The sequence below is a fragment of the Pontibacter fetidus genome, from assembly GCF_010119545.1.
GTDB classification, from domain to species: Bacteria; Bacteroidota; Bacteroidia; order Cytophagales; family Hymenobacteraceae; genus Pontibacter; species Pontibacter fetidus.
Window position 1 is genome coordinate 1 of sequence record NZ_JAAEAA010000005.1, and the last position, 57,671, is coordinate 57,671.

The window sequence follows — 57,671 nt, forward strand, 5'->3', positions numbered from 1 at the left end:
GCTCATCACCATCATGCACAGTGTCTCAGCCAGAGGGTAGCGTCGGCCTTGCGGGCGACGAAAATCAGGTACCTCACGCAGACAGGCTAGTAAACTTACTTCACTATTTTGCATCTGCTCCCCCTTTTCTAAACATATTAGTTTACGAAAAATAGAACTTAACGGCCCTACCCTCTTGAGAGGGGCAGGGGTGTGTTATAACTTAAGCTTATCGCATCTTCTCACAAGATCCTTCCAGGATGACAAATGAGGTAGTACATAAAAGCTCGTCCTCCTGTTTTAAGGAGGGGGCTGGGGGAGGTAAAACAAAAAAGCCACTCGGTTAGGAGTGGCTTTTTATCTTGTGATCCCGCTGGGATTCGAACCCAGGACCCATACATTAAAAGTGTATTGCTCTACCAGCTGAGCTACAGAATCGGTACTATTTGTTTTCCCTTAAATGGGATTGCAAAATTAAAATCTTAGTTCAGAAAATCAAACTAAATTTTAGCTTTTTATTTAACGCCTCCTGCCGAGGTATTAGAAACGAAAAGCCTTCTCGTTCAGAAAAGGCTCCTGCATTTTACGTGTGATCCCGCTGGGATTCGAACCCAGGACCCATACATTAAAAGTGTATTGCTCTACCAGCTGAGCTACAGAATCTTTTTATTAACTTGCATTGCTAAGGGGCGTTTCCCTTAATTGCGATGCAAAAGTAACAGCAATCTGGTTAAATGCAAAATCTTTGTTTCAAAATATCTCTCTTTTCAGTCGTTTTTTTGCTCGCTTTTTTAAAACCAGCTTATAGTCAGGAACATAAATTTACGTATGCCAAAGCAGATTCTTTGTTCCTGCGCCAACATTATTCCGAAGCGCTTACATTATACGAGCAGATCCTGAACAAAGAGCAGCAATACTCTCCGCAAATGCTGCTGAAAATGGCGTACATAAAAGAAGGCCTCCGCGATTATACCGGTGCCATGTATTACCTGCACCTGTTCTATACCAAGCAACCCAGCCGGTCTGTACTAAAAAAGATGGAAGAACTGGCACAGGCACACCGCCTGAGTGGGTACGAGTACAACGACCTGCAATTCTTTAAAACCCAGTTCAGTAAATACTATATGCGCATTTTGGAGCTGATGCTACTGGCTGCTGTAGTTACGGTAACAGTAATGGTAGTAAGCTGGCGCAAAGGACATACATTTACCAAACCTTTCAGAATTGGTTTTATACTTTATCTGCTGTTTATACTATACTATATTAACTTTCTGAACCTGGGCAGGGGAGGTATCATTAAAAACGACCAGGTTGCGATTATGTCTGCACCGTCGGCAGGGGCAAACTGGATAGCCACTGTTTCGCAGGGGCATAAAGTGCCGGTTACCGGCGAGCAGGACATTTGGTATGAGATAAAATGGAAAGGTGAAACTGCCTACATTCGTAAGAACAACCTGCTGCAGTTACCTTAACTTTTAGACAAAGGACTTAATGACAAAGGACAAAAGACATCTGGTATAATTGAAGTCTTTTGTCCTTTGTCAAAATGTCCTTTATGTGAAATCTACTTCAGAGGCGAATCCTTTTCCTTTGCCATCACATTGTAAACCAGCTTATCGGTAAGGCCCGGTAGCCACTTGTTAAGGAAAACAGTGAGCTTACCCTGGAAGGTCATCACCAGGTCGCGTTTACGTTTTATAGTTGCTTTCAGGATTTGGTCCGCTACTTCTTCAGCTGTCATCATATTTCCTTCGTCGCGCGGCGATTCGCCCTGTTGCTGGCCGTTTGCTGCCAGTGCTGTATTGCGGATGTTCGATGCTGTAAAACCAGGGCAGGCGATCAGTACATGCACACCTTTGTGCAGCATTTCGGTACGAAGCGTTTCAAGGAAGCCGTGCATGGCAAATTTAGAGGCAGAGTAGCCCGTGCGGGCAGGCAAACCACGATACCCAGCTATAGAGGAAATGCCTATAACAGAACCATTGGCAGCCATAATGTAAGGAAGCGCAAACTTGGTGGTATACACCGTACCCCAGAAGTTAATATCCATCACTTTCCGGATAACATCCAGGTCCAGGTCCTGAAATAAAGCACGCATCGAAATGCCGGCATTATTAATCAGTACATCAAGTTTACCGAACCTATCTATAGTTTCCTGCACCATGCGCTGGCAGTCTGCTTCGTGGCTTACATCGGCGTTAATGGCTATATTTTCAATTCCGGCTGCGCTCAGGTCCTGGCTTGTCTGGTCCAGGTTCTGCTGGTTACGGCCCGATACCGCTACTTTTGCACCTGCCCGGCCAAAGGCAAATGCACATGCCTTGCCAATACCTGAGGTTCCACCGGTAATCAATACTACTTTATCTTTCATCTGAATTTAATGCTCTGGCTATAGTTGCAAAGATAAGTAAGATTTTCAGGATGGGAGGGGAGAAATAAGCAGCAACTATAGTTTAGGTTAATGCTATAGTTTGAACATGTTGTGTCCTAAACAAAAAAGCCCCTGCTGTTTCTGCAGAGGCTCTTGTGCTATAGTTTACAGTTAGGCATCAACCTTGAAAAGCTTACCAAACAGGTCGTATTTATACCGGCGGCTCTCGCGTAGCACAGCTATCATCGCAAATACAGAAACAGCTATCAGAACAGGGTATAACAGGTATAGTAACGGATGCAGCAATGGCAATAGCAGCAAACCTACCAGTAACAGCGACAGCATGTTGTACAGGTACGAAGTTTTGGCGCTGAAGCTCATCATACTGCCTTTAACAACCTTAGGGCTCACAAACGAGGCAAGAATGCCAAGTGGCGTAAGTACCAGCACCGAAGCCGCATACATCAGAACCAGGAAAACAGCATCTTCGTGGTTAAAGAGCGCAACATAAACAGCCAGCAATGCAGCATCTATCAGCAACGGAACGCGCAATGGAATAAGGCTGGATTTAAAGAAATCTTTTGCACTGCCGGTTGTGCGCTCAACTGTCAGCCACAGGTTTTTGTAAAAGCCCCACACATTGTTAAACACATAACTATAGATGATGGCCGGGCCAAAGAAGATCCAGATCGTTAAGTTTTTGTCGTAGATGTGAATGCCTTTGGCCGTATAAACGGCAGCGTCAGCAGCCAGTATGATCAGTTTTAACCCAAGACCAAATAGCAACAACTGGCGGGCTTGTTTTGAGTTTTTGAATAAGCGCCAGCTCAGGCTGCGGTGTTTGTTGTGGCTATAGTTAACCACCTTGCGCTTCGGCTCCATAGCAGCTAGCTCCAGGAAATAATTTGCCCCCAGAAAAGCACCTAAAGAAGCTAAGTGCACGACCAGTTCCATCCAGCCATTAGCAGGATCGTACATCGGTAACCTGGCCTGCAATGCCACAAAAGCAGCACCCAGCACAGCCGCAGAAATAAAGTTAAGGTGTAGCCAGCGCATTTTACGCTCTACCAGAACCTGCAACGACCGCTTGGTAACATGTGCTGTCAGTAGTACCATAATGCTTTGCAGCAAATGCATGAATGTGTAGGCAGGAGCCAGAATGAACAGCAAAAACAGGAAGTTAACCAGCACAAAGTTAAACGGCGAGAAAAGCTCAACCGGTAACTCAACCCAAAAACGCTTCAGTGGTTTAATAGGGTATAGGCGCGGAATAAGATCCAGTTTAGGTACATAAGCCGGGAAAAAACCACGGATAACGGTAATGCCCAGCACAAAGAGGTTTATATAACGAATCACTTCGGTAACGCTTGTAGTGCCACCATGCTGCGCCTGCTCCAGCAAATACGAAAACAGCCATCCATAAAAACCCGACAACACAATACCACCGCCCAGCAGCAGCACACGCTGTAGTTTATTCTGTCTGAAAAATCCGTTAAGCCTTGCCCGAAGCGAGAACAGTATTAAATCCATTTATAAGAGTTAAGAGTTTAGAGTTATGAGTTAAGAGTGACTTTTAACTCTTAACTTTTCACTTTTAACTAATTCAACATCCACTCGAAGTCGGCTTCGGCGGTCTGGTGATGTGGGGTAAGCAGCTGGAATAGCGCCTGGTCTATCAGGTTTTCGCCGTTCATGGTAAATTCCTGCAGCGAGCCGTTGTACATTAGCTGACCATCGTTTAGTACGCCAATGTGGGTGGCAATGCGCTCTACATAGTTCAGGTCATGCGACGAGATAAGCACCACGCGGTTAGGGGTAGAATAGCTACGGATCAGTTTTACCAGTAACTGTGCTGCAATCGGGTCGAGGCCGGTGAAGGGCTCATCCAAAATTAACACCTGTGGCTTGTGCAGTATGGCAGCTGCAATGCCAATTTTTTTCTTCATACCGGTAGAGTAACCGGCAATGTTCTTGTGCAGCGACTCCTGGTCTGTAAAAAAGTAGTTAGTTAGGCTCTTGATGCGGTCTGCGGCTTCGGCAGTTGGCAGGTTGTATAGTTTAGAAACAAAGTTCAGGTACTCCAGGCCAGTAAATTCCTCAATCAGCGGGTTGTCTTCGCACAAAGCACCCAGGTTTTGTTTTACCTCTAAGTGGCTATTGCTATAGCTTTTGCCATATAGTTCAACAGTGCCTTTGTCCGGCTGAATCAGATCGAGTATAGCATTCAGGAAAGTACTTTTACCAACCCCGTTTTTCCCTAACAAACAATAGCATTGACCGCTTTCTATCGTCAGGTCCAGTTCCTGCAGCACCTGCTTCTTGCCAAATGCTTTGGTTAATCCTTTTATCGCTATACTCATATGTTCTTTTGTACTTTTACCTTTGTGCTACTCCGAAGATCCTTATAAGTAGCTCCGCTTTAAAGTTACGTACTACCCCTGAAAAGTCCTAACATTAAAAACTATAGCTGCCGGACTTTAATTCTGAAACGCCCTGATAAAGTGCGCGCTTGATTTGCAACAACCGTTCAGAATAAAATAGTTCTATAAATCTGACTTAAGTTAGATGTTTTAAAAAAGCAACTGAAATGCTGCCGCCTGGATGTATTTAAATTGGACTTAAACTATAAAACTGGCGTGTGCTTAGAAAGCCGATCGCTTAAAAATAAGGAGCTGAAAAGCGGCTGATTTAACTGGAAATGGGATTTGCATATATGGCGGCAGGTGTTTACTTTTGCATCCACCTTTTACCTGCGCACGTGGTGAAACTGGTAGACACGCCATCTTGAGGGGGTGGTGCCTTCGGGTGTGGGAGTTCGAATCTCCCCGCGCGCACTTTGTAATAGCCGTAGCTTTAACGAGTTACGGCTATTTTCTTTTCTCGAAAGGGTTTTCAGGCTTTACCAGCAGCACTTTTTCGCGCTCAACTATAACTGCCCCAGCCGGAGCGCCTTTTGCTTTCCGAACCCATTTCTTAGGTGTGTAGATTACCGGGCAAAGAGAATCATGTTTTCGTTTTGAGTACCAGGCTGCCAGTTGCGCTGCTTTCTCCAAAACAGTGCCCGGTATAGTTTTGCCAGCCTGGTGCTTGATGACCACATGCGAACCCGACACATCTTTGGCATGCAGCCACATGTCATCTTTATAGGTATGGCGCTGGGTAAGTTCGTCGTTGTTCTGAGAGCTTTTGCCAACTAGTATCTTATAGCCTTCCGTCTCAAACACCCTGAATGGCGATTGCTGCTGTCCCTGCTTTTTAGATGATAAAAGGTGAGCATGGTCGCGCAGGTAGGTTTTCAATTCTTTATAGTTCTCTACTTCGGCAAGGGCTTGCAAGGCAGATTCCAGCAGAATGAGCTCTTCCATTTTGCGTTCGGCCTTTTCTTCGAGCTGCTGAATTTCGAGGTGCTGATTTTTGGCTTTGCGGTATAGTTTTTCGGCTTGTTTTTGTGGGGTTTCGTTACGCTTTAACTTAAAGGTGCGCTGCTGGTCGTTGTAAAAATCGTACAGGGTTACTTCCTCGGCCTGTGGCGGAATGTTGCTCAGGTTGGCCATTAAAATATCTGCTGTCTGGGAATAGGAGCGGTTGCCGCGCATTTCCTGTAGTTGCTGCGTAGTCTGCTCCAACACGGTTTGCGAGCCATTCAGTTTTTTAGTGAGTTGCTGTTTGGCCTGTTCGTACTGCTGCGTAAAACCAGTCTCCGATAAGTAAAGGCGGCTATAGTTGTTCAGCGCTTCCAGCGGATCCGGGTAACTATAAACCACTTCACCCATCGGCAGCAACGACAGTCTTAACTTGTCTTTATATCTTATAATATAATAGGCTTCCGGGTTATCAAGTTGTTCCAGCACTTCCTGCACCAGTTCCCATTTGTCTTCCAGGGTAGCCGAACTATAGTTTTGTTGTTCCAGGTACTCGGCGGGCAGTTCGCCAAAGGTTGGGTATAGTTTGCGCAGGTTGCCATCAGCAGCTTCAAAGGCAGCAAAGTTCTGTGGCAGTGGCCGGTCCATTTCCAGTGGGTTCAGCTCGGCATCGGCGGCAAACTTCTTATGGAACAGGTGCAGCGGCTCGCCATGCTGGTACAAAACGATGTTGGAGCGGTTACCAAACAACTTGAATAGCAACAGCATATCATCAGAAAGCTTCAGAAAAAAGCTGCGTTCGTTCAGGTGCTGCACCACATCCAACACCGTTTGCCCGATCATCTGCTTAAACAGGTTTACACTATTGGCCCGTGCCCGCTTAAAATCATCCGGAAAAGAAAGAGCTGAAAAATGAGCTGTTAAAGCTGCTCGTATGTAAAACCCCCTTTCTCCAGCTGCAAAACCAATAACCAGCTCATCCTTGTTCTGGCTAAAACAGGTCACAATCTCTTTACCAACCAACTCCTGTTTAAGCCGGCGGGATAGATGCTGTAGAAAGTGGTAGTTCTGATGCACTGTGGTTAATTATGAATTCGGATAGATAAAAAACTATAGCTCTCGCTCGCCTCTGGCGAGTGTGAGCTACTGGTGGCGTCTCGCCACGTTACTCAATTATAATACATTTACAAATAAAAGCGGCCAGAGTCCGCTAGTAGCTCACACTCGCCAGAGGCGAGCGAGGGCTCGAAAATCTAACAACTAACAATCAATAACTTAAATCCGATCAACGAATAACGATCAACGAAACTATAGTTCTATCTGCAGGCCGTCGTAACCGAGGCGTATAAAGGCAGGGAGTTGCTGCTCTACTTCGTGGTGCAGGCCCATCAGGTGGCTGATGTGAGTGAGGTAGGCTTTTTCGGGTTTTAGTTCGGTCAGTACATCAATCGCCTCCTGCAGCGAGAAATGCGAGATATGGGGTTCTTTGCGCAGCGCACCTAATACTATAACTTTTGAGCCGCGCACTTTATCCATCTCTTCTTCCGAAATAAAGTTGGCATCGGTAATGTACGTAAAGTCATTAACCCTGAAACCAAGCACCGGAAGCTTATAATGTTTTACACGAATCGGAGTAAACGCAACCCCTTCAATTTCAAAAGGCTCTTCGGTAATCGGGTTAAGTTGCACTCTGGGTATGCCCGGGTATTGAACTCCCGAAAAAATGTAGGCAAACTCGCGTTTCAGTTGTTCTAACACACGCTCCTCACCATAAAGCGGCATGTCTTTGTGCTGACTGAAATTATAGGCACGGATATCGTCGAGGCCGGCGGTGTGGTCTTTGTGTTCGTGGGTAAAAAGCAGGGCATCTAGTGTGCGGATACGCTCGCGCAAGGCCTGTTGCCGGAAGTCAGGGCCGGAATCGATGATAAAGCTCTTGCCGTTAACCTGCAGGTGTACCGATACGCGCAGGCGGTTATCGCGGTAGTCCACAGAACGGCAAACCTCGCAGTTGCACCCAATTACGGGCACACCCTGCGAGGTTCCCGTGCCTAACAGTGTTACTTTCAATTACTTTGCTTCGTGATTTCGGATATCGTGGTATAGTTGCCGGTTTTTGTCGCTCAGGCGGCTTTCATCCAGGGCAATGGCGCGCAGGATTTCGTAGAGGCAGTTTACTTTGCCCTCCAGGCTATAGTATTTATTTACTACAGCCACTTTCATATCCTTTAGCACACAGTAGCCGGCTTTAAAGTTGCCTTTTTCGTAACGCAGCACAAAATCCGACTCCGCAAAAATATCCTCCAGCTTATTTAAAAAAGGCCGCGTGTACTTCAGCTCCATTTACTTGGCAGTATACTCTTTTACAGTTTGCACCAGCATATCAAAGTCAAGTGGTTTAGGCAGGTATGCGTTAATGCCGGCTTCCTTAAAGTCTTCCATGCTATAGTTGTTAGCGTTACCTGTTACCGCAATAATCGGAATTTTAGAGATGTCCTGGTTTTTGTGCGCACGTATCTCACGCGTACAGTCCATACCATTTTTGATCGGGATATTCAGGTCCATCAGGATCGCGTCGATCTTGTTGTTTTCCACGGTTTTGATCACCTCGCCACCGTTCTTAGCGGTCAGGATCTTATAATTCTGTAGTTCCAGGATCTTTTTTGTCAGGTTCAGAATTACAGAGCTATCCTCTGCTATCAAGATTGTTTTGGTCTCTGCCATAGTAGGTTAGATGATGATTTCTTTATATGATTTTCGATAGTTTTCGTATTGTTCGAGCAGCTTTGCAAAGTTATCGGTTACGCTTTCGTACTTCTCTTGCTTAATGTCGTGCTCCAGGAGCTTGGCAAGCTCAGCCAGCTTATTTATGCCCAGCGTAAAACCTGTGCCTTTTAGCTGATGCAATGTACTTAAAATACTCTTGTAATGTTGTGCCTCCAGTTCTTTTTTGGCTTCCTCAAGCAATTCTGAGGCTTCCTGTTCAAACTCTTCATACAGTTGCAGGGTAAATGCTTCGCCGCCAATTTGCTTTAGCTGTTCTGCAACTTCTTTATTTATAATGTCCTGCGGTTCCTTTTCCCGCTCTTCTTCGGCTATAGTTTCAGCTACAGGCACAAATTCCTCTTCAGTTGTATCTAGGCCATACCATTCCGATTTTTCCCATTTGCTGATAACGGCCAGCAAGTCTTTGCTTTTTACAGGCTTCGGCACATAGTCGTCCATTCCCTGGTTCATAAACTTGTCGGCATCATCTTTCATCGAGTAGGCCGTCATGGCAACTATAGGCGGGCAGTCTTCAGCTAAAATATCCTTAATATGTTTTGTTGCTGTAACTCCATCCATCTCCGGCATTTGTATATCCATAAAGATGATGTTATAGTTGTTGGTGGTAGCCAGTTCTATGGCCTCATACCCGTTAGAGGCAATATCGGTACGGCAGTTCAGGCGCTCCAATTGTTTCTGGGCTACTTTCTGGTTTATCTGGTTATCGTCAACAAGCAACACATACGGGCTATTCTCCAACACCTCCACTTCCGCGTTCAGCTCTTTCAGGCGTAGCTGTTGCGCTGCTACGGCAGCATCATCGGCTTTGCGCACCCTTATCTTAAACCAGAAAGTGCTGCCATCGTTTGCCTTCGACTCAACACCAATTTCACCTCCCATTATACTTGTCAGCTGCCTGGATATGGCAAGTCCGAGGCCGGTACCACCAAACGTTTTGGTAGAAGAATTGTCGAGCTGTGTAAAGTCGGTGAACAACAGTTGCTGATCTTCGGCGCTGATACCTATGCCCGAATCTTTCACGCGAACGTGCAGCATGTATTCTTCTTTCTTCTTATTCAGCAGTTCGCTGTCTACAGTAATGCTTACCTCGCCTGCGTTCGTAAATTTAATGGCGTTAGATGTAAGGTTCGATAATACCTGCAGCAGCCTTGTTTCATCGGTTAAAACATAACGCGGCGTTTCAGGCGAAATGTTATAGGTAAAGTTAAGGTCTTTTTGCTGGGCACGATTCGCAAACAGCGAGTGTATCTTACCTAACGTGTCGTGCAGGTCTACGCTGCTTTCGTGCAGTACCAGCTTGCCGGCCTGTATCTTGCTCAGGTCCAATATGTCGTTAAGTATAGCCAGCAACGCATCCGACGATTTGCGCAACGTATCAATGTATTCCTGCTGCTCCGGATCGGTATTGATGTGGGTCAGCAGGTCGATCATACCGATGATTCCGTTCATTGGCGTGCGTAGCTCGTGGCTCATGTTGGCAAGGAACTGCGTTTTGACTTTCAGCAGGTTTTCGGCTTCTTCTTTTGCCTGCAGTAATTCTAATTGGGTACGTTTTAGTTCGGTTACGTCACGTATTACCCCTTCCAGGGCAATTGGTTGGTTGTCTTTGTTGTACATCAGGCGGGCATCGGCAAGCACAGTAATCTGGCTGCCATCTTTACGGTACATTTGTATCTCGTAATCCCGGATTATTCTATGCTCCTTTACAAACTGCTGCATGCGCTGCCTTTCTTCGGGGTACACATACAGGAACGTAATGTCTTTGCCCAGCACTTCTTCTTGGGTATAACCCAACACCTGTTTAACAGAAGGACTGACCAGTTCTAACGGCCCGCTTAAAGATGTGCGGTAATAAATGTCCTGGAAAGATTCGAAAATGTTACGGAACTTCTCTTCGTTCTGGGCCAGTGCCAGCTGCGATTTTTTCTTGTCTGTTATATCCAGTGCTATTGCCGAAACTTCGTCAAAAGTGCCATCTTCCAGGTAAATCGGGTTCAGGAAAACTTCGCGCCAGGTTTCAGGGTCCTGTAGGTGCACTTCAAAATGCTGCGGTTTGCCCTCAAACGCTTTGCTATACTTATCCTCCCAGAAGTTAAAGGTAAAATCATGATGGTTTATGAGGTGGCTATCTACCAGCTTATCATATAATTGCAGCATGTGGCCTGTCCTTCTCTCGAAGGTAGCGGCAAAGTTGCGGTTAAACGAGGTAAGCTCATAGTTCTTATTCAGTGTCCACATGTGGTGGGTACCACTCTCGAAGATCGCGTTTAACTTGGCGTTCTGGTTATTAATCTGTTCTTCGTTGCGCTTACGCTCAATGGCAAGGGCCACCTGGTTCGATATAAAATGTAGTATCTCGATATCGGTGTGCACGTAGGCATCTGGGTTTTGGTAATCCTGCAGTGTAATTACCCCGATAATACGGTCGCCGATGGCCAGCGGCGAACAAAGTATAACCTCCGGTATAGTACCTTTTAAGCTTAAGTTTTCGCGTTGAGCCAATTCCAGCAACTCTTTTTTCTGCATGTAGAGCGGCTTGCCGGTTTCGATGATGTACTCTGATAGCCCACCGGAAAATGGCCTCCTTATATTAGACTGTGCCGTTTTATCAATATACTGGTCTACCAGGTACGCAAAGTTCAGGTACTTGTGGGCGTCGTCGCAAAGCGCAATGTAAATGTTACGCGTTTCGATGATCTTGCTCAGTTCGCGGTGTATGGCGCTGTAAAGCGAGTGTAAGTCTTTGCTGCTGATGGCGAGGTTGGCGATACTATAGTATACCTTCTGTAAACGCTCTGCTTTAATGCGGTCTGTAATGTCGTGCAATATGGCACGGGTAGCCACCGGGCGGTCGTCCTGCCAACTGCAGGTTATACTGCCTATCAGGTGCACCGGCTTGCCGGCTTTAGTCAGGAATACCGTTTCGATCTTGTTTACATTCTCGCCCTTATACAAATTGCGCAGCTGGTAAATAAGCTTTGCCTTATAATAAGGGTGTACAATGTCATTCAGGGTCAGCGATTCAATGTCCTCGTCGTTGTAGCCCAGGCGTTCTTTCCAGGCTTTGTTAACGAAAATGAATTTATTATCGACAGAGGTATTCTGAATAAGGTCGTGCGCATTGTCGAAAAGGTCCTGCAAGCGTATCTTGTTATCCTTCAGGGCCTCCATAGCGATGCGCTTATCGGTCATGTCTTTACCTACGCTGGTTATGCCGGTAACTTCTCCGTCAGGGCCGTACTCCAGCATACAGTTCCAGCGGATAGTTTTTAGCTGACCGGACTTGGTTACCAGGTTGCGCTCGTAGTAGGCATTAAGGTGGCGCGTAACTAAACAGTGTTTAAAATCCTGGAAACGTTGTGCACGCTCCGCTTCCGGCACCAGCAACTGGTAAAAATTCTGGCCAAACAGTTCCTCGCGCTCATACTCTACATACTTCAGGAAATAATCGTTAGCAAACACGATGTTACCGTTTATGTCCAGGCTATAGTAAATCATGTTTACTTTTTCCAGGAAGTTGCGGAACTGCGCCATAGACTCTTCTGCTACTTCTTCGCGGCGCCTGGCCTGTTGTATTTGCTTGCGCTGGGTTATATCACGCTTAAAATCCTGTATATAATATTCGCCGTTTATCAGGATGCGATTCAGGTTAATTTCCACATCTACTTCAGTGCCATCTTTCCTGATATTGCGCCATTCAAACGTGATAGGGGTGCCGGTAATCAAAACCTGCTCAATTAACTGGGCTCTTTTCTCTGAAGACCGGGTGCCGTCCGGCTGAAACTCAGGAGAGAAATCGGCAGGGGTGGAGTTTAATAAATCTTCGCGCTTGCACCTGAAAAACTGCAGTGCCTTTTCGTTACAATCCACTACTTTTCCATCTTTAAACAACAGGATAGCATCGTAAGAGGAGTCGAAAAGCATTTTATACTTGTCTTCGCTGTGCAAAAGCTGTTGCATTAGCTCGTGCCGCGAAATATAGTTGCCAATGGCTGTTCCCACAAAATCGAGCAACGCCAGAAAAGACTGCGTTATGTTATAACCGCTATCTGGCTTTACAAGCAACAGCGCAAGCAATTTTTGTTCTGTCGTAATCGGCACAATGGTCATATCCACCCCAAACATGCCGGATATATATTTTGTAAGCTCTGTTAGGGCTTTCCGTTTTTCTGTAGTTAAAAGCTGTCTGGTTCTTTCCGGGCTTATGGGTAAGGTATCGTGGAGTTTTAATTCTTTTGCGATACCAGCTGAGTAAACCAGTTCGGCAATGCCAGTTTCTTCAGTGTAGGTATACACGCAACCACAATGTATATCGCTTTTCTCCAGTAGTTCATCCAGCGTATACTTCAGCACATCCTGCTGGCTCCCTGTCGAGGATAGGTTAGTGATCAGGTTGTTTACAAACTCCAACTGGTGATTACGGAAGCGAACATCCTGCTCTGTACCCACCACCTCGTACAGGTCTTTGGCCGATCCAAATATCATTTCCTGCCCTTTGAACAAACCTTTCCGTAATGATATCTCGATAGGGAGCAGCTCGCGGGTCTTATCCTGTATCCACCATTCAAATTTCTGGGGTTCGCCGGTCATGGTTTGCTGCAACTGGCCTTTGAGGGCTACACGCTCAAACAGGTTCAGTTTAAAACTGTTATAAACGCTTTTGCCCAGCAGGTCCTTTTTTTTCTGGTCTGTCATGCTCAGGGCTTTGTTGTTGATGTCAACAAAAACGCCTTCTTCATCCAGTATAAAAAGTGGTTCGGTGCTATTCTCAAAAACGTTGTGGTAGCTGTCATCGTCAATCTCGACGCGTGTGCTTTTTGTTTCTTCAGAGGGGCAAAGCTCCAGGTACAAAAAGGCATTATCCTCGAACTGCACCGGTTTTATAGTATACGTATAGCCGGCTGCCGCTTTGCCGGAAGTAAGCTTCTTAAGTTCTGATTTTGATTTACCTAACAGGTCTGAGATGTGCCGGGTGGCAGTATAGCTTGCGGTAGCAGGCAAAAAGGAGGCAGCGCTGCTATTTGAGGCCAGCACCTTACCATCCGGCGAAGCCACCAGCAGCCCATGCGCGGGCCTGGAAAGTTGCACCAGTACCTGCAAAAGCGAATTGGCCTGTAGCGGCAAGTGATCAGCTAATTTCCTGTTTGGTATATATGGCATTGGTATAGTTTGCTAAGGAACAGAAGCTGCCACCCATAACGTTGTGCCACTCCTGTATACATTTTACGATTTTAGCGATAATTTTACAAAAGAAACAGAACATTTGCTGATTTCTGTTCCTTCTATAGTACGGCAACAAGCGTTTGCCGACCTTAGCAGGTAAAGTATAAGTTTAAAATGCCGGGCATGGAGCGCCAGTTAAAATCAACATCAAAGCAAAAGTACCTGATAGTAGTGGTGGGGCCGACAGCCGTTGGTAAAACCGACCTGTGTGTAAACCTTGCAGCGCACTTCCAGACCGATGTTATCTCAGCAGACTCGAGGCAGTTTTACCGGGAAATGCACCTGGGCACCGCAAAGCCAACTATAGCAGAGCAAAAAGGCATCACCCATCATTTTGTAGATTCGCATAGTATAGCCGAAGAATATAATGCCGGTGCCTACGAGCAGGACGCGCTGCAATTGCTGGATCAGCTTTTCGTGGAAAAGGATGTGGTTATAGTTACCGGCGGTTCTGGTTTGTACGTGCGGGCCTTATGCGAAGGAATGGACGAAATGCCGGAAACCGACCCAGCCATACGCGCTGAACTGGCAGCTATAGTTGAAACGGAAGGTTTGAGCCCTTTGCTAATGCAGCTACAACAACTCGACCCCACGTACTATAGCCTGGTTGATAAAGCCAATCCGCAACGGGTTATCAGGGCGCTCGAGGTATGTTTATCTAGCGGACAGCCGTATTCTGCTTTCCGTAAAAGCGAGCGCACAACACGTCCTTTCCAGATCATTAAAATAGGCCTTACCCGCGACCGCCAGGAACTATACAACCGCATTGATATACGAATGGACCAGATGCTTGCCCAAGGCTTGCTGGATGAAGCCAAAGCCTTATATCCGTACCGCTCACACAATGCCCTTCAAACAGTTGGCTACAAAGAAATATTTGATTACCTGGAAGGCAAGTATGACTGGGACGAGGCTGTACGGTTACTAAAACGGAACAGCAGGCGTTATGCTAAACGCCAGTTAACCTGGTTTACCAAGCACCCCGACGAATACACCTGGTTCCACCCGCAGCAGTTTCAGGAAATAGTGAGCTTTATAGTTAGAAAGTTGGGAAGTTAGAAAGTTTAGAAGTTATGGAGTTTAGGAGTTGATGAAGTTAGAAAGTTAGAATGTGGTAAGAAAAGGGGCAAGGGTCTTATAGTTTCTTTTGCAGATTTGGCAGAGTGTAATTTGTAATAGATTATACTTTTATCAATAAATGAAAAGCCCTCACAGATCAGGAAGATACTGTGAGGGCTTTTAACTTTCTAACTTATACTTTTCTAACTTCTTAAACTGACAATATGTCTATCATGCGGCCATAGTTGGGGTTAAGCGCTTTTACTTTGGTTATAGTTTCTATAAAGGGCGTATAAACCAGTTCTGAATTTACGATCCCGGCCATTTCGCAGGCGCGTCCAGCTAAGAGACCCTCTACACAAGCTATGCCTAGTTGGCTTGCCAGCATGCGGTCGGCGGCAGTTGGAGCGCCACCACGCTGTACGTGGCCAAGTATCGTTACCCGGGCATCCATCTGCGGAATTTCTTTCTGTACTTTGGCTGCTATTTCTACGGCGCTTCCTTCTTCATCGCCTTCGGCAACTATAACTATAAACGATGTTTTAGACCGGCTCCAGCCTGTTTTAAGGGCATCTACTACTTTTTCTATCGTTGTTTTGGTTTCCGGGATCATCACAATTTCGGCGCCGCCGCCTACGGCACACGGTATAGCAATATAACCGGAGTCGCGACCCATTACTTCCACAAAAAACACGCGTTCGTGGCTGTCTGCGGTATCGCGTATTTTATCTATAGCATAAATAGCAGTGTTTACGGCAGTGTCGTAGCCAATGGTAAAGTCTGTGCCATACAGGTCGTTATCTATAGTGCCCGGCGCACCTATAGTTGGGATGCCGAACTCTTCGTAAAAAAGGTTAGCGCCTGTAAATGTGCCGTCGCCACCAATGGCTACCAACCCTTCAATGCCATGTTCTTTTAACTGATTATATGCCTGCTGGCGTCCTTCTTTGGTAACAAAATCTTTGCTGCGGGCAGATTTAAGAATTGTACCGCCACGCTGAATGATATTACTAACAGTAGAAGATTCCATTTTAAAGATATCCCCTTTTATCATCCCGTTATACCCCCGTCGGATCCCATAGATTTCAAGGCCGTTAAATATTGCCGAGCGTACTACTGCGCGCACACAGGCGTTCATACCCGGTGAGTCGCCTCCGGAGGTAAATACTGCTATCTTTTTCATTATACTGTAGTCTGTAATTTGGTAATCTGGTGCCTTGCACAGGAATTTATAGCTTATACCTGTTTAGGAGCTGGCAAGTAACGCAGAAGTGCAGGAAATTAAAAAAAATAAAAAACTTTATCTGTTAAATATAGAAAACCGTATGCTATAGCGTCAAACAAATCTGCCCGGTAATCCGGGTGTTTCCGTGCTAAGTAACAGGAGCTAAATGCATCACCAGAATCTTGCGGGGCTAATTAATAAATTTAAATAAAGTAAGGCAACCTATGTTTCGTTTTTTTGAAAGTGAAGAAACAAAAAAGTTAAAAAGCCACCTCACTAACCTGGGCGCGCTGGCAAAAATTGACGGGCACATAGATCCGGCTGAGATAAACTTTATTATAGCTATTGGTACCAAACATGGTATGCGCGCCAGCGACGTTAAAAGTCTGCTCGCCGACTCGTCTAAAGTAACGCCTCAGCTGCCCAACAACGACTCTGAGCGCTTTGACCAGATCTACGACATGGTAGAGATGATGCTGGCCGATGGCATTGTAGATGAGAATGAAATGGATTTTTGTATACACATGGCTACCCGGCTTGGCTTTAAAAAATCGGTGGTGGGCGTGCTGGTGCGCAAAATATCTACGGGCGTAAAAGATGGTCTTACCCGCGACATGATTAAGCAGGATGCACAGGCTTTTCTGAACTATTAACAAACTACCCCCGATGAGAAGACTAATGGAGAGTAACAGGCTGGTGCTGTTTGTGTATGGCTGCCTGCTGTTGTGCCTTGCTTCTTATTTCGTGATACGGGAGTACCGGTTGCCTTACCTGCTCGAAAATAAGCTGCCTGTGCTGTTCCTGGTTCGGTTTGGCGTGTTTTGGTTTGTTAGCCTGATGCTGGCCGTAGTGTTATACCTGGGCCACCTGAGCTACCATTACCTGCTACTGAAAGAACCCGATAAAGCGCTGGCAAAACGGGCGGGTATAGTTGCTTTCTGGCTGGGTGTAGCTGGCGGTACCGGTTTTGGGCTGTTAATTTATCTTTTCCGGCAGTACCCCGAATATTTTTACCTGTAACTATAGTTGACTGCCATTAATCTTTCTTCAGCACAAATCAGGCTTTCTTTTCAATACTTTGAAGTAAGCAAACTATAGGTTGTCTGGGGTTAGTCAAACTATAGCTTTGTCCCTTTCTCAATCAGCAGTTGGTGCTGTTAGTGTGTCTACTGTGTCGTTTTCATCAATTCTGACGGCATCTTCACGGGTATTGGCAACAGAGTCCAGCACTTCGGTGCGGCTGCCGGTTTCTACCTGCTCGTCTGTAACTTCCTGGTTTTTGGGGCCACAACTATACATAGTTAATAGCAACAGCGTACCCAAATAAGCTGATAATTTCATAGTTTTTACTCAATGCCTGGTAAGTAGGATACTGTAGAAACAGGGTTGCAGTTACAAAGGCCAGAACACAGGTACCAGCAACAATATAACCGCTATCAGCAGCACAGTAAGTGGCGTGCCTATTTTAATGAAGTCGCCGAAGCGGTATTTGCCCGGGCTGTACACCAGAATACAGGCAGGCTCAAAGGGAGTAACCAACGACACCGATGCCGCCAGCATAATAGCAATGGCAAACGTGCGGGGGTCTGAGTCTAAGCCAACCGCAGCTTTTAAGGCAACCGGAACTATAACCAGCGCTGCTGCCGCATTAGACATGGGTTGGGTAAGAATTACAGTAAGGATCACAAACCCTGCCAGCACGGCCAGCTTACCGATTGGGCCCATAATTTCAACTATACTTTGTGCCAGCAGGTCGGCAGCGCCGGAATTTTCCATGGCTGTACCAAAAGCGGTCATGCCGCCAATAAGTATAAGTAAGCGCCAGTCTATAGCGCCGTAGGCTTTTTCGGTACTTATGCACCGGAACAGGATGCAGGCAATGGCAGCCATTAAAAAGGCAATAGAAAGCGGCAGAAAATTAAAGGAACCCAGTATAATGGCCAGCATAAACACAACTATAACAAAAGTGCCTTTGCGCTTCTTGAACAGTACAGGTTCAAACTCATCTAAAAGTGCCACGTTGCTAGAACCCCTGAGTTGGCTGAGGCGCTGTGCCGCACCCTGTACTAGTAATATATCGCCCAGTTGCAGGTTTATACTTCCTATTTTGGTGCGCAGTGTTTCGCCGTGCCGCGAGATGGCAATTACAACCAACCCGAAGCGTTGCAGAAAATTTACCTCCTTTACTGTTTTGTTTATCAGGTTCGATTGTCTTGGCAACATCAGCTCTGCCAGGCGTATGTCTTCTGTCTGCAAGTCTTTTTCCAGGATCACATCGGCCATTATTTCAATGCCTTTTGTTTCCTTCACTTTCATCAGGTTATCCAGGTCGCCTTCTACCAGCAGCACATCGCCTTCCTGTATGCGCGTCCGGAAGTCGGGCAGAAAGTTCTCTTTTTTGCGGATGATATTCAGTATCCTGAAATGCAGTGTAGTGAGGTCGGAAGCAAAAACAAGCTGGTCGATAAGCGGCGAATCCGGCATTACGATGATCTCAGTCAGGTATTTCTGCAGTTTGTATTCTTCGGTCAGTTGCTGGTCAGTATTGTCAGGTAACATGCGCTGGCCTATCGTCATCATATAAACTATACCCACCAGGAAAATGATCATCCCGATGCCCGAAATCTCGAATATGCCGATCGGCTCCATACCTGCTTTGGCTACGTAACCGCTTACGGCCACGTTGGTTGATGTACCGATAAGCGTGCAGGTACCGCCAAGTATAGCCGCATAGGCGAGGGGCATCAGCAGCTTAGAGGCATTCATGTTTGTCCTTTTGGCAAGCCCGACCAGTGGCGTCAGGAACATGGCCGTTACCGTGGTATTATTCATAAAAGCCGATACTATCCCGGTAATAAACATCACGGTAAAGAGCATCAGGTTCTTGCTTTTCTTGGCCAGCTCTGCCATCCGCACTACTGCAAAATCCAAAATGCCGGTTTCTTCGAGGGCAGCACTTATAATAAAGATAGATGCGATAATGATGATAAAGTCGCTGCTGAAGCCTGCAAATGCCTCGGCGGGGGTAATAATACGGACACTTGCCAGCACAATAAGCAGGAGCAGGGTAACGATTTCTACGGAAAGTTTTTCTGTAGCGAACATCACTACAGCTATTACCAGAAGTATCAGCACAAGGGCTATTTCCATAGGTGCGCGTAACGTTATCGAAGGAAAATTGGCATGGTTAAAGTATGCGGTTTCGGCTTTTACGTTGCTTTATTGAGGCGGGTGGTGTTTTGCTATAAAAAGTTTGAGCAGTAGTGTGGATGGTGAAGAGTATACTTTAAAGCAGGCTATAGTTGTAATTGGGTTTTCGTTTTATAATTACCTGTATCCCTGGGAGCTTTAGTCACCTACCGTTTCAATCCAACTTGGCTCCCTCACGGCCGGGAGGCCCCGCCTTCGGGCATCGCGCTGCTGCCTTCTTGCTATCCTCGTTCCTCGGATTGCCTTACGGCACCGCAACAAGTCAAAGGCGCTCAACCCAAAGACTGATATCTTTCTACTATTGACCTATAGCTATAGTTTAGACTGATAAGCTCCGAAATTCATCGTGATTATAATTCCCTAGGGACAGGTTGTAACCTGTCCGTGGATGGACTTAAACTATAGAACTATAACCGAAAGTTAACTGTAGCAGAAAGTCCCCCTTTGAAGGGGGCTGGGGGATGACAAACCGTAACTATAAAACTATAACGCTAACTATAACAACTACAGAAACTCCCCTATTGAGAGGAGCTGGGGTTTATTATAGCAGAATCTTAACGCATCTTCCCACAAGATCCTTCCAGGATGACGTATAAAGTGGTAAGCAAAACTCTCCGTCTTCGACAAGTCACAGATCCCGGACTTGTTCCGGGATAGGGCAAGGGTTATTGGATAAACAGTAACTATAGAACTATAGCCAGCGCCATGCTTGTCCCTGCAGGGACAGTTGAGTCAGGAGACTCAACACCATTCTAAGTCACGAGTCTGGAGACTCGCGCCAGTAATTACTAACTATAAAAACTATAGCCAAACCTGTTTTATAAATAGAAACGTTAAGACATAAAAAAACTCCTGCTATCGGGTAGCAGGAGTTTAATGGGTGTTAAAAGCAAATTATTATAAATTCTTCATCCAGCTGGAGCGTAAGGCAAGTTGCTGTGGAGTGGCTTGCTCATTTACCTCAAACAGGTGTTTCTTAATTTCATCCTGGCTTTGCATCTGGCAGGCTATCGTTTGCGGTGTGCCATCGCGTTTTATAGTTAACGTATATTTGTCGCCGGCATTCAGGGTACCTAATTTAGGCAATACCTGGTTGGCATTTTCCAACGACACGGCTACGCCATCAAGGGCTATAATTTCATCGCCGGGCTGCAACCCTGCTTGCTGCATAGCCTCGCCTACCTGTGTTAACGAAAGCACACCACCTGGCGCGCCTATGGCATATCCCAGACCTTTAACTTTGTTGCCGGTGCTTTTGGCAGCCTCGTAGTTTATTCCCAGTTTCCCGAAGTAATCTGCTACCGGAAGCGGCTCTGCATTTATCACATAACGAATAAAGAAGTCGGCAATCTCAGGGTAGGTTTTGGCAGCAAAGATCTCGAAGAATTTATCCTCCGGGAACGCCTTTTTAGGACCGTATTCTTTTGATAATTCATTGATCACCTCACGCAGTCCGCGCTTGCCCCCCGATAGTTCCAGCAAACGGATATCGAGTAGGGTGGCAGTTACAGCGCCGCGGTTGTAGATATTGAAATACTGCTGATTACCTTCGGGCGTATAAGAGGTTAAGGACAGTTTCTGCAAACTATAGCTCTTATCCAACTGATCATCGATCATCAGTTTTTGGCGTACATCGGCCAGGTAAGCAGGTAGTGGTTTCAGGCCGCTGCGCAGCTGCATTACATGCGATGCCCACTCCGTAGTGCCCTCATACAACCACAAATGCTGCGATGGGGTTGGCTGCACAAAGTTAAACTGCTCTATAATTTCGCTGTGGATGTTTAGCGGGGTAATGATGTGGAAGAATTCGTGGGCAGCAATATCGGTCAGGCGTTTGGCATACTCTGGCGTCAGGTCGTTTTCCTGCATCACATAACCTGAACTATAGGAGTGCTCCCACGCGCCCCAGTCCTGGTCCTCGAAATGGTACAGAAACGTATAGCGGTCTACCGGAAAATTTACGACAAACTTATGGGCTGCTTCCAGCATGGTTGTCATGTTGGTCATCAGGGCCTCCGACTTTATCTTGCCTGTTTTAGAGTAGGTATAAATGTCGATAGTGGTGCCGTTATACTCGGTCTGGGCTTTGGTCAGGTTGCCGGCCATAATTGGCGAATCCACGATGTGGTCGTAGTTATTGGCCTTGTAAACCCCTTTTTTATCTGCCGTCAGGGCGGTGCCTACCAGCCATTCTTTGGGGTGCTCCAGTTTTAAGTGCATAGGCACTGCCTGCAAGCCTTTCAGGTAACCGAAAACAGCCTGCCCGTTTATAAGCGCATGGTCCTGCTCCAGCGAGGTGCCGCACATGGCATACACCTTGTCTTTTTCAACGGGCGTGTCAAACGTCTCCGCAATCTGGTATGTTATTTTACGGACTTTCTTCGGATTGCTTAATTCCCATTGGTTGGTACTTATCTGCTTTGTTTCCAGCTCGCGACCTTTCTTATCGTAGGCTTTAAAGTTGTGTACAAAGCGGCCGATATCCATAGTCTGGTAGGTGCCGGGCGCGGTGGCTGCAAACTGGAAAACATTGTTGGCAGCTGTCAGGCCTTTAACATCCAGCGTTACTTTAAATTGGTCGTCTGCACGGTCGTTCAGGTTAACGGTGTAGGTTAGTTCAGGGCTTTTAGAAGCTTCGGCCAACGGAGCAAATGCCAGCAGAAAGAGCAACGCAGCCGAGGTAGTAATTTTTTTCATAGTTCAGGAGAGTTATTTTAAATGAAAGTATAAAAGCCGGTTTTCATTTGCTAACGAAATAGATGAACCTGCCCAACTTCTCGACCAACTGTTATGAACAGAACTATAGCTGCGCATAAACTGGCCAGACGAGTGTTTTATACTTTAAATACCACCTGATTTTTGCCAATAGCTTAACACTGCCGGCGCTTGCCCGTTTATAAAGAGGGTAAAACCAAACAAACATACCTATGGAAACAAACGAGCATTATTACGACAGCAACTACGACACAAGCCGTTATACCAACCGCAGAGAAGAGAATGCGCCCGAAAGCTACAACCGCTACAGCCAGCGCGGCAATTATTATGGCATAGCAGATACCGACCACGGGCATGGCAATGTGCGCATACAGCAGCGAGATGATTTTTATGAATTCAGCCGGGGGCCGGTTGGGGGCTATGGCGCTGCCAACTATAACGACAACTATAGAAACACCCACCGTAACCGCGACGACCATTACCGCTACGGTGATGACAACCATTTCAAAGAGAGCCACGGCTATACAGGCAACCAGGATTACCGTTCCGAAGAATACAGAAACCGCATCAGCCAGGACCAAAACTATAGCCGCGGCTCAAACTATGGTGATGCTGGTAACAGCCGTTATGCCCGCCAGGAAAACAGCTACCAGAACCCCGGCTATGGCAGAAGGTATAGCGAATACGGGCAGGACGAACGCCGCAACTATAACCACGACCTGACAGATATACACCACGACAGAGGCGAACACAGCCGCAGCGCATCAGACAACAACTATGGCCGCAACTACAGACCAGCCAACCAGTTTGATTTTGATGACAACAAGGAAGATTACCGTTACAGCGGCCGTATCAAAAGTTCCGGTTCAACCAATGACCAGTACCGTGAAAACGTAAATCGTAACCGCCATCCTTCCGGTCCCGATTACTCCAGGCACTCTCCGATAAGTAACTATGGTTATGATACTTTTGGCATTTGATGTACAAATTAATAGAAAACGCCTGCACAAATGCTGCAGGCGTTTTTATAGTTACCAAACCTAAACTTGTATACTATGAAAAAAATATACTTCCTGATACTGGTGGTGCTGTTCTGGTTATACGGCTGCAAAACCGCCAGCCCGGCCCACCCCGAAACCGAAACAGATACCATACTGGATGCTTACTGGATGTTGCTTTCGCTGGAAGGACAGAGCCCGCAGGCACCCAACAATACCCGAACCGCCTACCTTAGGTTAGAGGAAAAAGAAAACGATGTAAAAGGCTTCAGCGGCTGTAACCACTTCTTTGGCAAGTATACACTTAGCGGTAGTTCACTTCGCTTTTCCGACCTAGGTTCTACCCGCATGATGTGCCCCAACATGGACCAGGAAACAAAATTTATGGAGGTACTGGGGCGTGTAGAGTCGTATAGTATAGCCGGAAGTATACTTACATTTTACCAGGGCCAGGAGGCCATCGCTACCTTTAAAACCGGAAACCCCGAAGACCTGCAGCAGGAGGAACGTAGCGGTAAAGTAAGAGTGAAGAAACTATAGCTATAGCGAGCTTGTGAAGTGCAACTAAATAGCCGGCCAAACAGGCAACAGGTATACTTTAGCAACCAGTGTTACGTTATACTGGTACCATTCTAAACCGCACATTTTAGCGAAACAAACTTACACTGTATTTGAACTTATACCCCTGCCTGCAAAGTTGTAATAGCAAGGCATAGGTATATAGCTGTGCTGATATAAGTTTTACTTTAAACTTTCGCTACTATGTTAAAAAAGCGCATTTCTCTGCTGGTTTTCCTTCTCGTTACTATGTTTGCGGCCAGCCAGGTGCAGGCCCAGACTACCCCTGGCCACGAGGCCTGGTTACACCAATACAATGCCGCTATAAAGCAGGCTAAAGCAGAACATAAACCTATACTGATGGTATTTGCCGGCTCCGACTGGTGCAAGCCTTGTATATTGTTGAACAAGGAAGTTTGGAACACCGACACGTTTACAAAATATGCTAAAGACAACCTGGTGCTGCTGGAACTTGATTTCCCTAGATTTAAGAAACACCAGTTACCTGCCGAACAGGTGAAACACAACGAGCAACTGGCCGAAAGGTATAACACAGAGGGCTTGTTTCCGCTGGTAGTGCTGGTTGATGAAGACGGAAAAGTAATTTCTAAGACAGGATATAAAACCGGAGGACCGGAAGCTTACGTACAACACCTGAATAAATTGTTGCACCACTAAGATAAACTATACCTGCCCATGCTGCATCGCCTTAGCTTACTTGTTTTATTTAGTTTGCTGCTGATGCAGATAGAAAGCACAGCCCAGGGAGCACCTTCTTCTGCCAAAGCGCATAAGAAGGTGCTCCTTTTAATGGGTACCCGTTTTGAGCTGGTAGCTGTTTCTGAAAATGAGCAACTCGCCAACAGCGCCATTGATGCCGGCGTAAACGAAATAAAGCGCATCGAAGCCCTGATTTCGGAGTGGCAACCTACCAGCCAGACCAGCGCCATAAACCGGGCTGCAGGTTCTATGCCTGTTTCTGTTGATCCCGAACTATACGACCTCATCTCCCGAAGTATCAAAATCTCCAAACTTACCGATGGCGCTTTTGACATTTCGTTTGCGGCTGCCTATAAGCTCTGGAAGTTTGATGGCAGCATGACCCAAATGCCCGCCCCTGAAGATATTGCCGCCTCCGTAAAACACATCGGTTACCAGCGCATCACTCTCGACCCAAAAAACCACAGTGTTTACCTGCAGGACCCTGAAATGAAGATAGGATTTGGCGCCATTGGCAAAGGGTATGCTGCCAACCGGGCCCGCGATGTCATGCGCAAAATGGGCATTAAGGCCGGCGTAGTAAATGCAGCCGGCGACATGATAACCTGGGGCAAGCAACCCGACGGCCAGCCCTGGTATGTAGGCATTGCCGACCCTGCCGAAAAAGATAAAGTATTCAGTTGGCTCACGGCCAGCGAAACAGCCGTAGTTACCTCCGGCGATTACGAAAAATTTGCTGAGATTAATGGCAAACGCTATGGCCACATCATCGACCCCAGAACAGGCTACCCAGCCACTGGCCTTAAGAGTGTTACTATTATTTGCCCTGATGCTGAACTGGCCGATGCCCTGGCAACCGCTACCTATGTACTTGGTCCTGAAGATGGCTTACACCTGATAAACCAACTGAAAGGAGTAGAGTGCCTGATGATAACTGATAAAGATGAAATGCTGGCTTCTAAAAACCTAAATCTTCATTTTTATCAGAACAAGAAATCGCCTCAGAAGTATAATAAAACAGCCACCGCACAACCCTAATACCGTAAACTATGAAAATACATTTCAGACCAGTTTTTGCTTTTGCAGGCTTGCTCGCGCTGAGTTTGCTAAGCAGCTGCGAAACAGTCAAGCCATTCCAGAAATCGTACTTAAACGAGGAAGAAATGCAGCTGAGTGCCCGTAAAGTACAGACCTTTGAGATGAATTTTGAAAGTTACCGGGAGGGGGCATCCGGGGCAACTGGCGGTAAAATGGGAGGAGGCTGCGGATGCAACTAAGGTATATCGGGATGCTGGTGGTCTGTACGGTGGCTACAACATCCATGGCGCAAACTACAACTACCACCACTACTACCAGCGGCCGCAAAGTGCGCGAACTATCGCCGACGGAGGTAAACATACTGGGCAGCTACTATAGCCAGACCGGGGAACACTCGCCGGTAACGGGCGGTATTGGCACCGAAGAACTGACCGACGTTACGCCAACCATCATTGTAAATGTGCCGCTGGATACGGTAACCAACCTCAACGTAAACTTCGGAATGGATTTCTATAGTTCGGCTTCTACGGACGAGATCGACTATAACGTATCTTCGGCATCCAGCTCTGATACCCGCACGCACCTGAATGTGGGCATAAGTCGCAGCAACAATGCCCGCCGCACTATAAAAGGCATTACTATTGGTGGCTCTAACGAGTATGATTACAAGTCGCTGTCGGTAGGAGTGAACTGGGCTAAAACTTCGGTAGATGGTAACCGCGAACTGGCATTAGGGGCACTGGCCTTTTTTGATACTTGGTCGCTTATTTACCCGATAGAATTGCGCGGACAGGGAGACTTGCTCAGCACCGACAAACGCCAATCCTATAGTTTGTCGGCTACACTTTCGCAGGTCATCAACCAGAAAATGCAGGCAGCCCTTTCATCCGATATTGTGTACCAGACCGGTCTGCTTTCTACGCCATTCCACAGGGTATATTTTAGGGAACAGGAATTACCTGACATAGAGAGGTTGCCCGATAACCGCTACAAATACCCGGTAGGGCTACGGTTTAATTACTATACTTCTGATTACCTGACCATGCGCTTCTTTTACCGGTTTTATGCCGATAGCTGGGGTATGACTGCCAATACTGTGGAACTGGAAACACCAATCAAAATAGGCCCGTTCTTCTCGTTTTACCCATTCTACCGCTACCATACCCAAACTGCAGTCGATTATTTTGCGCCTTACCGGGAACATGAAACGTCAGAAGAATTCTATACTTCAGACTATGACCTGGCTGGGCTAAACAGCCATAAGGCCGGACTAGGCGTGCGCTATTCGCCGCTGGAAGGTATCACACATTTCGGATTGCCTTTTTCGCGCAAAACAACGCAGTTTAAAAGTATAGAAGTACGGGGCGGTAACTACTGGCGCAGCGACGGACTGAATGCCTTTATCATCAGTGCCGATCTGGGCTTTACCATTCCAGGCTCTAAGTAAATTATACTTCAGAGAAAGCAAACAACATTTCTCGGCCTATCTGCATAACACGCTTTCGGTAAGTTTCGGCTTCTTGCGGCGTGTTGTCTGCTGCTTTAGGGTCGGAGTAAGTAATGGCGATGCGCTTTTCTGCGCCCGACACAAACGGGCAATTTTCATCCGCATCGGAGCAGGTCATTATCGCACAAAAGTCAGCACTTGGGTTGGCCACATCATCAAACCGTTTCGACCATACTTCTATAGTTGAGGCATCAAGGCTATAGTTTACTTTGTACTTCGGATTTATAGTTTCAGCGCCTTTCTCAATCTCAAATCCAAGCTCCTGCATGGCCAGCACCGCAGCGGGGTAAAAAGCAGTTGCTTCTGTGCCGCCTGAGTAAGTTTTTACATTTGGGATATTATAGTTGGCAGCAGCGGCCTGCGCCCATAGTTGCGCCATATGGCTGCGGCGCGAGTTGTGCGTGCAGATAAACACCAGGTTTATAGTTTGGCCGATGTCTTGCTTCTGTTTGATATAGTTTGTAAGCTTTTTTAAAAGCTCTTTTCGTTCTTCTGATATCTGGTCGAAAGTTTGCGTAAGGTCAGCTATAGTTTGGGCGAGGGTTGGTTTAAAGCTCATGCTGTTTCTTTGGTGAGTTTGTTGCTGTATAGTTTACGACGTAGCCAGAAAGCTACATTTACCAGCGCAATCAGGGCCGGTACTTCCACCAGCGGGCCTACTACCCCGGCAAACGCCTGACCCGAGTTAAGTCCGAATACCGCGATGGCTACCGCTATGGCAAGTTCAAAATTGTTGCCTGCCGCCGTAAACGCCACTGATGCATTCTCAGAATAATCAGCGCCTGCTGTCTTACCAACTATAAAGCTTACTAAAAACATCACGGCAAAGTAAATGACCAGCGGCACGGCAATACGCAACACATCAAACGGAATCGTTACGATCAACTCACCTTTCAGACTGAACATTACCACTATAGTAAACAGCAGCGCTATTAAGGTGATAGGGGAGATGGCGGGCAGGAATTTGGTCTGGTACCATTCATGGCCTTTTAGTGGCACCAGTATTACCCTGCTTAACACACCCAGCAAAAATGGAATACCTAAGTAAATCGCTACACTCTCAGCAATAACACTGATAGAGATATCAACTATAGCTCCTTCAAAACCGAATAAAGGCGGCAGCTTGGTAATGAACAGCCATGCATAGAAACTATACAAAAACACCTGGAAAATACTGTTGATCGCTACAAGCCCGGCAGCATATTCGCGGCTCCCGTCGGCCAGGTCGTTCCACACCAATACCATCGCAATGCAGCGTGCCAAACCAATAAGTATAAGACCGGTCATGTACTCGGGGTAGTCGCGCAGGAAGGTAATGGCAAGTATAAACATCAGCAGCGGCCCAATCACCCAGTTCAGCAGCAGCGATAAGCCAATCACTTTTACATTACCGAACACCTTTGGCAGCAACCTATAGTTTACCTTGGCCAGCGGCGGGTACATCATCAAAATTAAACCAATAGCAATGGGTATGTTGGTAGTGCCGCTGGAAAGGGAATTGATGTAGCCCGAACTGTCGGGGATAAAATAGCCTATCGCCACGCCGATCAGCATCGCCAGGAAGATCCAGAGAGTAAGGTAGCTGTCTAAAAAGCCCAGTTTTTTCCGGTTGTGGGCAGGTGCGCAATGTTCCATGGTTGGATGTAAGAGTGTGTTATAGTTTAAAGTAAAGCTGGCGCGGAAGTAACTTCCACACCATTTTTTGCTCCTTTACAAAAGCGGTATTTAACAGCACCCGGTGCGCAGCAAGCCGCTTCGGCAGGTTTGTCGCCGTAAACTGTTATGCTGAAAATGCCGGTGTTGCTCTCCCGAAACTGCTTGATACCCGCTTCGTCCAGGTAATCTTTCAGGATCTCGTCAGGCAATTGTATGGCTTTTTCTTTCTGCACCGTAATATTGGTAAAACCGGCGTGGCGGATAATGTCCAGGTAAGCATCTTTCTGAATGGCACCTGACACACAACCCGCATACATCTCGGCATCGTTTACCAAGCCGGCAGGTAGGTTGCCCACCAATACCACATCCGAAATACTAAAATGGCCGCCTGGCTTTAACACACGGAAAGTCTCAGCAAAGGCTTTTTGCTTATCGGGCACCAGGTTCAGTACACAGTTACTGATCACCACATCTACACGGTTGGCAGCTAATGGCAGGTCTTCGATCTCACCTTGTCTAAATTCTACATTGTTAAAGTTCAGCTTTTCGGCATTGTCGCGAGCTTTCGCAATCATGGCTTCAGTCATGTCTACACCTATTACTTTGCCAGTTTCGCCAACTATGGCGCGGGCTACAAAGCAGTCGTTGCCGGCACCAGAGCCAAGGTCCAGCACCACATCGCCTTTCTTGATCTGGGCAAACTCAGTTGGCACGCCACAGCCTAAACCTAAATCAGCATCAGGGTTATAACCTTCCAGTTCGGTATAGTTGTCAGCGAAAATGGCGTAGTCTACGGTGCAGCAGCCGGTGGCGCCACAGCACGAGGCTTCGTTTTGCTCTTTGCTTTGCAGGGCAATCTCGCTGTACTTGTCTTTTACTATTTTTTTTAATTCTTCTGCGTTATTCATGGTCTTCAAAATTAAGTTTTATCGGTATTTTACGATCAATTATTCTAAATTTTTTTAGCAGCAACTAGTGCCGCACAATGTATAGCTGGCAAAGATCTGTTGCATCAGTAACTGGGCATGTTTCCAGGCTTCTGCATCAATACAATAGCAAACTTTTTTGCCATCAATATCACCTTTAATCAACCCAGCTTCTTTCAGCTCTTTTAAATGCTGCGAAACTGTAGACTGCGACAGTGGCAGTTCTTCTACAATGTCGCCGCAGATGCACGAGTTGCGCTCCAGCAAAATGCGAAGGATGGCTACACGTGCCGGGTGCGCCAGTGCTTTGGCGTAGGTGGCCAGCGTCAGGTCTGCCTCGGTAAATGCTTCTGTTTTAGTAGTTCCCATTGTAAGTGTCTTTCTAATCGTAATATTACGATGATAAAAATAAAAAGTAAAGTATCAGCACATATTTATTTTTGAAAGCGTAATAATCCGGTCTATAGTTGGCTTTGAAAGAAGGATATTTTGCTTGTAGCAGTAAAAAAATAAGGAGGTTTAGAAACTATAGTTTGCAAAAAGGCCACAATTTATAGTTGCCATCGTTTGCTTATAGCGGGTTGTTTTGCCCTGCGCATCGGTTATCTCAAACGTTGACCTCGTAGAGATTACACCTGTCTCAAAACCGATACCGAATTGGTTCAGGTCTACCTGTACACCCGAGTGCAGGCCATACGCAAAAGCAAAACCGTTATCCGCAGGGCGGTTTATAGTTCCGTAAAGGGTGTTTACCTGCAAACGGGCAGAGCGGCTGAAAGCGGAACCCAACGAACCTTTTACATAGAAAAACCCATCCCGGGCAATAAAGCGATACTCGGCATCTGCCATCACAAACACTGATTGCCACGGTTTGCTGCTTTTGTCGGTTACCAGTTCGTCCGCAGGGTCTGCAAATTTATCCATGTCAAAAGTGTTGCGGCGCCAGGCAAGAGTAGCGCCTGCAAATAAGCGCTCTTTTATGCTTCTGAGGTAACTAACCTGAAACATGCTGCCCTCTTTCGCGAAAGGCGGGTAATCTTCTTCGAAATTGGTGTTATTGAAATCGCCGGTAGGGTAGGCGCCCCCATACTGTATCCTGATTCCGGAACGGTAAGCCAGCGAATCCTGGGCTGTGGCAGCGAAACCAGACAGCAACAGGCACAAACCAAATAGAAGTGTTTTCATAGGGCTGAGGTATCTTAGAAAGTAACCTGGTAGTTTATCGTTTGGCCCGGCGTTAGGGTCACGGTTTCTGACGTAACAGTTTCGACACCGCTTTTGCGCTTATAAGTGCGGATGGTTACCTGCTGGTTGGCGGCAATGGCAAACGTTTGCGCTGTTACATTTCGATGCCAGAAAATCCCCGGAACACAGGTGGAAGGATCATCTGCTGCACCGGCATCAACTATAAAATCTGTTGTCAGGTTATCACCGGTTTGCATGGCTGCTGTGTTAAGTGCCTGTACCTGCACAAACGCTTTCCGGGGAATGTTATAGTTTACTGCCAAAGTTGTATCGCGTTTTAGTCTGTAGTAAGCCAGTAACCGTTGCGAGCCGGAACAGGTCAGGTATTTGCTGGTATCGAGGTGGGCATACACGTTCATTTCGCCAAAACTTCCATCTGCGTTTCCGATTTCATCATCCCGCATCAGGAAGCGCAATTCAAAATTACCGTTCGCATCCGTGGTGGCAACAGCCTTTCGGCGCTTAAAGCTGGAAAACATCGAGAACTCTTCGTAGCGTACCTCTAGCATCACACCGCCCAGCGGTTTGCTGCGGTCGTCGGTGGTAAGGCGGCCTTTAATTACCGTGCAGGAACCAGGACAGTATTTACTGATGAAATCTTCAGTTTCGGTGTGGCAACTGCTGAGTGTAAGCAAAATGGATGTGTACAGCAACAGTAGTTTTGTTTTCATCTGGCAGGGGTTAAGTTGGTTCGCAGATGAAATATAGTTATTACACTATAAAATTACAAAATGCTTATTTCAGCAGGTCTTTGTGCTGGGGGTTCTTCTGGATGTACTTTGCCACCACAGGGCAGGTAGCTATTACAAGGTAGCCATTGTCGCGGGCAAAACAAAGGCCTTCCTCAATCAGTTGCTGCGCTATGCCTTTGCCACGTGCCGACTCGGGTACAAAGGTGTGCGTAAAATCTATTTCCTTCTCGGCAGGGCGGGCATACGCCAGCTCTGCTTCTTCGTCATTAGTCAGCGTAACGGTAAACTGCTGGTACTTTTCTTCGTGCACAATCTTTACATCCATCTGTCAAATTATATACTCCACCTTACGATTTAAAAACAGCCAGGTTAAGTCAGTATAGTTACCCCACTTGCTGCACTGCACTTTTAGGTGACTTTCTTAATTGGATACCAGAGTAAAATGTGCCTTCTCTAATCTGTAAATACAATTGGTAAAACTTTGTTAAGTTATATACAACAAAAGAAAATTATTATAGTATAAGACCAATATTGAATTATTTCACAAAAAAATATAATTTTTATAGTTTTCAGTATAGTGCTAATCCTTCGCTATAATCTAAGATATTAAGTTAGTCTTAAAATGAGTCAAACGTTACTTCTCGAACCGGTTAGCAAGCGGTCAGTTCCTGCAAAATCTCAAAATACACCAACCAGACAGTTCAGTTTCCGGAGCCATGCCGGCCTGCTGTTAGTAACCGGGTGTGCGTTACAGTGCTTGGTTATAACCCTGGGCGTGCGGGTAGCATTAGCCGGCAGCTACACCACCGACCTTGTAGGCCTCGAAACCAATGTTATTTATAGTATACAAAACCTGCTCGCAAATGGCAAGCTCTACAACAACCCAGGTCTTGTGCCTTTTTCCATTACACAATACACGCCGCTTTATTACTATATCTGTGCTGCTATTGCCAAACTAACTATAGTTAACCCTTTTACCGACATACACCAGCTGTATGTTATCGGCCGCACGGTTAATATTTTTATAAATGCTTTCACGTCGGTGGCGGTCTTTCTTATAGTTCGCAGGTTTATACAGGCAAACTATGCAGTGGCTGCCATTGCTTCCTTTACAGCTTTTATAGTGCAGTACGGGCATGATTATGCTGTGCGGCCAGACTCGCTGCACGATGCGCTGGCTGTGTGGGCTGTTTTTGTTATGCTCCTGTACCTGGAGAAGCGCGGGGAAGGAAACTATAGTTTCAGTATACTGGCAAGTGCAATTGGGCTGAGTGTATTAGCCATTTTCGCGAAGCAAAGCGGTATCCAGATGCCCCTTATTCTGGGAGGTTTTCTGCTTGTTACGGCCGACTGGCGGGGATTAACGATAGCTATAGGTACAGGCATAGTTACCTGCGGATTGCTGTTACTGCTTTTTATGCAACTATACGGCGATGCTTTTTTACAGAATGTAGTAGGTGGTGTAGCCAATGGTATAAGTGTAAAAGAGTATGTGCGTGTTATTTTAAAGGCCGATGTTCCGAGGGATATTCCGCTCGTTATCCTGAAGCTGATTATTCCGACTGGCATTGCTTTGTATTTCAGTTTTAAGGAGTGGCTTGTTCTTAAAGGTCCGCTGGTTGGGCGGTTCCTGGCATTTGCAACGCTGGGTACTATCGGTTTTGCAACGCTTACCGCCCTTAAAGTAGGCTCAACAATGCAGTATTATTACGTAGCGCAGGTGCTTACCATGTTGCTGGTTATCTATAGTTTGTGGGGCAACCATAAAATTTTTAAAGTCAAACAACTCAGCAAAGCTAAAAAGCTGGCAGGTGGATTTTTACTTGCATTGCTGCTCTTGCAGGTATCTGAGAATGTACGCAACGTAAAGTACAACTTGGCCACAGACTGGAAACCCGAAACAAAAGACGTAATGCGCCTGCAACAATTTCTGGAGCAGGAAGAAAAACTACAGCCCGGCGAATTGCTGTTTGCCAATGTGGCCGCTGCCGACCGGGAAGGGATCAACAATTTTATGTACCGCCATGCCGTTGTGCCGCAGCTCGAAATCATGGAATTTTCGACGGGGCCGCTAAGCGTTTTCGGGTACAGCCAACTGGAGCAGCAACTACACAACGGAACTATAAAATACCTGATAGAGACAGAACCTGCCTACGAGTTTACCATACTGCCTAACCTGCAAACTATAAAACAGCGCTACTATACCCTTATTATGCGGGTGGGGAACTATAGGGTGTACAGGTACCAGGCAAACCCTGGCAGTTACAAAGCGCACTTATCACACTAAAACGATAGGTAGCTTATAGTCCGATATTTAAAAAAGGTGTTACACATTAACTTGTAATGCAACCATGAGTAAACAGGAATTCGCAATTATTGCCCCATGCTTTAACGAAAATGTTACAGTTATTTCTTTTCTGAAAGAACTGGAAAGTGTGCTGCGGCAATTACCCTTCAGCTTTAAGGTAATTATCGTAGACGATGCCTCTACAGATAATACCCTGCACCTGTTGCAACAACTAAGGCTGACATCTCCGAACGTGGAACTGACTATTTTATCGCTGAAGTATAATGCCGGGCACCAGGGCGCTATTTACCAGGGTTTGTTGTATGCGCGTAGCAGCAACTGCCAACGTTTTATAGTTATGGACTCTGACGGCGAAGACGACCCGGAGGCCATACGCGAACTGGTTTACGCCGACGATGAAGCTGATATTGTGAACGTAGTGCGTGGCCGCCGGAAAGAGAGTTTAACATTCCGATTTTCGTACCACATTTACAGGCTCATTTTTAAAGTAATTACCGGTCGCGTCATGAACTTCGGTAACTATTGCATGATCAGTAACCGGGTGCTCGCTACCTCCTGCCACACCTCGTTCGTACATTTTGCAGCGCACCTTTCCAAGCAGCGGGTTAAAACAAAACAGATCGTTTATAACCGGCGCAAACGCATCGACGGTAAATCAAAAATGAACCTGACCAGCCTGGTGCATCACGCTTTTAAATCGTTTGTAGAGTATGCCGAAGACCTGCTGATGATGTTCCTGAAAATATTTGCTGTTATATCGGTTGCCTTTGCAGCGCTGATCGGGTATGTGCTTTACAAAAAGTTTATAACCCATGAGGCTATACTTGGCTGGGCCAGTACGGTGTCGATTGGTTTGCTGAATGTAGCGCTGCTTTGCCTGGGCTTTTTTGTAATTGGTATTTTATTACTAAACATACTGGCTCGTAAGCGCCAGGACACAAGCGGTATTTACCAGGAAATAACCCCAAAGCAGGTGAAAAGTAAACAGGAATTTGTGTTTGAGGAGGTAGAGTAAAACCTGAACCTATGCTGGTAAACATACCCCCTAAAATACTAAAGTTTGGACTGGCCGGTGTCATAAATACGGCCGTAGACTGGGCGCTATACTTTGCTATGGTGCATACATTGCTGCCGGGTAACGAAGCTATAGCAAAACTAGCAGGCTCGGTAGGGGGAGTTACATCTGCGTTTGCGCTTAATGCGGGCTGGGTTTTTGCGGCCGCCTTTGCAATGCAGTGTAACCAGTATCAGACAACGTTTGGCAAGTTACGGTTTATTGGAGCCAAATACATGCAAACCGTACTGGTATACACCGCAGGTATGCTTTTAAACCTGGTAGTATTTACGGCAGCCCGTTATGTTGCAACTCCTGAGCTTGTGGCACTACTGCTTGCAACGGCTTGTTCGTTTATAGTTAATTTTGCCTTGCTCAACAGGTTTGTATTTGTACGATAATCAGCTATAGTTCTCCGGCCAGAATCATTTTAATATGGTCAATGCCGTCTTCGTCGTACACGTCGCTGCTCTGCACAAACCCGAAACTTTCGTAAAACTTTTTGGCGTATAGTTGCGCACCAATCTTAATCGGCCCATTCCCGAAAAGTCTGCGGCATTCGGTTATCGAGAAATCCACCAACTGCTTTCCAACGCCTGTTCCGCGCACCGCCATACTGGTTACAATCCGGCCAATAGACATTTCGGGGTAGCTTATGCCGGGCGGCACCAGGCGCGAGGCAGCAACTATAGTTTCGTCGTCATAAAAAAGGACATGGTAACAGGCCTGGTCTTTATCGTCCTGGTCCAGGAAAACGCAGTTCTGCTCTACTACAAACACTTCGCTGCGCAACCGTAGCAGGTCGTATAGTTCAATATTGGTCAGGGTACTGAAGGGTTTGCAGATGGTAGTAAGCGGCATACAGCTATAGTTTAAAAACATGCAAAGGTAAGCGGTTTTAAATTTATGCAGTTGTAGTCAGGCCCGCTTTGTTATTAAAATCCGGAAAGTAAAGGCATTTATAGTTTGATACAGGCTAACCGGATGGGTTTATGGTAATTTTTAGCGCGCTGCATTGCCTCTATATACTATAAGCCGTATACCTAACAAAGCATGTATGTTCACCCGGTACTATATAAGCCCGAAACCATGCACATGCGGTATAGTTCATAACAAAACTATAACGCAGCAACGTATCAGCTTTTATAGTACATATATATGTTAAGTATATGACACTTAGCCAATTTAACACCTATACCGGCGCAGCGCGACTCGAAATTATAGAAGAGCTTGGCAACTTTATTGCCTTCAGGGGCAGGCGCGGCTACCGCATTGCACTATACGACCTCGGAAGCTTTTTTGCAGAGATATGGTCTAACCCCCAAACAGATTACATTAGCCTGGTGCGCGGCTTCGAAAGTAAGAGAGCGCTGGAGCCATACCTTACCCAAATTAACCTGATGGAAATGTTTGAGTGGTAGACCCGCCTATAGTTACACGTTATAGTAGCTACTATCTTAAATTTCTGTTAACGTGCTGCAAATCAAGTTAAGCTCCGTATATTACCTGTTAAATACCGGTTATCAGATGGAGAAAGCAAAAGGATCCAGGGCAGTTGGTAAAATAGTGTTACAAACTAACTGCGTTTCCATATTTTTTGATGAGCCCGAAACACTGACCATACAATGGCAACGGCAGATAGATTATGAAGAGCGGAAAGAGATATTTCTGTGGGCCCGTCAGTTTTCTATGGATCATAAAGTTAAGAACTGGTTGATTGATGATGAGGAACTTTACATCATGACAACCCAGGAGAAAGAATGGATCGAGAATGAATGGCCTGAGCTGGCTGCCGAAGCGGGCCTGGCAAAAATAGTAGTTTACCTGCCCGACTATAACTTCAGTAGCATCCAAACCCTGACAGATTTTACACGGCGTGCCCAGCAAAACTATAATCGGCTGGGCGTTACGCAACACGAAGTTTTTACTGATTACCAGACAGCCCTCACTTGGCTCGCTTCTTAAACTATAGTTACTTTTCTTAAGTTAGTCAGTTCTGTCGGTTTGGTTTACTAGTTGCGCTTTAATGCAAAACTATAGTTTAAGGCCAACAGCAAACTATGCCACTCCATACCTTTTTATAGAAATTTATTTACTTTAGCTGCTATACCGTGCAAAAGTGTTTTGCAGCCGTACTATCAGCTAAGCATGAGCAGACCAAACAAATACCAGCTGGCTTTTTTTAAGTGGCGCAGGAGGCAAAGCAATAACCGTATCATGCCTTTTGTACTCAGCGTGGTAGTTGGGTTAATAGTCGGGCTTTCGGCAATCCTTATCAAAACCATTATTTTTTACATCGAGCAGTACGTAGTATTCTTTGCACCTAAAATTTTATACTTCCTGCTGCCGCTCAATGGTTTCCTGCTGGTTACGTTCCTTAACCGCAATGTATTCAGCAAAACGGCCTATTTCAGCGGTGCCCGCGATGTTATCAAAGCTATCGAAAACCACTCTTCCATCATCCGGCTACGGCTGGTGTATACCAAGTTTGTAACTACAGGGCTTACCATTGGCTTTGGCGGAAGTTCGGGTGTAGAGGCGGCTATTATCTCGAGCGGGGCTGCGGTGGGCTCTAACGTGGGGCGTTTTTTAGGGCTTGGTTACCGGTTACGCACCCTGTTAATTGGCTGCGGCGTGGCTGCAGGTATTTCCGCGGTGTATAACGCGCCTATGGGAGGCTTCATTTTTGCTCTCGAAACTATACTTCCCGAATTTACGCCTACTTTGCTTATCCCGTTACTGGTCGCTGCTGCTGCCGGTAAGATCCTGTTTGAGTTTATCATGGGCGAGCACCTGCGCTTCGAGGTACTGCTAACCGATTTTGCTTACGAACAGATTCCGCTGGTAATATTGCTGGGCATACTGGGTACGCTGATGTCTAATTACCTGCTCCGCACCTATAGTTATTGTGCCCGGTATTTGTCGCGCATCACCAACGCGTATGCACGCGCGTTAGTAGGGGGGCTGGCGCTGGGCAGTATCATCTACCTGTTCCCGACCATGTATGGCGAAGGCTATGTAAGTATAAATGCGCTGCTCAACAACGAAGAACGAGCCCTGTTTGTAAACTCGCCTTTTGCCGCTCTGCCCAAAACCGTCTGGTTTAATTTGTTGTTCTTTTTCCTGGTAACATTGGTAAAACCCATTAGTACAGGTATTTGCGTTAACTCGGGTGGCGAGGGTGGCTATTTTGCACCTTCCATTATTACGGGTGGCTTACTGGGTTTCCTGTTTTATAAAGTGGTGATCCTTATTTACCCGGGTTCACCCATCAACCTGGCAACGTACATGTTTTTGGGCATGGCCAGCGTTTTTGCCTGCATCATGAATGCCCCGGTAACTGCCATCTTCCTTGTAGCCGAAATTACGCAGAGCTACCAGTTGTTTGTGCCACTAATGCTTGTTTGCGCCGTTTCGTACTTTCTGAAATACTATAGCGAAAACCTGAGCCGCACGGTAGTAAAACCAGAGGGCCAAAGCAAAGCCTTGCGCGTAGACCGTATCCTGCTAAACCAGTTAAATATAAAGCAGTTGGTAGAGAAAGATAAATCGCCGGTGCAGGAAAACGCCACATTCCGGCAGGTGGTAGAGAGCTTTGCAAAGTCTAACAAAGATGTGCAGCAGGTGCTGGACGACCAGGGAATGCTGAAAGGAATTATAACGCTGAACGATTTCCGGCAACGGTTAGGCGATATCTCTAACTATGATACTATACTGGCCAAAGACCTGATGCACCCACCCGAGGCTGTGGTAGAAATGGACGAATCTGCGGCAACGGTGCTCGATAAATTTGATACCTATAAATTATGGTCGCTGCCTGTGGTGCGCAAAGGGAAATTTAAAGGCTTTATTTCTAAAAGCCGCCTCCTGACCCAATACCGCAAAGAACTGACCCGCGTAAACAGGTTCTTCTAACTTGTCGAAACTATAAAGTATAGGCCATACTTGAAGTTATAGTTGAAATTGAACCTGTTTAGAGTTTCCGCTTATAATGTAAAACCTGCCGTTGTTGGTGTTTTCACCGACAACTATACTTTAACCTATTGGTGCTTGCTGGTGAAAACACGCAGCAAGGGCGGCAAAAAGGATTTTCTTTAAAAACTTTAAATAGCTTCATTATAAAAGCCCTGCAAACTTATGTCTGCAGGGCTTTTGTTCAGCATAATCTACACTTAGGTAAGCTTACTTTTTAGACGATGAGCCCGGTACCGGGAAACCACGGTCGCGCATCAGGGCATCAATTTTGGCATCGCGGCCACGGAACAATCGGTAAGCCTCGGCTGGGTCCATAGAGTTGCGCGGTGCGAACAGGTATTTTACCAGTTTAGCGGCTACATCTTTATCGTAGAATCCACCCGGTGCTTCTTCAAATGCTTCTGAAGCATCTGACGTCAACACATCGGCCCACAGGTAACCATAGTAACCGGTTGCATAACCTTCGCCGGAAAATACGTGGCCAAAGTGTGGCGTGCGATGGCGCATTACTACTTCTTTCGGCATGTTCATGGCAGCCAGGGTTTCACGCTCAAACTTATCAGGGTCTAAACCGTTCGGGTCAGCCAGGTGCAGTTTCATGTCCATAATAGCTGATGCCAGGTACTCGGTTGTTTCGAAGCCCTGGTTAAACGTAGCTGCTTTTTTGATCTTGGCTATCAGGTCAGCTGGCATTGGCTTTCCTGTTTCGTGGTGCTTCAGGAACTGGTTGATAACCTTGTCAGTAGACAACCAACGCTCCAGTAACTGCGACTGGAATTCGGTGTAATCTCTTACGCCACTGTTAAGCGTAGGGTATTTTACGTTAGCCGACAGGAAGTGCAGCGCATGGCCAAACTCGTGGAAGAACGTAGTTGCATCGTCCCAGGAAACCAGTACAGGCTCGCCCGGTGCAGGCTTCACGAAGTTAGAGTTGTTAGATGCCAGTACGGTTTTTTTACCATCGAAAGTAGTGTGGGCACGGTAGGTAGTAGCCCATGCACCAGAACGCTTGCCCTGGCGTGCGAACGGATCCAGGTACCACAAACCAATGTGCTCGCCAGTCGTTTTGTCGGTTACTTCCCATACTTTCACATCCTCCTGGAAAACCGGAACTTTGCCTTCCTCAACAGGAGTAAATTTAAAGTTGAATAGCTCGCCGGCTGTAAAGAACATCGCCTGCGTCAGGTTGCCCAGTTCCAGGTATTGCTTTACTTCGTCAGAGTTCAGGTCATACTTTTGCTTGCGCACTTTTTCGGCGTAGTAGCGGTAATCCCAGGGAGCTATCGTTATCTTGGTCTTGCTGGTAGCGTTGGCTACTTTCTGCATGTCTGCTACTTCCTCTTTTACGCGGGCAATGGCGGCAGGCCAAACGGCATTCATCAGGGCCATCGCGTTTTCAGGGTTTTTGGCCATACGGTTTTGCAGGCGCCACTCGGCATAGTTATCGTAGCCCATTAGTTTTACGCGCTCGTTGCGCAGTTTCAGTATTTTGGCAATAATGGCGTTATTGTCTTTGTCGTCGCCATTGTCGCCACGCGAGTAGTAGGTGTTCCAAACTTTTTCGCGCAGGGCACGCTCATCCGAATAGGTCAGGAACTGGTCCATGCTGGAGCGGGTGTTCGTAACGGCATACATGCCTGGCTTGCCACGGTCGGCGGCTGCTTTGGCTGCTGCTTTTACAAAATCCTCCGGCAAGCCTTTCAGCTGGTCCTTGGTCAGGTAAGTTACATAGTTCTCTTCATCAGCCAGTACGTTGTTACCGAATGCGGTGTAAAGTGAAGAAAGCTCTTTATTGATCTCGGCATAACGCTTTTTAGCTTCCGGGCTCAGGTCAGCGCCTTCCATGGCAAAGCCTTCGTACACCAGTTGCACCACGCGCTGCTGGTCGGCAGGCAATGGGTTCTTCTGCGAGTTCTCGTACACGGTTTTAATGCGCTGGAACAGTTTCTCGTTCTGGTTTATTTTAGAAGAGAATTCAGAAATTTTAGGGGCCAGTTCGGCCTGTACTTTACGGAACTCCGGAGTAGAAACATTGCTTCCCCAGATGCCATAGTAGGTAAAGGCGCGGTTCAGTTCTTCGCCGGCACGCTCCATTGCTTCAATGGTATTCTCGAAGGTAGCAGGAGCAGGGTTATTTGCTATTTTTTCGATTTCGGCCAGTTGCAGTTCCATGCCACGCTCCATCGCAGGTTTCAGGTCTGCCAGGTTCATTTTATCGAAAGCCGGAACGCCACCGTAAGGGCCTGTCCATTCTTTCAGTAGCGGGTTAGTTTCAGCTTTTTTCTGTTCCATAGCAGTTGGTGTTTGCTGCGATTGCTGTGTAGTTGTGGACGTACAGCTTGCAAGGGCCAGCACAGCCGCAAGGCCTGTAACTTTCCCGGTTCTCATTATTTTGTTAGCCATAAATAAGTTATAGTTGGTATATCGGAGCAGTACAAAGTGCTCCATTGGTCCTGACAAGTTACAAAAAACGTGCAAGATTGTTTATACCCCGCTTTATTATCACCTTAAACTGCTGTCATAACTTTACACGATAGCATTTTACGTTGCCGCAATGACAAACATCATATTCTGGTAACTATAGTTTACGGAGCTTTGCCTGTTATTTTAAGATGTATGCAACAAGTAAACTATAACCGGGCCATTGCGTGGTGGCTGCTGAGCGGAGCGCTCCTGATACTGGCCATGGTCGTGATTGGCGGCATTACCCGCCTTACTGGTTCGGGCCTGTCTATAGTTGAGTGGAACGTGATTTCGGGGACTTTGCCACCTCTTAGCGAGACTGCCTGGGCCATTGCGTTCGAGAAGTATAAGCAGTTCCCCGAATTTCAGAAACTCAACTTTAACATGACGCTTAGCGGCTTCAAGAATATTTTCTGGTGGGAGTACCTGCACCGCTTACTGGGGCGCATTATTGGCATTGTGTTTATTGTACCGTTCCTGTACTTCTATGTAAAGAAACAGTTTTCGCGCTGGTTGCTCAGGAGGCTGATGTTTATACTTTTACTGGGTATGGCGCAGGGGTTAATGGGTTGGATCATGGTAAAAAGTGGCCTGAACGAGAATCCCCATGTAAGCCATTTCCGGCTGGCGGCTCATCTTTGCCTGGCCCTCACCCTCATCGGAACAATCCTCTGGACAATAGCCGACCTGGTTTTGCCAAAGCAACTACATACTTCTGGCAAACTGGCAACAACGGCTACAATAATGCTCGGAGCTATAGTTCTGCAGATCATATTAGGGGCATTTGTTGCAGGCCTAAAAGCTGGTTTTTCCTATAACACCTACCCACTTATGAACGGCGAGTTCTTTCCATCGCATGTAACAGAAGGGTTGAGCTTAGTTGGGTTACTGGAAAATGGACCAACAGTTCAGTTCATTCATCGCTGGGTAGCTATAGTTGTTTTATTGGTTGTGTTATACTTCTGGTACAAGCATAAACAGGTTGCCACTTCAAGGTTTATAGCCAGGTTAACCAATGTTTTGCTGGTAACTATACTTCTACAGGTAGTGCTGGGGATCGTAACACTTTTGCTGGCAGTGCCTGTAACTATAGGCGTGCTGCACCAGGTTGTAGCCGTGCTGCTTTTTTCGGTGGGAGTATTGCTGGTGCACCAACTGCGGCAGGAGTCTGCGCAATCTATAGCCTAACAGCAGGTAAACTATAGTTTGGTGTTACTGCCATAGCAGCTTTAATGGGAGCTGATTAAGGTCAAAAATTTAAGTAACTTTTATTTCCAGCTTTAGTATTGCTATATTTCCGGCTTAATAAGATGCATACAGAATAAATTACAAGCGACGCATGGTACTAGAAGAGAATAAGACAAAACTTTTTAAAGAATTAGCAGAAGAGATAGCAGCAAAAGGTTTTATAGTAGAAAAGGAAGACCAGACACGTCCGTGGGGAGGCTTTTTTGTGATAGACGAGAACCAGGCCCAGCGCTTTGCAGATACCTACTTTAACGGCATTTCCATAGACGATCTTAAAATATCAGGTAAACTAAGCCCTAAGATATTAGTTGTAGCCCCAGACAAACGCTTGTCGTGGCAATACCATCACCGCAGAGCCGAGATATGGCAGGTAATTAAAGGTACGGTAGGTGTTGTTACCAGCGACACCGATACCGAGGGTGAACGCAAAGTGCTGAACGAGGGCGATCTTATAAAACTACAGCAAGGCGAACGCCACCGCCTGGTAGGCCTCAGCGATTGGGGCGTGCTGGCTGAGATCTGGCAACATACCGACGCTGCTAACCCATCAGACGAAGACGACATTGTACGGGTGCAGGACGATTTTGGCAGATAAGCTATACTTGCTGACCGCACTAAAGCAGAGGCCGCTATTTTTTTAGCGGCCTCTGCTTATTTATACTTTGCTATAGTTGCACCAATAAGTATAGTTAACGTCATTTAAGTACATTTTTATAATTTGCAGGTTCGTTGATCCGTTATGGCCTGAATTTAAACATCCTAAATGAACATCCTTAAAAACCTGAAGATTAGAGATAAGCTACTGTTGATGCTTTCGCTGTTGCTGTTTCCGCTTATATATTTTGTGGCCTCAACTATCAGTACCGAAATAGAGGAGAATGAAAAACTTAAAAAGGAAGCCATACAGTTAGACGAATCTGAGAAAATATCGGTGCTGGTACATGCCTTTCAGAAAGAGCGGGCACGTATTCTGGCAGCTGCCGGTGGAAATGAGGCATACATGGTCGAAGCTAGGTCGCAACGGAAGATAACCGATGCCGCCGAACATCAGCTAAAAGAATTTCTGGTGGCTTCAGGTTCAACATTGCCGGAGTTATCAAAACTGGACGATCTGAGAGCATTCCGCCGCGACCTAGACCAGAACAGGCTGGATGTTACAGAATTCAGGCAGTATTCGTCTGCTTTGATCTTTGATTTCCTGAACAGGATGGATGCAAATGCAACAGGCGTTAGTAATGTTGCAATCGGTAAACAGCTGACAAGCTTCAGAAATCTGGCAGAAACCAAGATACAACTTGCCCGGATGCGAAGCCTCCTGATGATGGCGATACAGGATAAAAGGTTCACACTTGATAGCTATGCACAATTACATAGTCAGTATACGTTCTACAATACTGCCTTAGAGGGTTTTACGAGATATGCGGATGCTGCTTCATTAGCGGATGTGCAGAATATCCTGTCTTCGGGAAACTACATGAAAGTGGCCAGAATCTTACAGGATATCGAGGAAACACCTGAGCTTGATCTGACAGCATACAACACCACCCAAACCTTTAACCTGTTTACACAAAGTATAGAAGACTATAGAAAGGCCGAAATACAGCTGATCAATAGAATTAAAAAGCAGGTAAACGATGAGATCAGGAGCAAAGAACAAAACCTGACCGTTCTGGTGATCGTGATTCTGCTTATACTAGGGTTAACAAGTATCCTTTCTATCTACATTATCAACCTGATTTCAACCTCGCTTTCTAAGCTTAAAATTGCCGCCGACCGCATTAAATTAGGTGCTACCGATGTAACCATTGATATACAGAGCAAAGATGAGATAGGGAGTGTGGCTTCATCTTTCCGGGGAGTACTGAACAAAACTGTTGCGTTATCGCAGGTGGCGCAGGCTATTGGGCGGGGCAAATACGATGTAGAGGTTACTGTGCAAAGTGAGGAAGATGTGCTGAGTTATGCCATCAGAGACATGAAGGATAACCTGAAAACCTTTACCACCGAAAACGCCAACCGTAACTGGGTACTTACAGGCGTAGCTGAGCTTAGTAATTTAATGGGTGGCGAAGATTCCCTGGAGAAAGTATCATCGCTGGCACTTTCGTACCTCTGCAACTATACCGATTCAGATGCGGGTGTTTTATACCTGCACAACGATGGCGGCAAACTACAGCCAGTGGCCGGTTATGGCGTACAGAACAAAGAACAGCTGCCTGCTTTTGAAATAGGAACCGGAAAAGTAGGGCAGGCCGTTAAGGAAAGAAAAATAAAATTGCTGGAACAAGTGCCGGAGGAATATCTGCGCATCCGAACTGGTTTGTCAGATATTGAGCCGGCGACTGTACTTATTTTACCGCTATACTTTGGCAATACGATAGTTGGGGCATTGGAGCTGGCCTCGCGCCAACCATACAACGAGGTAAAACGCCGCCTGTTAGATGCAGCTGCCGAGCGCATTTCGGTGCTGATCTATACCTTAAAGGCACATCTGCAAACCCAGGAACTGCTGTACGAAACCCAAAACCAGGCCGAGGAACTGGAAACCCAGCAGGAGGAACTACGCCAGCTGAATGCCGAACTGAAAGCATCGGAAGAAGAGCTGCGCGTAAACCAGGAAGAACTGCAGGAAAAGAACGCCGAACTGGAAGAAAAAGCACAACTGCTGGAAGAACAATACGAGGCACTGAGCGGTAAAAACAAAGCCCTGGAAGATGCCCGTGAAGCAATAGAGTTGAAGATACAGCAGGTAGAAACAGTAAGTAAGTATAAGAGCGATTTCCTGGCGAACATGAGCCACGAGTTGCGCACGCCGCTAAACTCTATACTTATACTCTCAAGGCTACTGGCCGATAATAACGAAAACACCTTATCAACCAAACAAATCGACCATGCCCAGATCATTCATAAATCTGGTAACGACCTACTCAAGCTGATAAACGAGATACTGGACCTGTCGAAGATTGAGTCGGGGATGATAAAGCTGGAGACAGATGAAGTGAAACTGGAAGAGCTTTCGATGGAGCCGTTGTTCCGCGAAATGGCTGCCAAAAAGAATATCCATTTTAAAGAAAGCTACATACCAGGCAATTTTGAAACTATAGTTACCGACCGTTTTAGGTTAGAGCAGATACTGAAAAACTTTATAGGCAACGCCATGAAGTTTACCGATCAGGGCGGTGAAGTGGAACTGGCCATTTACCCGGTTACAAGCAAACCTAAATTCAGGTCGGAGCAGTTGCGCGAGCAAACCGATATTGTAGCCTTTGCGGTGCGCGATACGGGTATAGGTATAGCCAAAGATAAGCAGGATGTGGTTTTTGAGGCATTCCAGCAGGCCGACACATCTACCACGCGCAAGTATGGCGGAACCGGCCTGGGGCTAACTATAAGCAAAGAACTGGCAACCTTGCTGGGTGGCGAAGTTATACTTGAAAGTGAGCCGGGCAAAGGCAGTACCTTTACGTTATACTTGCCTAAAACACCGGTAGCTACCGAAACAAAACAGCCTTCTGCCTACAGGCAACCGGAAGTAAATACAACTGCACCCAAACCAGAGGGCAAAATAGGCGGCATCAGCCAGATGTTCCATAAAATAGACCAGAGAGACAATAAGGATACCTCGGTATTGATTGTGGAAGACGACAAAGGCTTCAGTGATATTCTGGCAGATTTTGCAGTAGCTAAAAACTTTAAAGTGCACCAGGCCTATACCGGAACTGAGGGCCTGAGACTTGCCCGTCAGGAGAAGCCTGATGCCATGCTACTTGACATTCACTTACCGGATATGAGTGGCTGGGATGTATTGAAACAGGTTCGCGAAGACAAGGAACTGCGCCACATAAACGTGCACGTAATGTCGGCTTACGACAAGGAGGTGATAGGCGAACATGGCAACAACGAAGAATACCTGCCAAAGCCAGTAACCTTGGAAATGCTTAATAAGGCGTTTACTACTATTTCAACTACTTCCGGGTCCTCTATCGAGAATATCCTGATCGTGGAAGATAACGAGATCGAGAACCGGGCTATATCGGAGCTGTTGCTGGCGCATGGGCTTAAATCTACCTCAGCTTACTCTGCTGAAGAAGCGGAACAGATACTGGCCAAGCAGAAAGTAGACTGCATTATACTGGACCTGAACCTGCCAGGCATGAAAGGCTACGACTGGATGAAAAAGATCAAATCGCAGACCGGCCTTTCTGATATTCCGATCGTCATTTACTCGGGCAAAGACCTGAACGAAGAAGAGGAAACTGCCCTGAAGGAATTTGCCAACACCATCATAATCAAAAACGAATACTCGTACCTGCGCCTGCTTGATGAAGTACAGCTGTTCCTGCACAAAGTAAACCAGAAGCTGCCTGCCGGTAAAGACTTTAAAATGAAGCTGCACGTGCCGGAAGAGGTGCTGCGCGATAAGAAAGTGCTGGTTGTAGACGATGATGTGCGAAACATTTACTCGCTGAGCAGTTTGTTGGAACTACATGGTATGCAGGTAATAGTGGCCTACGATGGTAAAGAGGCGCTGCAAAAGCTGGAGGAAGAGAAGGGTATAGACATGGTGCTGATGGATGTAATGATGCCGGAAATGGACGGTATTGAAGCAACAAAACGAATCAGGGCAAACGCTCGTTTTAAGCAGTTGCCGATTATTGCGCTTACCGCCAAAGCCATGAAAGAAGACAAAGAGAAATGCCTGGAAGCAGGAGCCTCCGATTATATTCCTAAACCAGTAGATACCGACAAGTTGCTTACTTTAATGCGGGTATGGCTGTATGAAGCTTGAGAACGAAGCGCATTTTGAGCAGGATGTAGAGGAGCTTATCAAAGAAATACATGCCCAGTACGGGTACGATTTCAGTGGCTATGCCCGGGCATCGGTGTACCGCAGGATAAAACGGTTCCTGGGCCAGAAGCATCTAACCTCGATGGATGCCTTACGGCAAGCGCTTTCAACGGACAGTTATTTCTTTGAGATTTTTCTGCAGGAGGTGACCGTTAACGTGACTGAGATGTTCCGCGATCCGTCGTTTTTCCTGTCGTTGCGCGAAAATGTGTTGCCTATACTTAGCACCTATCCGTTTATAAAGATATGGGATGCGGGCTGCTCTTCGGGCGAGGAGCTTTTTTCGCTGGCTATACTTTTAAAAGAAGAAGGCCTGCTGGACCGCACCAAAATTTATGCAACCGATATAAACCAAAGAGTGCTGAAACAGGCAAAAGAAGGTATTTTTTCGGCAGCTAACATGCCTGCTTATACTTCGGCGTATTACGCAGCGGGGGGTAAACAGGAATTTTCGAGCTACTATAGCAGCAACTATGGCAGCGTAAAGTTTGATTCGTCGCTGGTTAAAAACGTGATCATTTACCCGCATAACCTGGCCACCGATTTCTCTTTTAATGAGTTTCACCTTATAGTTTGCCGCAACGTGCTGATCTATTTTAACCGGGAATTGCAGGAGCGTGTGTTCAAACTTTTTGATGAGAGTATGGTGAGCTTAGGCTACCTGGCGCTTGGGAAAAAGGAGACCCTGGCCATGTCGGAGATCAGTTCTAACTATAACTTTGTAGACAAGCAAAACCGGATCTACCGGAAAATTAACTGATGGAAACATCATCCAAAGTCATTGTGATAGGAGGGTCCTGGGGCGGGATTCAGGCTTCGGTAACTATACTGAAAGGGTTGCCGGCCAACTATAGCATACCCATTATACTGGTGCTGCACCGCCTGCGTAACTATGACGGCAACCTGCAGGATGTCTTTAAACATAAAATTGCCCTGAAGGCCGTGGAAGTAGAGGAAAAGGAAATGCTGTTGCCGGGCCACGTATACCTGGCGCCTTCCAACTACCATGTGCTACTCGAAAATGATCATACCTTCTCGCTGGACGACTCGGAACTGGAGAATTATTCGCGGCCATCTATAGACGTTACCTTTACCAGCGTTGCCGATGTATACGCCCATAACACAGTAGGTGTACTATTAAGTGGTGCCAGTAAAGACGGAAGTTCAGGATTAAAGCATATCTTTGAGAAACAAGGTATAACTATAGTACAGGACCCAAACGAGGCAGAAATTGAAACCATGCCTTTGGCAGCCATCGAAAACGTGCCCGGCTGCACTGTCATGAACTTAGAGCAAATACAAGCATTTTTACTTTCCCTACATGATCACTGACGAACATCTTACTCCTTCGGCATTAGCATCTGACTTGCATCAGGTAAAGATCCTGTTAGTGGACGACAAGGCGGAAAACCTGGTTAGCCTGGAGAGTTTACTTTCTAAGGAAGATGAGCATATTACCTACCTTTTTGCCAACTCCGGCGAAGAGGCCCTGAAAATTGCGTTACAGGAAGAACTTGCCCTGATACTGCTGGATGTGCAGATGCCCGGTATGAACGGGTATGAAGTGGCACGTTACCTGCGTGATATTTCCAAGACAAGGGATATTCCGATCATATTTGTAACGGCTATAAACGAGCAGGATGCACATGTAATTGAGGGTTTTGAGGCCGGCGCCGTGGACTTTCTTTTTAAGCCGCTGCACCCTTACATTACCAAAGCCAAGGTTTCTAACTTCGTTAAATTCTACCTGCAGAAAAAAGAGCTGGAGAAAGTAAATAAGCTGACTCTGGAGATAAACCTGGAACTGGAAGAACGTGTAAAAGAGCGTACCAAAGAGCTTACCCGCGTAAATAAAGACCTCGATAATTTTGTATACACCGCCTCGCACGACCTGAAAGCGCCTATCAATAACATAGAAGGTTTGATGAAGGCGCTGGACGAAACATTGCAGGAAAAGAACCTCGACCTGGCAGATGTTACGCCCATCATGGACATGATAAATGACTCGGTAGGCCGCTTTAAAAATACCCTGCTGGACCTGACAGAAGTTGCCAAGGTACAGTATGAAGAAGCCGCCGGAAAAGATACAGCCAACTTTAAGGAGATACTGGAAGATGTAAAGCTGAACATCAAAGACCTGATACAGCGTTACGAAGCAACTATAGTTGAGGATTTTTCGCAGGCTCCGGAGATGCTGTTCTCTAAAAAGAATCTGCGCAGCATCATCTATAACCTGGTATCAAATTCTATAAAGTATAGCTCCCCGGACCGCAAACCCGAAATAAAGGTGACAACCTCGCCGGCAGAAGGTGGCGTTTTGCTTACCATTCAGGACAACGGCCTTGGGCTTAGAAAGGAGGACCAGGCAAAAGTGTTTGATATGTTTAAGCGCCTGCACTCGCATGTAGATGGTACGGGTGTTGGCCTGGCTATAGTTAAGCGTATAGTTGAGAACTGCGACGGACGAATTGAATTTGAGAGTGATCTGGGAAAAGGGTCAGTTTTCCGTATTTATTTAAAATAACACCTTAGCTATAGTTACCTGGTTAAGACGGCAAGCGCCTTTTTATTGCTATGAACTCTGTAAAACTTAGCACTTACTACAGGCTTTATGCGTTCTCCGATTACCAAAGTATGCAGGCGGGTAAGCGATATTTACAGCGGGTGGTGCTTGCAAAGGCTTTGGTAGAAGTGCAGGAGAAAGAAGTACGTACCTACCTGCAACGCAACAACACGGGCGGCTATAAAAACTACCTCGAACCCGTATTTACAAACCGAACCTACTTTTCCGCTGACAGGTCTTTTATTTCTGCGCTGCAATTACTTTACAAAAGCAACGGCTACTCGGCCAGGTACATTGTAGTAGAGCGACTGTAAGCTGTTTTCATTATCCTTAAAATATAAACAATACAACGATGGAAGAACGCCATACCCGCGATAAAAAAGCGATACAGCAACTATACAACGATATACTTCCCGCACTGGGACAGCACATACACGAGGCTTTGGAACCTGTACTTGCTTTGTTTGAGAACTTTACCCTGGAGCGCCTGTTGGATACCTGGACCAAAGACCCTACGGACAATGAGAAGGAGGTAAGTTTAGACAACGGCAACATTCAGAACCTGGGCCTGAAGCTACGGCTGGAAGGATTTAACCAGGGCAGTGTAGCACCATTTGACATGACCAAAGACCTGCTCTTTAAACTGGAACACGACAGCTATACGGTTGGGCCTAACAAAAATACTACATGGATGGAGAAAGCTTACCTGCAGCGCTGGAGCGTACCAGAATTTGAAAGTATAGCCGGCAAGTGGACCGATGAACTGGTAGACGAAATAACGGAGAAGCTGCAGGGGTAAATTTAGCGTAAGCAACTTAAGTTATGTAAATACTGTTTAGCTCCTTCGCACGTTCTCTCTTTGATTGGTCGGTAAATCTTGCTAATTTAAAGAGGGCGTTTAAATTATACTACTGAAAAGAGAAGGAGGCAGCTATGGCACAACAGAACTGGAAATACATTGCAATAACGTTAGTTATAGTGGTAGGCCTGCAATTGTTTAGCCACCAGCAACTGATTAAGGCAGGTAGTAATGGCCTTTCGGCAGGAGACGAAAGTAACACGTCGGTTATCAGGTCGCCAGGTGTGCCTGTTGCACTTAGTTTTGCCGGCGAACCGGTACCACTGCAGGTGCCTGATGTGGCTGAGCGCCTGGACCGTGAGCTTCTGGTTAACTCTTATCTGCACGCTACTACCTTGCTCGGCCTGAAACGCATGCAGCGTTACGAGCCTGAGATCAGAGCTATACTTAAAGAAAACGACATACCCGAAGACTTTATATACCTGGCGCTTGCCGAAAGCCTGTTCGGGCAGGTTACTTCGCCAGCAGGGGCAGCTGGTTTCTGGCAACTGATGCCTGACACCGCGCGCGGTTATGGCCTTATAGTTAATAGTGAAGTAGACGAGCGTTTCCATGTTCGAAAAGCTACATATGCCGCTATAAAATACCTGAAAAGCGCAAAGAACCGCTTCGGCTCCTGGACTAACGCAGCTGCTTCGTATAACAGAGGCATGGGTGGCCTGGATCGTGCCCTGCAGCAACAAGGCGTAACCAGTTACTATGATCTTTACCTCAACGACGAGACCTCACGCTACCTATTCCGTATTCTGGCTTTAAAAGAGGTGTTGGGTAACCCACAAAAGTATAGATTTGAACTGCTGGAAGGGCAAGGCTACCAGCCACTGCCAGCCCGCACGGTTAAAGTTACCTCCACCATCCCTGACCTTGCCAGCTACGCACTGCAGCAAGGCACCAACTATAAAACCCTGCGCCTTTATAACCCCTGGATAAAAGACTATACTTTGACTGTGGCGCAAGGAAAGGAGTTTGAATTGTTGTTGCCTGCTAAGGGGGATTAGAAACTATAGTTAAAACTTGTAAATAGATTTAGCTAATAACTAAAAAAGCCTTGCAAATTTTCATCTGCAAGGCTTTTTTAGTTTAGTGGTACCCAGAGCCGGGGTCGAACCGGCACAACCGAAGTTATTGGTGTTTGAGACCAACGCGTCTACCAATTCCGCCATCTGGGCTTGTTAGTTCTCAGCTTTGGTTTGGTAGTGCCCAGAGCCTGTAGTCGAACTAAAAATGTTGTTCCTCTTTCAGGAACGTCCTGCAAACTTAGATAAAGTTTCCTGAATACGCAACAGGTATTTTTTCTTCAGATAGTAGGTTTTTACTTCAGCCAGCGCCTCTTCTTTTGTAAAGCCGTGTAACTCAGGGTATCGCTGCAACACCGGTAAAATATCGTTATCCAGTTGGGCAACTATACCTGAGCTTTTCTCGCCTATCTCGTGCAGTTTGGCTGCATCAAAATCAAATTCAAGTTCCATCAGCTCCTCGTTAATCTCCATCATGTCCATCAAAAAGTCCGATGGTATTTCGTTTTTGCCTTCCTCCAACAAGCTATGTTCTTTTAAAACATACTGCATGCGCAGGTCAGCATCCGAAAGGGTGCGGTAAGCATTGGTGTTAAGCGTAGACAGTTGTAGGATTTCCTGTTGCTTTTCAGGTGTTTCGTTCGCGTAAAAGTCCGGATGATACTCGCGGCTAAGCTGGTAATACTTGTTCTTTATGGCTTTCTCGTCAAGTAAAAAGCTTTCAGGTATGTTATAAAACTCGAAGTAGTTCATAGTTCAGTTATAGTTATTAGCCTTCATTAGTAGCAATAAAAGCAGTTATTTATTCCTGTAAAGGTACATTAAAAGGCTATAGTTTGTTTTATGCATAGTGTAAGTTCTGGTGGCAGATGCTGTTGGCCGGGTCCAACCACTCCTGACGCCTCAGCGCTACGCTTGCTACCTTCTAACTTTCGTTCCCGGTAGTCTAAGCTGGGGAGCTTAACCTCACCCCAGCCCTCTCCAAAAAACAGGAGAGGGAGTTTAAGCCTTGCTATAATTTGATTTATAGTTTCATAGTTACAGACCACGAGGCGGACAGGTCGCGACCTGTCCCTACGAAAATACAACAACGATCAATCTCGAAGCTTACTAGTTCAAACTAAAGATAAGCGGTCAATAGTAGAAAGATCGCAGTCTTTGGGTTGAGCGCCTTTGACTTGTTGCGGTGGCGTGAGCCAATCCGACGTAGGAGGATAGTAAGAAGGCAGCAGCGCGATGCCCTTGTCGAGGGCCCCTACCCCCAAGACGGGGCCTCGCGGCCGTGAGGGCACCAAAGCTATAGGTGAAACGATAGGTAACTAAAGCTCCCAGGATTACAGGTGATTTGAAACGAAGGCTTTTTTCAAGTTAGCAAGAACTTCAACTATAGGGCAAACAAGATATCTCGGCTGACACTTGGAATGACAAAAGAGAAACTATAGAAAAGCAGACGCTAGCAGGAGCTGCGCACGCTGCTAGGTCTGTAAGTTTTATACTGCTACCTGCACATTAGACCAGGCCTGTGGCTTATCGGCGAAGAGTGCTTTAGTGGCTTTCCATACCTGCCCAAACAGTTCGGAGTCGCGGTAGTTGTTCAGGTGTACTTCCGAGTCCCATAAACTGTAGGTGCTGTATATATTCGGGTGGTTCAGGTCCTGCAAAAGCTCTACATGGTTACAGCCTTCAAATGCACGTATCTTTTCTTTAGAAGTACGGAAAATCTCCAGAAATTCCTCCGTTTTATCAGCCTGAAAGGTCATCCGGACGATGCGTATCAACATAATTTTGAATAATTGAATATTGAATAACTGAATTAAGAAGTAAAGTTAGGTTTTATACCAGCCTTATTCAATCATTCAGTTATTCAACAATTAATCTAACTCCCCGGGTAAAAACGGACATCTATCTGCGAATCAAAGCCTAAACCGAGCAGCTCTGCCGCATGCCCTTTATTTATACCGATGCATAACTGGTTTTGCGAGTTAAAGATGCAGCAGCAATCGCCGTCGTCAACCTGGGTATAGTTGGGATGGATACGGCCAATCGTTTCGCGGCCAAAATGAATTGTAAAGGTTCTGCCATGCGCTATAGTATCAACACTGTCCCGGGTTATGTTGGTTATCAGGTTTCCGTAGCGGTCAACGTGAATGACGTGGCCCATAATGGAGTGGTCGTTAAGGCGCAACTGGCGGTTAAGCAGCTGGCGAATTGTGGTAGTTCGCTCGCCCAGCACTTCAATATCGCCGCCTTTGGCCAGGTACAGTGCTGCTGGGGCAAGCAGGTCTTTTACCGGGAAAGGCAAATACGGGTCCTGCGCATTTAGTTCTACCACCAGTTCCGGTTGCCCGTCCGTTAGTAGCGAGAGCAGCCCGTTATCGGGTAGTAAAAAGTAATGCCCCTTGTGGCGCGCCGCATGAAACCTGCCTGTTTTGCTGCCATGTGTATCTACGCCAACCAAATGTACAGTGCCTTCCGGAAAATCCTGGTAAACGGAGCCCAGTACATATTCGGCGTGTGCGATATTAAATGGCTCTATAGCATGTGTTATGTCAACAACCTTGCAGTCAGGGTCTTGTGAGAGTAATTTTGCTTTTACCGCTGCCACGTAATGGTCGGTATATCCAAAATCAGATAGAAACGTAATTACAGCCATCTTTAGAACTATAATTTAGATAAATTTGTAAGTATATAAACCAAATTTCTTTAAATTAAAGAAAATATTACCAACATTCTATATAAGAGCTAAACATTTGGTAGAGAAAGTAATAACACTCGAAAATATTTCCCTGATCGACTTTCTGGGAACCGAAAATCAGAATATTAAACAACTCGCTGCCGCATTTCCGAGCAGCAAAATCATATCAAGAGGTAACGAGATCAAAATACAGGGCCAGACGCCTGAGATCACCAAAATACACGAAATACTTTCGTCGCTGATCGACCATTACCATAAGTTCGGGAAGATTACGCATAACAGCGTAAATAGATACCTTTCTGCGGATTCTTTTACCGACGAAGAAGTTATAGTTACATCGCCGGACGTGATCGTGTATGGCAGCAAGGGTGGCGTGATAAAAGCGCGCACGCCTAACCAGCAGCGACTGATTGATGCCGTAGAGAAAAACGACCTGACCTTTGCGCTGGGACCTGCCGGTACAGGTAAAACCTATGTGTCGGTGGCAATGGCCGTGCGTGCGCTTAAGAACAAGGAAGTGAAAAAGATCATCATCTCCAGACCAGTAGTTGAAGCCGGCGAGAGCCTTGGTTTTTTGCCGGGTGATATGAAGGAGAAAGTGGATCCGTATCTGCGCCCGATCTACGATGCCCTTGAAGACATGATACCTGTTGAAAAACTGAAGTATTACCAGGAAAACAAGATTATCGAGATTGCGCCGCTGGCTTACATGCGTGGCCGTACCCTGAACAATGCCTTTGTATTGCTGGATGAAGCCCAGAACACGACACCAGCGCAGATGAAAATGTTTTTGACCCGCATGGGCCCGAACGCTAAAGTAATGGTAAACGGCGACTGGTCGCAGATTGACCTGCCACGTAACCAGCGCTCCGGTTTAATGGAAGCCCTAACCATATTGCGTGGCGTGAAAGGTATTGGCGTGGTGGAGATGAATGCCGATGATGTGGTGCGCCACAGACTGGTAAAAGACATTGTGAATGCCTATACCAAACTGGACGAAGAAAAACGTGCCAAGCGCGATGCTCAGGCCGAAGAAGACGAAAAGAACGGTGTGGAAACCAACAAACGTTTCAGAAGTAACGGCAGAGTATAGTTTACCTATGATACAGGTTATTAGAGTAGCGCAGGAGCAGGATCTGGACAAGGCTTTCCGGATACGGGAGCAGGTGTTTGTAGAAGAACAACAAGTACCACGCGATGCTGAAAACGATGCTTTCGAAACTATAGCTAACCACTACCTGGCAACTTATGAAGGCGTACCATGCGGCGCAGCCCGTTGGCGCACTACCGATGATGGTGTAAAACTGGAGCGCTTTGCAGTGCTACCAGACTATAGAAACAAACAGGTGGGCGCAGAAGTGTTAAAGGCTGTTCTTAATGATGTGAAAGCCGAGCAAAACGGCAAGAAAGTTTACCTGAATGCGCAGTTGCCGGCTGTTAACTTTTACAAACGAAATGGCTTTGTAACTGAAGGCGACATGTTTACAGAATGCGATATACAACACTATAAAATGGTATTTGCCGGCTGATGCTGCAATGGGCGCCATACCCGTTCCTGCGGATTGCGCTTAGCTTTATAGCGGGTATTTTACTATACACAACTATAGGTGAAGATGTCAGGTTTGCCCCTGAGGTCTTCACCTTTTTTGTTGCTTTGTTTCTTGGGTTGTATGGCTATTCACGCATCTATAGGTCAGCTGAAGTGAATGCCTGGATGGGTATAGTTGGGTTGGTTTGTTTCGCGGCTGCCGGCTATTGGGTAACAGAACTTCGCACGCCGCACCTGCAGCAGGATCATCTCTCAAACCTGAAGGAAAAGCCAACTTACTATACTGGTGTAGTTAATGATTACGTCATTCAGAAGCCCGGTTATCAGCGAACTATACTTGCAGTTGATAAGGTGTTGGTGAATGGAAAGTGGCAGCCCGCAAGTGGGCAGGTGCAGGTTACGGTGCCGCACGACACCCCTGAAGATTATACATTTACCTATGGCGATAAATTGCTTATAAAAGGTTCTCCGCTACCCGTTGGCGGACCGCTTAACCCAGAGCAATTCAACTATAAAGAATACCTGCAACAAAAAGGAGTTTATCATAAGCAGAATCTGCAGACCAACCAGTTTGCACTGCTCGGAAACGCGCCACCCAATTACCTGCTATATGTAAGTATAAAAATGCGCCGTTACTTCGAGGAGGTGATCAAGCAGAACGTGCCAGCCAAACGGGAATACGGCATTGCTACAGCGCTTATACTGGGTGTAAAAGACGACCTGGATAACGCCATCCGGGATAGTTATGCCGCTACCGGCACCATGCATGTGCTGGCAGTTTCGGGGATGCATGTGGGCCTGATATTCGGCGTATTTCTGCTACTGTTTAAAAACACAAACCTGAATAAAAGCCAGCGGTTGCTTTTTGTATTGCTGGTGCTGGGTTTGCTATGGCTCTATGCTTTCCTGACGGGGTTATCGCCATCGGTGCTGCGCGCCGTGGTAATGTTTAGCCTAGTAATGTTGGCGATGGTGCTGAGCAAACGGCATAACATTTATAATACCTTGGCCATTACGGCATTCCTGCTTCTGTTTTATGACCCTTACCTGCTTTTCGATGTAGGTTTCCAGTTGTCGTTCCTGGCGGTGTTAGGTATTGTAGCAATCCAACCCGGTATTTATGGTTTGCTTAATGTAACGCCCTGGCTCCCGGACAAAGTATGGGAACTGTTTTCGATTGCGGTGGCAGCCCAGCTCATAACCTTGCCGTTGGGTATCTACTATTTTCATCAGTTTCCCGTGTATTTCTGGCTAGCCAATATTGTGGTAGTGCCGCTTTCTACATTGGTTTTGTATGCAGGGTTGGCGGCATTGGCATTCAGTTGGGTGCCTTTACTTTCAGATGCATTATTTGCTCTCCATTTCGGGCTTATCTGGGTGATGAACGAGTTTAACCTGCTGCTCACCAATTTGCCAAATGCACTCATTAATGGGCTGGATATTACAGCGCTGCAGTCGTGGTTGCTCTATGCAATACTCGGGCTTTTGGTCTTGTTTATAGTTCAGAAGCGATTGCTTTACCTGGCAATAGCCGTAGCTATCGTTGGTGTTATTTCGGTGCAGCAAATTCTGGAAACGATAGACCAGCAAAACCAAAAGTTGATGGCAATTTATAGTTTGCGCGGCAGCACCGCACTTGGCTTTATCGAAAAACAGGAAGCTACACTTGTAACCGACAGCACGCTGCTGAACGACCGGCAAAACTATACTTTCAATATTCAGGCGCACCTATGGGAGCTAGGTGTTACAGAACCTGTATTCAGTGTAGTTGGAAAAAATCCTTCAAAACTTGCCAGTGTTCTCTCCCAAACTCTGCCCGAC

General features: G+C 46.4%; 52 protein-coding genes and 4 tRNA genes (1 of these 56 running past the window's edge). 29 read left to right on the plus strand and 27 right to left on the minus strand.

All coding sequences use genetic code 11. The features are described 5' to 3' along the window. Positions 1–344 precede the first annotated feature (344 nt). A tRNA-Lys gene (locus tag GWO68_RS04830) sits at positions 345–417 on the minus strand. A gap of 152 nt (positions 418–569) precedes the next feature. Continuing rightward, positions 570–642 (minus strand) — tRNA-Lys (locus GWO68_RS04835). A 116-nt stretch (positions 643–758) separates the two neighbouring features. Between GWO68_RS04835 and GWO68_RS04840 the strand changes: the two genes are divergently transcribed. Continuing rightward, a complete protein-coding gene (locus GWO68_RS04840) occupies positions 759–1,451 on the plus strand; it encodes an SH3 domain-containing protein (RefSeq protein WP_235941942.1) in 693 nt (230 codons plus the stop codon). Between the two features lie 92 nt (positions 1,452–1,543). On the opposite strand, the gene GWO68_RS04845 is transcribed toward GWO68_RS04840, so the two are convergent. From GWO68_RS04845 to GWO68_RS04855, 3 genes are all read right to left on the minus strand, one after another. Continuing rightward, positions 1,544–2,350, minus strand: a complete 807-nt coding sequence (locus tag GWO68_RS04845; RefSeq protein ID WP_202923678.1) for an SDR family oxidoreductase — start codon at positions 2,348–2,350, stop codon at positions 1,544–1,546. A 171-nt stretch (positions 2,351–2,521) separates the two neighbouring features. After that, positions 2,522–3,880, minus strand: a complete 1,359-nt coding sequence (locus GWO68_RS04850) for a hypothetical protein (RefSeq protein WP_162345300.1) — start codon at positions 3,878–3,880, stop codon at positions 2,522–2,524. A 68-nt stretch (positions 3,881–3,948) separates the two neighbouring features. Next, entirely contained in the window at positions 3,949–4,710 is a 762-nt protein-coding gene (locus tag GWO68_RS04855) for an ABC transporter ATP-binding protein (RefSeq protein ID WP_162345301.1), read from the minus strand. A 392-nt stretch (positions 4,711–5,102) separates the two neighbouring features. Here GWO68_RS04855 and GWO68_RS04860 point away from each other — a divergent pair. Then, a tRNA-Leu gene (locus GWO68_RS04860) sits at positions 5,103–5,184 on the plus strand. A 33-nt stretch (positions 5,185–5,217) separates the two neighbouring features. Here GWO68_RS04860 and GWO68_RS04865 read toward each other — a convergent pair. From GWO68_RS04865 to GWO68_RS04885, 5 genes are all read right to left on the minus strand, one after another. Further along, the gene (locus tag GWO68_RS04865; protein ID WP_162345302.1) at positions 5,218–6,789 is read right to left on the minus strand and encodes an NFACT RNA binding domain-containing protein; all 1,572 of its coding nucleotides are present in this window, start codon (positions 6,787–6,789) and stop codon (positions 5,218–5,220) included. A gap of 231 nt (positions 6,790–7,020) precedes the next feature. After that, positions 7,021–7,782 carry an MBL fold metallo-hydrolase gene (locus tag GWO68_RS04870; RefSeq protein WP_162345303.1) on the minus strand — a complete coding sequence of 254 codons (762 nt, stop codon included), beginning with the start codon at positions 7,780–7,782 and terminating at the stop codon, positions 7,021–7,023. Then, complete coding sequence (locus GWO68_RS04875; RefSeq protein ID WP_162345304.1) at positions 7,783–8,055, minus strand: hypothetical protein; 273 nt, start codon at positions 8,053–8,055, stop codon at positions 7,783–7,785. Next, positions 8,056–8,436: a response regulator gene (locus GWO68_RS04880; protein ID WP_162345305.1), complete on the minus strand. Its 381-nt coding sequence runs from the start codon at positions 8,434–8,436 to the stop codon at positions 8,056–8,058. Between the two features lie 6 nt (positions 8,437–8,442). Further along, positions 8,443–13,659, minus strand: coding sequence for a PAS domain S-box protein (locus GWO68_RS04885; protein WP_162345306.1), 5,217 nt, complete (start codon positions 13,657–13,659; stop codon positions 8,443–8,445). A gap of 186 nt (positions 13,660–13,845) precedes the next feature. On the opposite strand from GWO68_RS04885, the gene miaA reads away from it, so the two are divergent. Further along, a complete protein-coding gene (gene miaA / locus GWO68_RS04890) occupies positions 13,846–14,781 on the plus strand; it encodes a tRNA (adenosine(37)-N6)-dimethylallyltransferase MiaA (protein WP_162345307.1) in 936 nt (311 codons plus the stop codon). Between the two features lie 211 nt (positions 14,782–14,992). On the opposite strand, the gene pfkA is transcribed toward miaA, so the two are convergent. Then, complete coding sequence (pfkA, locus tag GWO68_RS04895) at positions 14,993–15,964, minus strand: 6-phosphofructokinase (RefSeq protein WP_162345308.1); 972 nt, start codon at positions 15,962–15,964, stop codon at positions 14,993–14,995. A gap of 266 nt (positions 15,965–16,230) precedes the next feature. On the opposite strand from pfkA, the gene GWO68_RS04900 reads away from it, so the two are divergent. Both GWO68_RS04900 and GWO68_RS04905 read left to right on the plus strand, forming a co-directional pair. Continuing rightward, positions 16,231–16,659 (plus strand): tellurite resistance TerB family protein, encoded by a 429-nt coding sequence (locus GWO68_RS04900; protein WP_162345309.1) that lies wholly within the window; start codon positions 16,231–16,233, stop codon positions 16,657–16,659. Between the two features lie 13 nt (positions 16,660–16,672). Beyond that, positions 16,673–17,026 (plus strand): hypothetical protein, encoded by a 354-nt coding sequence (locus tag GWO68_RS04905; protein WP_162345310.1) that lies wholly within the window; start codon positions 16,673–16,675, stop codon positions 17,024–17,026. Between the two features lie 117 nt (positions 17,027–17,143). Here the strand turns inward: GWO68_RS04905 and GWO68_RS04910 are convergent, their stop codons facing one another. The 3 genes from GWO68_RS04910 to GWO68_RS04920 form a co-directional block, all read right to left on the minus strand. Continuing rightward, positions 17,144–17,347, minus strand: a complete 204-nt coding sequence (locus GWO68_RS04910) for a hypothetical protein (protein WP_162345311.1) — start codon at positions 17,345–17,347, stop codon at positions 17,144–17,146. 51 nt (positions 17,348–17,398) lie between these two features. After that, positions 17,399–19,156 carry an SLC13 family permease gene (locus GWO68_RS04915; RefSeq protein ID WP_162345312.1) on the minus strand — a complete coding sequence of 586 codons (1,758 nt, stop codon included), beginning with the start codon at positions 19,154–19,156 and terminating at the stop codon, positions 17,399–17,401. Between the two features lie 957 nt (positions 19,157–20,113). Continuing rightward, a complete protein-coding gene (locus GWO68_RS04920; RefSeq protein WP_162345313.1) occupies positions 20,114–21,913 on the minus strand; it encodes a M61 family metallopeptidase in 1,800 nt (599 codons plus the stop codon). Positions 21,914–22,143: 230 nt separating this feature from the next. Between GWO68_RS04920 and GWO68_RS04925 the strand changes: the two genes are divergently transcribed. From GWO68_RS04925 to GWO68_RS04950, 6 genes are all read left to right on the plus strand, one after another. Further along, on the plus strand, positions 22,144–22,911 hold the full coding sequence (locus GWO68_RS04925; RefSeq protein ID WP_162345314.1) for a hypothetical protein: 768 nt from the start codon (positions 22,144–22,146) through the stop codon (positions 22,909–22,911). Positions 22,912–22,986: 75 nt separating this feature from the next. Continuing rightward, positions 22,987–23,469: an META domain-containing protein gene (locus tag GWO68_RS04930; protein ID WP_162345315.1), complete on the plus strand. Its 483-nt coding sequence runs from the start codon at positions 22,987–22,989 to the stop codon at positions 23,467–23,469. A gap of 222 nt (positions 23,470–23,691) precedes the next feature. Continuing rightward, positions 23,692–24,165, plus strand: coding sequence for a thioredoxin family protein (locus GWO68_RS04935; RefSeq protein ID WP_235941943.1), 474 nt, complete (start codon positions 23,692–23,694; stop codon positions 24,163–24,165). A gap of 18 nt (positions 24,166–24,183) precedes the next feature. After that, positions 24,184–25,245 carry an FAD:protein FMN transferase gene (locus GWO68_RS04940; protein ID WP_202923679.1) on the plus strand — a complete coding sequence of 354 codons (1,062 nt, stop codon included), beginning with the start codon at positions 24,184–24,186 and terminating at the stop codon, positions 25,243–25,245. 11 nt (positions 25,246–25,256) lie between these two features. Beyond that, positions 25,257–25,484 (plus strand): DUF4266 domain-containing protein, encoded by a 228-nt coding sequence (locus GWO68_RS04945; RefSeq protein WP_162345316.1) that lies wholly within the window; start codon positions 25,257–25,259, stop codon positions 25,482–25,484. Further along, positions 25,475–26,692 carry a DUF3570 domain-containing protein gene (locus GWO68_RS04950; RefSeq protein ID WP_162345317.1) on the plus strand — a complete coding sequence of 406 codons (1,218 nt, stop codon included), beginning with the start codon at positions 25,475–25,477 and terminating at the stop codon, positions 26,690–26,692. Before GWO68_RS04945 ends, GWO68_RS04950 begins: the two co-directional genes overlap by 10 nt. A gap of 1 nt (position 26,693) precedes the next feature. On the opposite strand, the gene GWO68_RS04955 is transcribed toward GWO68_RS04950, so the two are convergent. The 7 genes from GWO68_RS04955 to GWO68_RS04985 all read right to left on the minus strand — a co-directional run bounded on the left by GWO68_RS04955 (position 26,694) and on the right by GWO68_RS04985 (position 31,596). Then, positions 26,694–27,311 carry a low molecular weight phosphatase family protein gene (locus GWO68_RS04955; RefSeq protein ID WP_162345318.1) on the minus strand — a complete coding sequence of 206 codons (618 nt, stop codon included), beginning with the start codon at positions 27,309–27,311 and terminating at the stop codon, positions 26,694–26,696. Continuing rightward, positions 27,308–28,387: an ACR3 family arsenite efflux transporter gene (gene arsB / locus GWO68_RS04960; protein ID WP_162345319.1), complete on the minus strand. Its 1,080-nt coding sequence runs from the start codon at positions 28,385–28,387 to the stop codon at positions 27,308–27,310. The genes GWO68_RS04955 and arsB overlap by 4 nt, the downstream gene beginning before the upstream one ends. A 26-nt stretch (positions 28,388–28,413) precedes the next feature. Continuing rightward, positions 28,414–29,316, minus strand: a complete 903-nt coding sequence (locus GWO68_RS04965; protein ID WP_162345320.1) for an arsenite methyltransferase — start codon at positions 29,314–29,316, stop codon at positions 28,414–28,416. A 54-nt stretch (positions 29,317–29,370) separates the two neighbouring features. Beyond that, positions 29,371–29,703 (minus strand): ArsR/SmtB family transcription factor, encoded by a 333-nt coding sequence (locus GWO68_RS04970; RefSeq protein WP_162345321.1) that lies wholly within the window; start codon positions 29,701–29,703, stop codon positions 29,371–29,373. A gap of 150 nt (positions 29,704–29,853) precedes the next feature. Then, positions 29,854–30,519 (minus strand): outer membrane beta-barrel protein, encoded by a 666-nt coding sequence (locus tag GWO68_RS04975; protein WP_162345322.1) that lies wholly within the window; start codon positions 30,517–30,519, stop codon positions 29,854–29,856. A gap of 14 nt (positions 30,520–30,533) precedes the next feature. After that, complete coding sequence (locus GWO68_RS04980; RefSeq protein ID WP_162345323.1) at positions 30,534–31,250, minus strand: hypothetical protein; 717 nt, start codon at positions 31,248–31,250, stop codon at positions 30,534–30,536. A 64-nt stretch (positions 31,251–31,314) separates the two neighbouring features. Then, positions 31,315–31,596, minus strand: a complete 282-nt coding sequence (locus GWO68_RS04985) for a GNAT family N-acetyltransferase (protein ID WP_162345324.1) — start codon at positions 31,594–31,596, stop codon at positions 31,315–31,317. Between the two features lie 297 nt (positions 31,597–31,893). Here GWO68_RS04985 and GWO68_RS04990 point away from each other — a divergent pair, with 297 nt between their 5' ends. From GWO68_RS04990 to GWO68_RS05000, 3 genes are all read left to right on the plus strand, one after another. Then, complete coding sequence (locus GWO68_RS04990; RefSeq protein WP_162345325.1) at positions 31,894–33,558, plus strand: hypothetical protein; 1,665 nt, start codon at positions 31,894–31,896, stop codon at positions 33,556–33,558. 64 nt (positions 33,559–33,622) lie between these two features. Continuing rightward, positions 33,623–34,594, plus strand: a complete 972-nt coding sequence (locus GWO68_RS04995; RefSeq protein WP_162345326.1) for a glycosyltransferase — start codon at positions 33,623–33,625, stop codon at positions 34,592–34,594. Between the two features lie 11 nt (positions 34,595–34,605). After that, entirely contained in the window at positions 34,606–35,034 is a 429-nt protein-coding gene (locus GWO68_RS05000; RefSeq protein WP_162345327.1) for a GtrA family protein, read from the plus strand. A gap of 4 nt (positions 35,035–35,038) precedes the next feature. On the opposite strand, the gene GWO68_RS05005 is transcribed toward GWO68_RS05000, so the two are convergent. Next, the gene (locus tag GWO68_RS05005) at positions 35,039–35,494 is read right to left on the minus strand and encodes a GNAT family N-acetyltransferase (RefSeq protein ID WP_162345328.1); all 456 of its coding nucleotides are present in this window, start codon (positions 35,492–35,494) and stop codon (positions 35,039–35,041) included. A 308-nt stretch (positions 35,495–35,802) separates the two neighbouring features. Between GWO68_RS05005 and GWO68_RS05010 the strand changes: the two genes are divergently transcribed. From GWO68_RS05010 to GWO68_RS05020, 3 genes are all read left to right on the plus strand, one after another. After that, positions 35,803–36,054 carry a hypothetical protein gene (locus tag GWO68_RS05010; RefSeq protein WP_162345329.1) on the plus strand — a complete coding sequence of 84 codons (252 nt, stop codon included), beginning with the start codon at positions 35,803–35,805 and terminating at the stop codon, positions 36,052–36,054. Positions 36,055–36,160: 106 nt separating this feature from the next. Beyond that, on the plus strand, positions 36,161–36,598 hold the full coding sequence (locus GWO68_RS05015) for a hypothetical protein (protein ID WP_162345330.1): 438 nt from the start codon (positions 36,161–36,163) through the stop codon (positions 36,596–36,598). A 183-nt stretch (positions 36,599–36,781) separates the two neighbouring features. Continuing rightward, positions 36,782–38,548 carry a chloride channel protein gene (locus GWO68_RS05020; protein ID WP_162345331.1) on the plus strand — a complete coding sequence of 589 codons (1,767 nt, stop codon included), beginning with the start codon at positions 36,782–36,784 and terminating at the stop codon, positions 38,546–38,548. A gap of 267 nt (positions 38,549–38,815) precedes the next feature. On the opposite strand, the gene GWO68_RS05025 is transcribed toward GWO68_RS05020, so the two are convergent. Continuing rightward, positions 38,816–41,011 (minus strand): M3 family metallopeptidase, encoded by a 2,196-nt coding sequence (locus GWO68_RS05025; RefSeq protein ID WP_162345332.1) that lies wholly within the window; start codon positions 41,009–41,011, stop codon positions 38,816–38,818. Positions 41,012–41,224: 213 nt separating this feature from the next. Here GWO68_RS05025 and GWO68_RS05030 point away from each other — a divergent pair, with 213 nt between their 5' ends. The 9 genes from GWO68_RS05030 (at position 41,225) to GWO68_RS05070 (ending at position 51,588) form a co-directional block, all read left to right on the plus strand. Next, the gene (locus GWO68_RS05030; protein ID WP_162345333.1) at positions 41,225–42,259 is read left to right on the plus strand and encodes a COX15/CtaA family protein; all 1,035 of its coding nucleotides are present in this window, start codon (positions 41,225–41,227) and stop codon (positions 42,257–42,259) included. A 151-nt stretch (positions 42,260–42,410) separates the two neighbouring features. Beyond that, the gene (locus tag GWO68_RS05035; RefSeq protein WP_162345334.1) at positions 42,411–42,914 is read left to right on the plus strand and encodes a cupin domain-containing protein; all 504 of its coding nucleotides are present in this window, start codon (positions 42,411–42,413) and stop codon (positions 42,912–42,914) included. Between the two features lie 168 nt (positions 42,915–43,082). Next, on the plus strand, positions 43,083–47,108 hold the full coding sequence (locus GWO68_RS05040; RefSeq protein WP_162345335.1) for a response regulator: 4,026 nt from the start codon (positions 43,083–43,085) through the stop codon (positions 47,106–47,108). Continuing rightward, positions 47,098–47,928, plus strand: coding sequence for a CheR family methyltransferase (locus GWO68_RS05045; protein WP_162345336.1), 831 nt, complete (start codon positions 47,098–47,100; stop codon positions 47,926–47,928). The genes GWO68_RS05040 and GWO68_RS05045 overlap by 11 nt, the downstream gene beginning before the upstream one ends. Beyond that, complete coding sequence (locus tag GWO68_RS05050) at positions 47,928–48,500, plus strand: chemotaxis protein CheB (RefSeq protein ID WP_162345337.1); 573 nt, start codon at positions 47,928–47,930, stop codon at positions 48,498–48,500. The genes GWO68_RS05045 and GWO68_RS05050 overlap by 1 nt, the downstream gene beginning before the upstream one ends. After that, a complete protein-coding gene (locus GWO68_RS05055; protein WP_162345338.1) occupies positions 48,490–49,692 on the plus strand; it encodes a sensor histidine kinase in 1,203 nt (400 codons plus the stop codon). The genes GWO68_RS05050 and GWO68_RS05055 overlap by 11 nt, the downstream gene beginning before the upstream one ends. 50 nt (positions 49,693–49,742) lie before the next feature. Next, complete coding sequence (locus tag GWO68_RS05060) at positions 49,743–50,045, plus strand: hypothetical protein (protein ID WP_162345339.1); 303 nt, start codon at positions 49,743–49,745, stop codon at positions 50,043–50,045. 38 nt (positions 50,046–50,083) lie between these two features. After that, positions 50,084–50,530 carry a hypothetical protein gene (locus GWO68_RS05065; RefSeq protein WP_162345340.1) on the plus strand — a complete coding sequence of 149 codons (447 nt, stop codon included), beginning with the start codon at positions 50,084–50,086 and terminating at the stop codon, positions 50,528–50,530. Positions 50,531–50,664: 134 nt separating this feature from the next. After that, the gene (locus GWO68_RS05070; protein WP_162345341.1) at positions 50,665–51,588 is read left to right on the plus strand and encodes a lytic transglycosylase domain-containing protein; all 924 of its coding nucleotides are present in this window, start codon (positions 50,665–50,667) and stop codon (positions 51,586–51,588) included. A gap of 86 nt (positions 51,589–51,674) precedes the next feature. Here GWO68_RS05070 and GWO68_RS05075 read toward each other — a convergent pair. The 4 genes from GWO68_RS05075 to GWO68_RS05090 all read right to left on the minus strand — a co-directional run bounded on the left by GWO68_RS05075 (position 51,675) and on the right by GWO68_RS05090 (position 54,259). Continuing rightward, positions 51,675–51,759: transfer RNA gene (locus tag GWO68_RS05075), tRNA-Leu, on the minus strand. Positions 51,760–51,828: 69 nt separating this feature from the next. Continuing rightward, complete coding sequence (gene hscB, locus GWO68_RS05080) at positions 51,829–52,359, minus strand: Fe-S protein assembly co-chaperone HscB (protein ID WP_162345342.1); 531 nt, start codon at positions 52,357–52,359, stop codon at positions 51,829–51,831. A gap of 737 nt (positions 52,360–53,096) precedes the next feature. After that, complete coding sequence (locus GWO68_RS05085) at positions 53,097–53,387, minus strand: putative quinol monooxygenase (protein ID WP_162345343.1); 291 nt, start codon at positions 53,385–53,387, stop codon at positions 53,097–53,099. A 95-nt stretch (positions 53,388–53,482) separates the two neighbouring features. Next, positions 53,483–54,259, minus strand: coding sequence for an SAM hydrolase/SAM-dependent halogenase family protein (locus tag GWO68_RS05090; RefSeq protein ID WP_162345344.1), 777 nt, complete (start codon positions 54,257–54,259; stop codon positions 53,483–53,485). 97 nt (positions 54,260–54,356) lie between these two features. Here GWO68_RS05090 and GWO68_RS05095 point away from each other — a divergent pair, with 97 nt between their 5' ends. The 3 genes in view from GWO68_RS05095 to GWO68_RS05105 are tightly spaced (at most 7 nt apart) and all read left to right on the plus strand, a layout consistent with a single transcriptional unit that may run on beyond the window. Further along, positions 54,357–55,394, plus strand: coding sequence for a PhoH family protein (locus GWO68_RS05095; protein WP_162345345.1), 1,038 nt, complete (start codon positions 54,357–54,359; stop codon positions 55,392–55,394). A 7-nt stretch (positions 55,395–55,401) separates the two neighbouring features. Next, positions 55,402–55,830, plus strand: coding sequence for a GNAT family N-acetyltransferase (locus GWO68_RS05100; RefSeq protein WP_162345346.1), 429 nt, complete (start codon positions 55,402–55,404; stop codon positions 55,828–55,830). Then, positions 55,830–57,671, plus strand: partial view of a ComEC/Rec2 family competence protein gene (locus tag GWO68_RS05105; protein WP_162345347.1) — the 5' portion only. 276 nt of this gene lie beyond the right edge of the window; 1,842 of the gene's 2,118 nt are visible here — the first part of the coding sequence; it begins with the start codon at positions 55,830–55,832; its stop codon lies beyond the right edge, outside the window. Before GWO68_RS05100 ends, GWO68_RS05105 begins: the two co-directional genes overlap by 1 nt.

Bases quoted from the DNA above. Each gene is read 5' to 3' on its own strand.
- GWO68_RS04855 (WP_162345301.1), bottom strand. From the start codon at position 4,710: ATGAGTATAGCGATAAAAGGATTAACCAAAGCATTTGGCAAGAAGCAG.
- GWO68_RS05065 (WP_162345340.1), top strand. From the start codon at position 50,084: ATGGAAGAACGCCATACCCGCGATAAAAAAGCGATACAGCAACTATAC.
- GWO68_RS04995 (WP_162345326.1), top strand. From the start codon at position 33,623: ATGAGTAAACAGGAATTCGCAATTATTGCCCCATGCTTTAACGAAAAT.
- GWO68_RS05025 (WP_162345332.1), bottom strand. From the start codon at position 41,011: ATGGCTAACAAAATAATGAGAACCGGGAAAGTTACAGGCCTTGCGGCT.
- GWO68_RS04950 (WP_162345317.1), top strand. From the start codon at position 25,475: ATGCAACTAAGGTATATCGGGATGCTGGTGGTCTGTACGGTGGCTACA.
- GWO68_RS05000 (WP_162345327.1), top strand. From the start codon at position 34,606: ATGCTGGTAAACATACCCCCTAAAATACTAAAGTTTGGACTGGCCGGT.
- GWO68_RS04985 (WP_162345324.1), bottom strand. From the start codon at position 31,596: ATGGATGTAAAGATTGTGCACGAAGAAAAGTACCAGCAGTTTACCGTT.
- GWO68_RS04875 (WP_162345304.1), bottom strand. From the start codon at position 8,055: ATGGAGCTGAAGTACACGCGGCCTTTTTTAAATAAGCTGGAGGATATT.
- GWO68_RS04955 (WP_162345318.1), bottom strand. From the start codon at position 27,311: ATGAGCTTTAAACCAACCCTCGCCCAAACTATAGCTGACCTTACGCAA.
- GWO68_RS05090 (WP_162345344.1), bottom strand. From the start codon at position 54,259: ATGGCTGTAATTACGTTTCTATCTGATTTTGGATATACCGACCATTAC.
- GWO68_RS04880 (WP_162345305.1), bottom strand. From the start codon at position 8,436: ATGGCAGAGACCAAAACAATCTTGATAGCAGAGGATAGCTCTGTAATT.
- GWO68_RS05020 (WP_162345331.1), top strand. From the start codon at position 36,782: ATGAGCAGACCAAACAAATACCAGCTGGCTTTTTTTAAGTGGCGCAGG.
- GWO68_RS05070 (WP_162345341.1), top strand. From the start codon at position 50,665: ATGGCACAACAGAACTGGAAATACATTGCAATAACGTTAGTTATAGTG.
- GWO68_RS04900 (WP_162345309.1), top strand. From the start codon at position 16,231: ATGTTTCGTTTTTTTGAAAGTGAAGAAACAAAAAAGTTAAAAAGCCAC.
- GWO68_RS05060 (WP_162345339.1), top strand. From the start codon at position 49,743: ATGAACTCTGTAAAACTTAGCACTTACTACAGGCTTTATGCGTTCTCC.
- GWO68_RS05045 (WP_162345336.1), top strand. From the start codon at position 47,098: ATGAAGCTTGAGAACGAAGCGCATTTTGAGCAGGATGTAGAGGAGCTT.
- arsB (WP_162345319.1), bottom strand. From the start codon at position 28,387: ATGGAACATTGCGCACCTGCCCACAACCGGAAAAAACTGGGCTTTTTA.
- GWO68_RS04980 (WP_162345323.1), bottom strand. From the start codon at position 31,250: ATGAAAACAAAACTACTGTTGCTGTACACATCCATTTTGCTTACACTC.
- GWO68_RS04965 (WP_162345320.1), bottom strand. From the start codon at position 29,316: ATGAATAACGCAGAAGAATTAAAAAAAATAGTAAAAGACAAGTACAGC.
- miaA (WP_162345307.1), top strand. From the start codon at position 13,846: ATGGAGCGCCAGTTAAAATCAACATCAAAGCAAAAGTACCTGATAGTA.
- GWO68_RS05030 (WP_162345333.1), top strand. From the start codon at position 41,225: ATGCAACAAGTAAACTATAACCGGGCCATTGCGTGGTGGCTGCTGAGC.
- pfkA (WP_162345308.1), bottom strand. From the start codon at position 15,964: ATGAAAAAGATAGCAGTATTTACCTCCGGAGGCGACTCACCGGGTATG.
- GWO68_RS04925 (WP_162345314.1), top strand. From the start codon at position 22,144: ATGGAAACAAACGAGCATTATTACGACAGCAACTACGACACAAGCCGT.
- GWO68_RS05010 (WP_162345329.1), top strand. From the start codon at position 35,803: ATGACACTTAGCCAATTTAACACCTATACCGGCGCAGCGCGACTCGAA.
- GWO68_RS05015 (WP_162345330.1), top strand. From the start codon at position 36,161: ATGGAGAAAGCAAAAGGATCCAGGGCAGTTGGTAAAATAGTGTTACAA.
- GWO68_RS04970 (WP_162345321.1), bottom strand. From the start codon at position 29,703: ATGGGAACTACTAAAACAGAAGCATTTACCGAGGCAGACCTGACGCTG.
- GWO68_RS05050 (WP_162345337.1), top strand. From the start codon at position 47,928: ATGGAAACATCATCCAAAGTCATTGTGATAGGAGGGTCCTGGGGCGGG.
- GWO68_RS05040 (WP_162345335.1), top strand. From the start codon at position 43,083: ATGAACATCCTTAAAAACCTGAAGATTAGAGATAAGCTACTGTTGATG.
- GWO68_RS04945 (WP_162345316.1), top strand. From the start codon at position 25,257: ATGAAAATACATTTCAGACCAGTTTTTGCTTTTGCAGGCTTGCTCGCG.
- GWO68_RS05005 (WP_162345328.1), bottom strand. From the start codon at position 35,494: ATGCCGCTTACTACCATCTGCAAACCCTTCAGTACCCTGACCAATATT.
- GWO68_RS04850 (WP_162345300.1), bottom strand. From the start codon at position 3,880: ATGGATTTAATACTGTTCTCGCTTCGGGCAAGGCTTAACGGATTTTTC.
- GWO68_RS04915 (WP_162345312.1), bottom strand. From the start codon at position 19,156: ATGGAAATAGCCCTTGTGCTGATACTTCTGGTAATAGCTGTAGTGATG.
- GWO68_RS04910 (WP_162345311.1), bottom strand. From the start codon at position 17,347: ATGAAATTATCAGCTTATTTGGGTACGCTGTTGCTATTAACTATGTAT.
- GWO68_RS04935 (WP_235941943.1), top strand. From the start codon at position 23,692: ATGTTAAAAAAGCGCATTTCTCTGCTGGTTTTCCTTCTCGTTACTATG.
- GWO68_RS05055 (WP_162345338.1), top strand. From the start codon at position 48,490: ATGATCACTGACGAACATCTTACTCCTTCGGCATTAGCATCTGACTTG.
- GWO68_RS04975 (WP_162345322.1), bottom strand. From the start codon at position 30,519: ATGAAAACACTTCTATTTGGTTTGTGCCTGTTGCTGTCTGGTTTCGCT.
- GWO68_RS05085 (WP_162345343.1), bottom strand. From the start codon at position 53,387: ATGTTGATACGCATCGTCCGGATGACCTTTCAGGCTGATAAAACGGAG.
- GWO68_RS05035 (WP_162345334.1), top strand. From the start codon at position 42,411: ATGGTACTAGAAGAGAATAAGACAAAACTTTTTAAAGAATTAGCAGAA.
- GWO68_RS04845 (WP_202923678.1), bottom strand. From the start codon at position 2,350: ATGAAAGATAAAGTAGTATTGATTACCGGTGGAACCTCAGGTATTGGC.
- GWO68_RS04920 (WP_162345313.1), bottom strand. From the start codon at position 21,913: ATGAAAAAAATTACTACCTCGGCTGCGTTGCTCTTTCTGCTGGCATTT.
- hscB (WP_162345342.1), bottom strand. From the start codon at position 52,359: ATGAACTACTTCGAGTTTTATAACATACCTGAAAGCTTTTTACTTGAC.
- GWO68_RS04885 (WP_162345306.1), bottom strand. From the start codon at position 13,659: ATGCCATATATACCAAACAGGAAATTAGCTGATCACTTGCCGCTACAG.
- GWO68_RS04930 (WP_162345315.1), top strand. From the start codon at position 22,987: ATGAAAAAAATATACTTCCTGATACTGGTGGTGCTGTTCTGGTTATAC.
- GWO68_RS04940 (WP_202923679.1), top strand. From the start codon at position 24,184: ATGCTGCATCGCCTTAGCTTACTTGTTTTATTTAGTTTGCTGCTGATG.
- GWO68_RS05100 (WP_162345346.1), top strand. From the start codon at position 55,402: ATGATACAGGTTATTAGAGTAGCGCAGGAGCAGGATCTGGACAAGGCT.
- GWO68_RS04990 (WP_162345325.1), top strand. From the start codon at position 31,894: ATGAGTCAAACGTTACTTCTCGAACCGGTTAGCAAGCGGTCAGTTCCT.
- GWO68_RS04905 (WP_162345310.1), top strand. From the start codon at position 16,673: ATGAGAAGACTAATGGAGAGTAACAGGCTGGTGCTGTTTGTGTATGGC.